Source organism: Streptomyces sp. NPDC001985 (genome assembly GCF_040296845.1).
GTDB lineage: Bacteria > Actinomycetota > Actinomycetes > Streptomycetales > Streptomycetaceae > Streptomyces.
On the sequence record NZ_JBEOYB010000064.1, the window covers coordinates 1 to 49,804 of the forward strand.

At 75.2% G+C, this 49,804-nt stretch carries 22 protein-coding genes and 2 riboswitches; of the genes, 16 read left to right on the forward strand and 6 right to left on the reverse strand.

Translation table 11 applies throughout. The features are described 5' to 3' along the window. Window positions 1–323 precede the first annotated feature (323 nt). Window positions 324–959 carry a GNAT family N-acetyltransferase gene (locus tag ABT122_RS25450; RefSeq protein ID WP_351556661.1) on the reverse strand — a complete coding sequence of 212 codons (636 nt, stop codon included), beginning with the start codon at window positions 957–959 and terminating at the stop codon, window positions 324–326. A gap of 644 nt (window positions 960–1,603) precedes the next feature. Here ABT122_RS25450 and ABT122_RS25455 point away from each other — a divergent pair. The 15 genes from ABT122_RS25455 (at window position 1,604) to metE (ending at window position 40,233) form a co-directional block, all read left to right on the forward strand. Continuing rightward, a complete protein-coding gene (locus ABT122_RS25455; protein WP_351556664.1) occupies window positions 1,604–2,476 on the forward strand; it encodes an aspartyl/asparaginyl beta-hydroxylase domain-containing protein in 873 nt (290 codons plus the stop codon). Window positions 2,477–2,729: 253 nt separating this feature from the next. Next, window positions 2,730–9,425: a non-ribosomal peptide synthetase gene (locus ABT122_RS25460; protein ID WP_351556667.1), complete on the forward strand. Its 6,696-nt coding sequence runs from the start codon at window positions 2,730–2,732 to the stop codon at window positions 9,423–9,425. A 112-nt stretch (window positions 9,426–9,537) separates the two neighbouring features. After that, window positions 9,538–10,920 carry a SidA/IucD/PvdA family monooxygenase gene (locus ABT122_RS25465; protein ID WP_351556670.1) on the forward strand — a complete coding sequence of 461 codons (1,383 nt, stop codon included), beginning with the start codon at window positions 9,538–9,540 and terminating at the stop codon, window positions 10,918–10,920. Beyond that, window positions 10,917–17,279 (forward strand): type I polyketide synthase, encoded by a 6,363-nt coding sequence (locus ABT122_RS25470; RefSeq protein ID WP_351556673.1) that lies wholly within the window; start codon window positions 10,917–10,919, stop codon window positions 17,277–17,279. The genes ABT122_RS25465 and ABT122_RS25470 overlap by 4 nt, the downstream gene beginning before the upstream one ends. Further along, on the forward strand, window positions 17,272–18,444 hold the full coding sequence (locus ABT122_RS25475) for an acyl-CoA dehydrogenase family protein (RefSeq protein ID WP_351556676.1): 1,173 nt from the start codon (window positions 17,272–17,274) through the stop codon (window positions 18,442–18,444). The genes ABT122_RS25470 and ABT122_RS25475 overlap by 8 nt, the downstream gene beginning before the upstream one ends. Window positions 18,445–18,487: 43 nt before the next feature. Next, a complete protein-coding gene (locus tag ABT122_RS25480) occupies window positions 18,488–24,535 on the forward strand; it encodes a non-ribosomal peptide synthetase (protein WP_351556679.1) in 6,048 nt (2,015 codons plus the stop codon). Then, window positions 24,522–25,358, forward strand: coding sequence for an SDR family NAD(P)-dependent oxidoreductase (locus ABT122_RS25485; RefSeq protein WP_351556682.1), 837 nt, complete (start codon window positions 24,522–24,524; stop codon window positions 25,356–25,358). The genes ABT122_RS25480 and ABT122_RS25485 overlap by 14 nt, the downstream gene beginning before the upstream one ends. A gap of 34 nt (window positions 25,359–25,392) precedes the next feature. Further along, complete coding sequence (locus ABT122_RS25490; RefSeq protein WP_351556685.1) at window positions 25,393–26,412, forward strand: ABC transporter substrate-binding protein; 1,020 nt, start codon at window positions 25,393–25,395, stop codon at window positions 26,410–26,412. Window positions 26,413–26,513: 101 nt separating this feature from the next. Beyond that, window positions 26,514–27,713 (forward strand): MFS transporter, encoded by a 1,200-nt coding sequence (locus ABT122_RS25495; protein ID WP_351556688.1) that lies wholly within the window; start codon window positions 26,514–26,516, stop codon window positions 27,711–27,713. Further along, window positions 27,710–29,710 (forward strand): ABC transporter ATP-binding protein, encoded by a 2,001-nt coding sequence (locus tag ABT122_RS25500; protein WP_351556691.1) that lies wholly within the window; start codon window positions 27,710–27,712, stop codon window positions 29,708–29,710. Before ABT122_RS25495 ends, ABT122_RS25500 begins: the two co-directional genes overlap by 4 nt. After that, complete coding sequence (locus tag ABT122_RS25505; RefSeq protein ID WP_351556694.1) at window positions 29,707–31,443, forward strand: ABC transporter ATP-binding protein; 1,737 nt, start codon at window positions 29,707–29,709, stop codon at window positions 31,441–31,443. Before ABT122_RS25500 ends, ABT122_RS25505 begins: the two co-directional genes overlap by 4 nt. 103 nt (window positions 31,444–31,546) lie before the next feature. Next, the gene (locus ABT122_RS25510) at window positions 31,547–31,774 is read left to right on the forward strand and encodes an MbtH family protein (protein WP_351556697.1); all 228 of its coding nucleotides are present in this window, start codon (window positions 31,547–31,549) and stop codon (window positions 31,772–31,774) included. A 97-nt stretch (window positions 31,775–31,871) separates the two neighbouring features. Next, window positions 31,872–36,533 carry a non-ribosomal peptide synthetase gene (locus ABT122_RS25515; RefSeq protein ID WP_351556700.1) on the forward strand — a complete coding sequence of 1,554 codons (4,662 nt, stop codon included), beginning with the start codon at window positions 31,872–31,874 and terminating at the stop codon, window positions 36,531–36,533. Further along, window positions 36,530–37,345 carry an alpha/beta fold hydrolase gene (locus tag ABT122_RS25520; RefSeq protein WP_351556703.1) on the forward strand — a complete coding sequence of 272 codons (816 nt, stop codon included), beginning with the start codon at window positions 36,530–36,532 and terminating at the stop codon, window positions 37,343–37,345. The genes ABT122_RS25515 and ABT122_RS25520 overlap by 4 nt, the downstream gene beginning before the upstream one ends. A gap of 175 nt (window positions 37,346–37,520) precedes the next feature. Then, window positions 37,521–37,745, forward strand: a riboswitch (cobalamin riboswitch). Window positions 37,746–37,908: 163 nt separating this feature from the next. Then, complete coding sequence (gene metE, locus ABT122_RS25525; protein ID WP_351556706.1) at window positions 37,909–40,233, forward strand: 5-methyltetrahydropteroyltriglutamate--homocysteine S-methyltransferase; 2,325 nt, start codon at window positions 37,909–37,911, stop codon at window positions 40,231–40,233. On the opposite strand, the gene ABT122_RS25530 is transcribed toward metE, so the two are convergent. From ABT122_RS25530 to ABT122_RS25550, 5 genes are read right to left on the reverse strand one after another with little or no spacing between them, the layout of a single operon-like run. After that, window positions 40,207–41,130 (reverse strand): ECF transporter S component, encoded by a 924-nt coding sequence (locus ABT122_RS25530; protein WP_351556709.1) that lies wholly within the window; start codon window positions 41,128–41,130, stop codon window positions 40,207–40,209. The genes metE and ABT122_RS25530 overlap by 27 nt on opposite strands. Then, entirely contained in the window at window positions 41,127–42,785 is a 1,659-nt protein-coding gene (locus tag ABT122_RS25535; RefSeq protein ID WP_351556712.1) for an ABC transporter ATP-binding protein, read from the reverse strand. The genes ABT122_RS25530 and ABT122_RS25535 overlap by 4 nt, the downstream gene beginning before the upstream one ends. Beyond that, window positions 42,782–43,969: an energy-coupling factor transporter transmembrane component T gene (locus tag ABT122_RS25540; protein ID WP_351556715.1), complete on the reverse strand. Its 1,188-nt coding sequence runs from the start codon at window positions 43,967–43,969 to the stop codon at window positions 42,782–42,784. Before ABT122_RS25540 ends, ABT122_RS25535 begins: the two co-directional genes overlap by 4 nt. Window positions 43,970–43,974: 5 nt before the next feature. Continuing rightward, on the reverse strand, window positions 43,975–44,937 hold the full coding sequence (locus ABT122_RS25545; protein WP_351556718.1) for a hypothetical protein: 963 nt from the start codon (window positions 44,935–44,937) through the stop codon (window positions 43,975–43,977). Next, entirely contained in the window at window positions 44,934–47,708 is a 2,775-nt protein-coding gene (locus tag ABT122_RS25550; protein WP_502976204.1) for a prenyltransferase/squalene oxidase repeat-containing protein, read from the reverse strand. Before ABT122_RS25550 ends, ABT122_RS25545 begins: the two co-directional genes overlap by 4 nt. Window positions 47,709–48,024: 316 nt before the next feature. Continuing rightward, a riboswitch (cobalamin riboswitch) is annotated at window positions 48,025–48,164 on the forward strand. A gap of 103 nt (window positions 48,165–48,267) precedes the next feature. Here ABT122_RS25550 and ABT122_RS25555 point away from each other — a divergent pair. Then, the gene (locus ABT122_RS25555) at window positions 48,268–49,680 is read left to right on the forward strand and encodes a prenyltransferase/squalene oxidase repeat-containing protein (RefSeq protein WP_351556720.1); all 1,413 of its coding nucleotides are present in this window, start codon (window positions 48,268–48,270) and stop codon (window positions 49,678–49,680) included. The last annotated feature ends 124 nt before the right edge of the window (window positions 49,681–49,804 follow it).

Below are 49,804 nucleotides of genomic sequence, written 5' to 3' on the forward strand. Positions count from 1 at the left end.
CGCCTGGCGCCCGCATGCGGCGGGCCGCGGTCGGGGGCCGGCCCCCGAGCCCCCGCTCCTCAATCGCCGGAGGGGCTGGGTGGTGCTGCTCGATCGCGGGAGGGGCTTGGGTGGTGCTCCTCGATCGCGGGAGGGGCTGGGGTCGTGCTGCTCGATCGCGGGAGGGGCTGGGGCGGTGCGGCCCAATCGCCGACGAGGCTGGGTGTTGTGCCTCGGCATAACGCAGGGGTGGACCACCCAGCCTGTCCGGGAGCATCTCCCGCGCCCCCGTGCCCCGGGCAACCCCAGCCCGCCCGGGCGCGGCCGGGCCGCGTGCCCTGTGGTCACCGTTCGAAGCGCGGCAGCGCACACCCCTCTCGCGCCTTCGCGTACAGCGCGATCCTGCGGTGCCGCACCTGCACCTCCCCGAGGCAGGTCGCGTCATTGTTCTCGATCATCCTGCGGGACGCCCCGTTCGCCGCGTCGGGTTCGTACACCACGGCATTGCACCGCGGGTCGCGCAGGAAGAACTCATCGGTGACCTCCCCGATGATCCGGCTGCCGAGCCCCCGCCCGGTGTCGGCGAGGTCGGCGATGGCCAGATGCATGCTCAGGTCGTGCGCCGAGGACCGGTAGTGGTGCCCGACGATGTCCTGCGCCATCCGGTAGAACTCCATGTAGGCGATGGGCCGGCCGGCGCTCTCCACGATGATCGGCCGTGAGTAGCCGGTGGCGAGCTGGGCGTCGATGTGCGACTGCCAGCGCTCCAGCGGCCAGTCGTACTCCCACCCCTTCGCCGTGTGGGGGCGGTTCATCCACTCCCGGATCATCGGCACATCGGGGCCGTCCGCCCGCACCTCCCGGTACCGCAGCTCTCCCCGGGTGAAGCCGGTCGGCGGGGCGGGCACGTCCAGCCAGGAGGCGGGCAGCCCGTCCGTGACGTAGCGGGGCAGGACCGGATAGGTCTCGGTCGGATTCAACGTGACACTCCACAGGTGGTAGGGCTGTGCCGGGTGGGGCCGGCGGCGGTGCCGGCTCAGGAGGAGGCGCTCGGGCATGCCCGCGTGGGCCGCCGTCCGGGTGTCCGTGTGGGCTGGGGACACGGCGGCGGGCCCGCCGAGCGGGCGGTACGGCACCGAGCAGGGGGCGAGCCCCGGCGAAGGGGACTCGCGGCCTCGGGGATTGTTCCAGCCGAGGGACCGTGACGACAAGGAGATCACCGTCACCCACCCTGCCGCGAGCGACCCTACGCCAAGTGGTGCGCCCGGCGCGCGAGTTCCCGGTGACACGCGTCACATCAGGGGTTCCAGGGGGTCGGACCGGTGTGTAATATTGGAGATCAACTTAGGTAAGCCTTGCCAAACTTTCGAGCCGCGCATAACGTTCAGGCCACGTCGGCCCGACAGAGTGGAGCCGATGCCGGACGGACGCCCCACGCGTCGCATCCCCAACCCACAACACCCAGCGGGTCCCCTGCTGTCCAAGGGACCGGACCATGGCACCCGCCCGCAACGAACCTGGGGAACGCCGCGGAGAGAGGCACGTCCGTGCCACTTGACCAGCGCGGGAACGAAGGTGGCCACCCACCGCCCCCGCATCACGAGTCGGAAAGGTGATGTCAGTCTTGAGATCACACATCCTGGGACGCATCGACCTGGACACCACACTCCTGTCCAGGGATCTCGAATACCTCGCCTCCCTGCCCCGCGGGGAGGAGGGCTACGACGAGTTCAGCAACGGGTACTGGAAAAACCTGCCCCTGTGGAACAGCACCGGCGACTCCGGCGACGACCTCTACCGCGACACCGACACCGCCGCCCAGCTCACCGAGCACGGCAAGAACTGCTCGTATCTGCGCGAACTGGTGGAGACCACCTTCAACACCGACCACATCACGATGGTGCGCACCCGCAACCTCGTGGACGCGGTCGTCATCCCCCACCGGGACTTCGTGGAGCTGGACCGCGAGGCCGACCAGTACTTCCGGGTGCTGATGTTCCTGGAGGAGAACCCGGCGGCCCTGCACTCCAACGACGACACGGTCATCAACATGCGCCCGGGCGAGATCTGGTTCCTCGACGCGGGCTCGGTCCACGCGGCGGCCAACTTCTCCCCGGACAGCCGGCAGATGCTCTGTGTGGACTTCGCCTTCGACGGCGCCTACGAGGAGAAGGACGTCTTCCGCGACCTCTCCCGCTACCGGCCCTCGACCGACGCGCGGATCATCGAGCGCCCTGCCCTGCCCGCGGCCCGGCTGGACGCCATCAAGGGCCTCGGACAGGTCGTCGACCGCTCGAACTTCAAGGAGTTCCTCTTCCTCCTCTCTAAGGTCCACTTCCGCTACGACGTGCCCGCGGAGGCCACCTACGAGTGGCTGGCCGACATCGCGGCGACCTCGGGCGACGAGCTTCTCGTCGGCAAGGCGAAGGAGCTGCGCGACTACGCCATCGGCGCCCGCGCGCTGAGCGAGCGCTTCACCGTGAACTCCTGGGGGTGAGCCCCGGCCACGGGCACCGGCCGTCCCGGCACCGGCGGACCGCGCGACCGCGCGCCGCCGGCGCCGGACGGCGGCCCCGTGGCCCGGACGGAGTGTGAGAGCGGGACAGGACGGCCCCGGGCGGGGCCGGAGGAACGGGCGGCGCACGGACCGCACCGGTGCGGTGGGCGCACCGGACGAGACGGCGCCGACCACGAGAAAAGCGACCGAGAACAGCCGCCGGCCAGGCCGGCCGGCGACAGGGGGAGGGCACATGGGCACGGGCAACCCGGCCAGAGGCAGAGACGACCACCAGCGGCGGCTCGCGGCACTGCGCAAGCGCATCGCCGCCGGCGGACTGGCGGGCCCGGCGGGCGGGGACGGCGACAGCGCGCCCGCTCCCGGCCGGGCGGCGGCCCCCGGCGCGCCGGCCCCGGCCGGCACCGCCCAGCAGCGGCTCTGGCTCCAGCACGCCAGCGACCCCACCGGCGCCGCGCTGAACGTCGGCTCCGCGCTCCGCCTCGAAGGACCGCTCGACCTCCCCGCCCTCGCCGCCGCCCTCCGCACGGTCCTCGCCCACCACGAGATCCTGCGCACCCGGTACTCGCTCACCGAGGCGGGCGAACTGCTCGCCGTCCCCGACCTGCCCGACACCCTCGCGCTCACCGAGGTGGACGCCCGCGGCGCGGACATCGACGCCCTGGTGCGGGAGGGTCTGCGCACCCCCTTCGACCTGGAGACCGGCCATCCGCTGCGGGTCACCGTGTACGCCGAGGGCCCCGGCCGGCACACCCTGCTGCTGGTGGTGCACCACATCGCCTGGGACGACGCCTGCTGGCAGATCTTCTTCGAGGACCTCGCCGCGGCCTACCGGGGAGCGGCGCCCGCGCCCACCACCCCGTACCCGCGCGCCGTCCGCGCCGTGGAGCGGGAGTCCCGGGCCGCGCTGCCCGCCCTGCGCCGGCACTGGGCGAAGACCCTGGCGGACGCCTCGGGCGGCGCGGGGCTCGACCGCCGCACCACCGCCGACCAGCAGACCGCCGAGGCCGGGGCCGTGGAGGTCGCCCTCGGCGCCGAGCGGTCCGCCGCGCTGGACGCGCTCGCCCGCGCCGAGGGCACCACCCCCTTCACGGTCCTCCTCACCTCCTTCGCCGCCGCCCTGCGCCGGCACACCGGCAGCGAACACGCCCTGATCAGCACCCCCGTGCTCCGCCGGGACAGCGGACACACCACCCGTACGCTCGGCTACTTCGGCAATGTGCTCCTCCTCGCCGTCGGCACCGACCCGCGCCGCACCTTCCGGGACGCGCTCGGCTCCGTGGGCCGGGTCGTCGCGGCGGCACTGGACCACCAGGACCTGGAGTACGACGAGGCCATCAGACTGCTCGGCGCGTCCGGCCGGGTCCAGCCGGTGGAGGTCAGCTTCGGCATCGAGGGGGCCGCGGTTCCCCTGCGGCTCCCCGGGATCGAGGTGCGGCCCCTGACCGCCCGTACCGGCATCGCCCAGTCCCCGCTGTCGGTGATGGCCCGTCAGGAGCCGGACGGCGGCTGGGTGATCCGCTTCGAGCACATACCCGAGGCGATCGGCGAGCCGACCGCGCGGTCCCTGGTCGAGTCGGTCCGCCGCACCCTGCTCGCCGGGCTGAGCACCCCGGACGCCCCCCTCGGCGACCAGGCCCTGGTCACCGACGAGGAGTACGCCACCATCCTCGCCCACGGCACGGCCCGGGCCCTCGACGCACCGGCCCCCGGTGTGGTGGAGCGGTTCGAGCGGCAGGCCGCGTCGCGGCCGGACGCGGTGGCGCTGCGCGGCGCCGAGGGCCGTATGACCTACGGCGAGCTGAACCACCGCGCCAACGCGGTGGCCCGCTGGATCGCCGCGCAGGGCATCGGCCCCGAGGACGTCGTCGCCTGCGCGCTGGAGCGCTCCTTCACGGCGGTGACCACCGCCCTCGGCGTGCTGAAGTCCGGCGCGGTCCTCTTCCCGCTCGACACCGCCCACCCCGAGGAGCGGCTGACCGCGCTGCTCGCCGACGCCGGCCCGCGCCATCTGTTCACCTCGGCGGCGACCGACACGGCGATCCCGCCGACCACGGTGCCCCGCACGGTGGTGACCGGACCCGGCTTCGTCGCCCAGGTGTCCGCGCTGGCCGGCGCGGGCGACCTCACCGACCGGGACCGGGTGCGCCCGCTGCGCCGGGACAACCTCGCGTACATCATCTACACCTCGGGCTCCACCGGCCGTCCCAAGGGCGTCGGCACCAGCCACGGCGCGCTCGGCGACCATCTCGCCTGGCTGCTCTCCCACTTCGCCGCCACCCATGACGACCTCCGCGACGTCCGCTGGCTGCAACTCGCCTCGCCCGCCTTCGACGTCTCCATCGGCGAGCTCTTCGGCCCGCTGGCCGCCGGCGGCCAGGTCCTGGTGGCCCGCCCCGACGCCGAGCGCGACCTCGACGCCCTCTTCGCGGAGCTGACGGAGCTGGACGCCACCATCGTCCACGCCGTGCCGAGCTTCCTGCACTATCTGGCCGCCGCCGCGCCGGGCGTCCGGCTGCCCGCGCTCCGCTGGCTGCCCGTCGGCGGCGAGGCGCTCCCCGGAGACCTCGCGGACCGGGTGCGCAGCCGCTTCGGGAGCACCGGCCGGGTGACCCTGGCCAACTTCTACGGCCCCACCGAGACCACCCAGTCCGTGACCGGCCACCCCGTCACCGCCCCGCAGGGGCACCGGATCGTCCCCATCGGCACCCCGAAGTGGGGCAACACCGCCCTGATCCTCGACGCCGATCTGCGGGTCGCGCCCCTCGGCGAGGTGGGGGAGCTGTACATCGAGGGCACCTCGCTGGCGCGCGGCTACCTCGGCCGCGCCGCCCTGACCGCCGAGCGGTTCGTGCCGAGCCCGCTGACCCCCGGGGCCCGGCTCTACCGCACGGGCGATCTGGCCCGCTTCACCGACGGCGGCGAACTGGAGTTCGCCGGCCGCGCCGACGACCAGGTGAAGATCCGGGGCTTCCGGGTGGAGCCCGGGGAGATCGAGGCCGTGCTCCGCGCCGACCGGCAGGTCGGACAGGCCGTGGTCGTGCCCCGCGAGGACGACGGCACGGGCAGCAGGCTGGTCGCCTATCTGACCCCCGCCGACGGCGGGGAACTCGACGCCGAAGCGGTCCGGGAGCGCCTCGCGGCGACCCTGCCCGCGCACATGGTGCCCAGCGCCCTGGTCGTCCTCGACGCCCTGCCGCTGACCCCGGCGGGCAAGACCGACCGCCGGGCACTGCCCGACGCGCCCGCCGCCGAGGGAGCGGCCTTCCGGCCGGTCCGCGAGGGCGCCGAGCGGCGGATCGCGGACCTCTTCGCCGAACTGCTGACGCGCGGCCCGGACACCGCGTCCGGGAGCGCCGCGTCCGGGAGCGCCACCGCCGGCGGCGCCACTGCCGACAGCGTCCCGGCGGTCGGCGGCCGGCGCATCGGCGCGGACACCTCGTTCTTCGAACTGGGCGGCCACTCCCTGCTGCTGACCCGGCTCCTCTCCCGCATCCGCCGCGACCTGGGCGTGCGCGTCGGCGTCCGGGACGCCTTCACCCAGGCCACCCCCGCGGCCCTCGCCCGGCTGGTGACGGCCGGCTCCGCCGCCCCCGCGCCCCGCGCCACCGCCTTCGGCCCCCGGCCCGCCGAGCCGCCGCTGGCCCCCGCCCAGCAGCGCATCTGGTTCGTCGACCGGATCGAGGAGGCCGGCACCACCTACAACGTCCCCCTCGCGCTGGAGATCGAAGGACCGCTCGACGAACGGCTGCTCCAGCGGGCGCTGGAGGAGGTCCTGCGGCGCCACGAGGCCCTGCGGACCGTCTTCCCCGACCGGGAGGGCGTCAGCCACCAGCGCGTCCTCGACGACCACCGCGTCGAGCTGCCGCTGACCACCCTCACCCCCGACGAGATCCCCGGCGCCCTCGCCGCTGCCGCCGAGCACCCCTTCGACCTCGCCCGCGAACGGCCCTTCCGCGCCGCCCTGCTGCGCACCGGCCCCGAGCGGCACGTCCTCGCGCTCCTCGTCCACCACATCATCTGTGACGAGGTCTCCGCCGGTGTGCTCGTGGCGGACGTGACCCGGGCGTACGAGGCGCTGCGCGGCGGCGCCGGCGCGGACGGGAGCCCCGTGCTCCCGCCGCTGCCCGTCGGATACGCGGACTACGCGGTGTGGCAGAACGCCTGGCTCACCGGCGCCGGCCGCACCGCGCCCGAGGGCCACAAGGACCCGGAGACCCTGCGCGCCCACTGGCGCACCGCGCTCGCGGACCTGCCCCAGGACACCTCCGTCCTGCTCGGCCGGACCCGCCCGGCACAGCCCGACAGCGCGGGCGGCGTCGTCCCCCTCGCCGTCGACGGGCGGACCCGCGCCGCCGTGGAGAAGCTGGCGGAGCGCACCGGGGCCACCCCCTTCATCGTGCTCCAGAGCGCCGTCGCCGTGCTGCTGGGCCTGCGGGGCGCGGGGGAGGACATCCCCCTCGGCACCCCGGTGGCCAACCGGCCCGACGAGGAGCTGGACGAGGTCGTCGGGCTCTTCGTCAACCTCCTCGTGGTCCGCAACGACCTCTCCGGCAACCCCACCCTGGAAGAGGTCGTCACCCGCGCCAAGGCGCGCGCGGTCGACGCCTACGACCATGCCGAGCTGCCCTTCGAGCAGGTCGTGGACGCCGTCGGCGTGGAGCGCTCGCTCAGCGTCAGCCCCCTCTTCCAGGTCCTGGTCCAGCTGCGCGACGAGGAGGCCCTGCACCGGCGCACGGAGGGCCTGGACTGGCGGCTGATCCCGCAGTACACCGCCACCGCCAAGTACGACCTGTCGGTGAACTTCGAGCCCGACTCGGCCACCGGCGGCTGGGGCGGCGAGCTGATCTACCGCCGTGACCTGTACGACGCCGAGACGGTGGCCCGGCTCGCCGAGGGCCTCGGGCTGGTGCTCGGTGCCCTCGCGGACCGCCCCGGCCGGCGGCTGCACGAGCTGGACCTGGTCCCCGCGCGGGAGCGGGAGCTGGTGCTCGACCGGTGGAGCCGCGGCCCGCGCGCCGTCCCCGGCCGGGCCGAGACCCTGCCGGAGCTGATCGAGCGCGGCCGGAGCCGGCTCCGGGAGCCCGGGTTCGCCGCGCGGACCGCCGTGGACTGCGCGGGCGAGACCATCGGCTACGGAGCGCTGCACGAGCGGAGCGACCGGCTGGCCCGGCTCCTCATCGAACGCGGCGCGGGACCCGAGCGGTTCGTGGCCATCGCCGTACCCCGCTCGGTGGACATGGTCGTGGCGCTGCTCGCCGTGGTGAAGACGGGCGCCGCCTACCTCCCCCTCGACATGCGGCTGCCCGCCGACCGGCTCGCCTTCATGATCGAGGACGCGGCGCCGGTGGCCGTGGTGACCCGCTCGGACGCCCCGGTCGAGCTGCCCGGCTCGGCGGCCTCGCCCCGGCTGGCGCTGGACGCGCCCGAAGTCGTCGCGGCGCTCGCCGCGCAGCCCGCCGAGCGGCTGCCGGAGGAGACCGCCCGCCGGGCGCGCGGCGAGAACATCGCGTACTTCCTCTACACCTCGGGCTCCACCGGCGTGCCCAAGGGCGTCATCGGCACCCACCGCGCCTTCGCGGCCCGGCTGACCTGGCAGCCGCTGCGCTACCCGATCGCCTCGCCCGATGTCCGGCTCTGCCAGGGCTGGCTGAGCTTCCACGACGGCGGCTGCGAGATCCTCGCCGGTGTCGTCGCGGGCGCCGAACTCCTCCTCGCGGACGAGAACGAGGCCCGGGACGTGGGCAGTCTGGTCCGGCTGATCGAGGAGAACCCGGTCGGCCAGGTCACCGCCGTGCCCACGGCGATCAACGCCCTGCTCGGCGCGTCGCCCGACGCGGTGCGCTCGGTGCCGCGCTGGGTGACCAGCGGTGAACCGATGACCGGGCCGCTGCTGGAGCGGCTGCGCGCCGCCGCGCCCGACAGCGAGATCATCAACAACTACGGCGCCACCGAACTCAGCGGCGGCGTGGTGCGCGGCCGGCTCCACGAGGAGGGGCTGCACCTGGGCACGCCCGTCGACGGCTCCCGGGTGCTGGTGCTCGACGCCCGGCTCAACCTCTGCCCGGTGGGCGTGCCCGGCGAGGTGTACGCGGCCGGCCACCAGGTGGCCCGCGGCTACTGGCGCCGCCCCGGGCTGACCGCCGAGCGCTTTCTGCCCAACCCGTACGCCACCCGCCCCGGCGAACTGCTCTACCGCACCGGCGACCGGGCGATGTGGAGCGCCGACGGCCGGCTGGTCTTCGGCGGGCGCACCGACCACCAGGTGAAGCTGCGCGGCATCCGCGTCGAACTCGGCGAGATCGAGACGGCGCTGCGGTCGGTGCCCGGGGTCGCGCTGGCCGCCGCCCGCACCCACGAGGTGCACGGCTCCACCACCCTCGCCGGATATCTCACCCTCGCCGACCCGTCGGCCGACCCCGACGCCGTGGTCGCCTCGGTGCGGGAGAGGCTGGCGCGGGAACTGCCCTCGTACCTCCACCCCTCGGTAATCACCGTGCTGGACGCGATGCCGCTCACCGGGTCGGGGAAGCTGAACCGGCCCGCGCTGCCGGAGCCCCGGGTGCGCGCCGACAGCGCGCACGAACCCCCGGTGGGCGAGACCGAGCGGACGGTCGCCGCCCTCTTCGAGGACGTGCTCGACGCCCGGGACGTGGGCCGCACCGACGGCTTCTTCGCGCTGGGCGGCGACAGCATCATCTCGGTGCAGCTCGCCAGCCGGGCCAGGTCCCGGGGGCTGCCGCTGACCGCGCAGATGGTGTTCGAGCACCCCACCGTCGGCGAGATGGCCGCGGCCTGCGACCGGGCGGCGGCCGACGCCGCCCGCGCCGGGGAGCGGCCCGCGGCCGGGGCGCCCGTGTCGGCGACCGAGGCGTCCGGGCTCGACAAGGACACCCTTCAGGCCCTGCTGGGCAGTTGGGGGCGCGGCTGACATGCCGTTCCCCCGAGGGCCGGTGATCCCGCCGGCCCCCCGGCGCGCGACCGCGCGCCCGCACCCCTCCCCATTCGAAGAACATCCGACAGAAGCCTGGAGCACTGAATCGATGGAGCCGCTCTCCCTGGAGGAAGCCCGACGTCGCTTCGGCACCGGCCACCGCGACCCGCACGGGATGCTCGGTGTCGTCGGGGCCGGACCGAAGGCGCTGGCCACGGCCGCGAAGAGCCAGGTCCTGCGTGAACTGGGTCTGCCCGCGCCGCGCGTGGTGGTCGTGGAGCCCCACGGTGTGGGCGCCAACTGGACCCCGGTCGGCGGGCGCACCAACGGCCGCCCCCGGCTCTCCACCAGCCCCGAGAAGGACCTCGGATTCCCCTACGCCTCGGAGGTGTACGGGCCGCTGGCGGCCGAGGTCAACGCCCGGATGCAGCAGTTCAGCTGGGCCGGTTACCTGGTCTCCCGGGGGGAGTACGCCACCTGGGTGGACAGCGGCAGGCCCGGCCCCCGCCACGCCACCTGGGCCGCCTATCTGCGCTGGGCCGCCGATCTGATGGACTTCGCCCTGGTGCGCGGCCGGGTCTGCGGTCTGGAGATCGCCGGCGACCGCTGGGAGGTCGCCGTCGAGGGCGACGGCGGCGGTGAGGCCGTGCTCCTCCTGGACCAGATGATGATCAGCGGCCCGGGCCCTCACGACGGGCTGCTCCCGGGTGACGCCACCCGCAGCGTCGAGGAGTTCTGGCGCCTGGGCCTCGGCACCGAGGCGGCCGAGCCGGACGTGGCCGTGGTCGGCGGCGGCGAGACCGCCGCGACCATCGTCGAGTACCTGATGCGGCAGCACGGCGGCGCCACGACGGTGATCAGCCCGCAGCCGGTGGTCTACAGCCGGGGCGAGGGCTACTTCGAGAACGCGCTCTACTCCAGCCCCGAGCGGTGGCGCGAACTCTCCGAGAAGGACCGCAGGGACGTCATCGCGCGGACCGACCGGGGGGTCTTCTCGCCCCGCGCCATCGAGGCGATCACCACCGACGCCCGGGTGGAGCACCAGCAGGGCACCGTGGTCTCCGTCGACCGCGTCGGCGGCTCGACCGAACTGGTGCTCAGCAACCCCGGCCGCGCGGACCGCGCGCTCCGCTTCGACGTCGTCATCGACGCCACCGGGGCCCGCCCCGACTGGTTCCTCGACCTGCTCGGACCCGTGGCCCGCAAGGCCCTGTTCCGGGCCGTCGGCGACACCACCGACGGCGTGCGGGCCATCGAGCGCCGGATCGGCCCGGACCTCGCCCTGGACGGTGTCACCCCCCGGCTGCTGCTGCCGACCCTCGCGGGGTACGAGCAGGGGCCCGGCTTCGCCAACCTCAGCTCGCTGGGGCTGCTCTCCGACCGGGTGCTCGGCATCACGCTCGGCGCCACCCCCGGATCGGTCGCCGCCGTCCTCGGGGACCGGGACCGCGCGGTCGTCTCCGGAGCCGCGCTCGGCGGCGGTGAGGCATGAGCGACCGCGGTACGCAGGGCGACATCGCCGTCGTCGGGCTGGCCTGCCGGGTCCCGGGCGCCGAGTCGCCCGAGGAGCTGTGGCGGCTGCTGCTCGACGGCCGGCGGGCCGACGGGCGGGCACCCGACGGCCGGTTCGACCCGGACGCGATCCCGGCCGGGCTGCTGTCGCGGTCGGTGCGCGGCTCCTACCTGGAGGACGCGGCGCGCTTCGACGCCGAGGTGTTCGGGGTGTCGCGGCGCGAGGCGACGACGATGGACCCGCACCAGCGGTGGGCGCTCGAACTGGGCTGGGCCGCCCTGGAGGACGCCGGGCGGGTGCCCGGCGCCGCGCGTGACGCGGAGGTCGGCGTCTTCGCCGGCTCGATGGGCGCGGACTGGGCGATGGAGCACGCGGCCGGCCGGCTGGGGCCGATCGGCCCCTCGTCCCTCGCGGGCTGGGCGCCCTCGGCCATGGCGAACCGGATCAGCCATCTGCTGGGGCTGCGCGGTCCGAGTCTGGTCGTCGACACCGGCCAGTCCTCCTCGCTGGTCGCCGTGCACCAGGCGGTGCTGGCCCTGCGCGCGGGCGACTGCTCGGCCGCGCTGGTCGTCGGCGTCAATCTGAACCTCTCCACCGAGGCGGCCACGGCGACCGCGTCCTTCGGCGGACAGTCCCCCTCCGGTTCCGCCACCCTCTTCGAGGACGGCGCGGACGGCTATGTCCGGGGCGAGGGCGGCGCCGCCGTCGTGCTGCGTCCACTGGCCGATGCCGTACGGGCCGGGGACCGCGTCCACGCGGTCCTGCGCGGCACCGCCGTCACCCACGGCGGCGCGGGGGAGGCCCTGGTCGTCCCCTCCGCCGAGGGACAGGCGCGGGCGCTGCTGCGGGCCTGCGCGAGCGCGGGCGCCGACCCGGCCGAGCTGGGGTTCGTGGAACTGCACGGCACCGGGACCCCGGTCGGGGACCGGGTGGAGGCCGATGCCTTGTTGCGGGTGTTCGGCGAGGGTTCTCCCGAGCGCTCCGGAGACAGCCGTGACGAAGGCGGCCCGGCGCGGCTCCTGGTGGGCTCGGTCAAGACGACCACGGGCCATCTGGAGGGCGCGGCCGGTCTGCTCGGCCTGGTGAAGGCCGTGCTGGTCGCACGGCACGGAACCGTCCCCGGCACGGCCGGGCACCGGGGCGGCGCGCAGGCACGCCGGCTCGCCGCCGCCGGCATCGGGGTGCCCGCGCGGGCGGTCCCGCTGCGCGACGGCGCCCTGGTGGGCGTCGGCTCGGTGGGCATGGGCGGCACCAACTGCCATGTGGTGCTCGCCGCACCTCCGGTGGCCCCCCGGGCGGGCGGGCACGGCGCGCCCACCGCCGTTCCGGTGGACGCGCCGGGGTCCGGGAGTGTGTCCCGGGCGGCCGTCGGCGTGGTCGGTGGGCTCGCGGCGGGGGCCGGTCCGGATGGCTCCGCGCTGTCGGCTGTCGCGGCTGCGGCCGTCTCCTCGGGCGCGCCCGCCGTGCCGGTGCCCGTCGTCCTGTCCGCCGGCAGCGCGGAATCCCTGCGGCTGGGCGCCGAGGCGCTCGCGGAGTGGGCGTCGGCACCGGACGCCTGCGCGGACGCCGGCGAACTGGCCGCGTTCGCCCGGACGCTCGCCACCCGGCGGGCCCGGCTGCCGCGACGCGCGGGCTTCACCGCCGCGAGCGCGGACGAGCTGCGGGAGCGGCTGCGCACCGTCGCCGAGGGCGGCCGGGACCGGGCGATCCGGCACGGCGCGGGCTCCCGCGCCCACACCGCCTTCCTCTTCCCGGGCCAGGGCAGCCAGCGCCCCGGAATGACCGCGGCCCTCCACGACGGCCTGGTCACCTTCGGATGCCACTTCCGGGCGATCGCGTCCGACGTCGACGCCCACGCGGAGCTGCCGCTCCACCGGGTGCTGGCCGCCCCGGCTCCGGGGAGCGACACCGCCGACGCGCCGGTGCACGCCACCCAGCACGCCCAGATCGCCCTGTTCACGACGGGCGTCGCCCTGTACCGCACCGTGACGGACCTGGGGATCGTCCCGGATGTGGTCCTCGGCCACTCGGTGGGCGAGCTGGCGGCCGCCCACGTGGCGGGCGTACTGACGCTCTCCGACGCGATCCGGCTCGTGCTCGCCCGGGGCGCCGCGATGGCCCAGGCCGACCCCGGCGGGGTGATGGTGGCGGTGGAGGCGGGCGAGCACGAGGTCCGCGCGGTCGCCGCCGGGCACCCGGGATCGGATGTCGCCGCCGTGAACGGACCCGCGGGCACCGTGCTCTCCGGCGACCGCGCGGCGACGCTCGCCTGCGCCGGGGAACTGCGCGGGCGCGGCCGCCGCACCAAGGTGCTGAAGGTCTCCCACGCCTTCCACTCCCACCACATGGACCCGGTGCTGGAGGAGTTCCGCGCGGTCGCCGAGACCGTCGACTACGGCCGCCCCTCCCTCCCCGTGCTCTCCAATGTGAGCGGCGCTCTCGCCACCGGCGGCGATCTGCGCACCGCCGACTACTGGGTGGACCACATCCGGCGCACCGTCCGCTTCGGCGACTGCCTGGACCGCCTGGCGGAATCCGGCACCTCGCTCCTCCTGGAACTCGGCCCCGGCGGCGCCCTGGGCGCGATGGGCCGCGGCGCCCTCCGCACCCCCGACGGCGCGGCCCCGGAGGCCGCCTCCCTCCTCGGGGACGGCCCGGACGAGTACCGGGCGTTCCTCGACGCGGTGGTGCTCGCCCACGCCCAGGGCCATGACATCGACTGGCGGTCGCTGCCCGGGTTCGCACAGGGCCCGTGGACGCCGCTGCCGACCCACAGGTTCACGGGCCGGCGGTACTGGCCCGGCACGGACACCACCGCCGGACCCCCTGCCGCCGGCCCCGCCGCCGCCGGACCGGTCCGCACCCCCGCCGCCCCCGGCCCGTCCACCGCGGCTCCGTCCGCCCCGGCCCGCCCCGCCCCGGCACCCTCCGGCGGCGACACCCTCGGGCTCGTCCTCGCGACCGTCGCCGAGGTGCTGGGCATCCGCCCCGCGCACGCCGTCAACGCCACCGACACCCTCGCCGACCTCGGCATGACCTCCCTCCTCGGACTGGAGCTGCGGGCCGAACTCACCGCGCGCACCGGCCGCGAGCTGCCCGCCTCGCTCGTCTACGACCACCCGACCCCCGCCGCCCTCGCCGCCCGGCTGGCCGGCCCGGACCGGCCCTTCACCGCGCCGGACCCCATCGAGCCCGGGCCCGAGCCCCGGCCCGGGCCCGGCGAGCCGAGGCCGGGGCGGACCGCCGCCGGCGAGGACCCCGTGGTGATCGCGGCCATGGCCTGCCGCTACCCGGGCGGGGTCTCCTCCCCCGAGCAGCTGTGGGAGCTGGCGCTCTCCGGCCGGGAGGCCCTGGGCGGCTTCCCCGACGACCGAGGTCCCGCCTGGGCCGTACCGGGACCCCACCCCCGCCACGGCGGATTCCTCGCGGACGCCGCCGGATTCGACGCGGCCCACTTCGGGATCTCCCCCCGGGAGGCCCGCGCCATGGACCCGCAGCAGCGCATCGCCCTGGAGCTGTGCTGGGAGGCCCTCGAACGGGCCGGCTGCGACCCCCGGTCCCTGCACGGGCAGGAGGTCGGCGTCTTCCTCGGCGCCATGGCCGGCGACTACGCCACCGCCGCCCGCGAGGCCGGCGACGATCTCGGCGGCCATGAGCTGACCGGCGCGTCCAACGCCGTCCTCTCCGGCCGGGTCGCCTATCAGCTCGGCCTCACCGGACCGGCGCTCACCGTCGACACCGCCTGCTCCTCCTCGCTGGTCGCCATCCATCTCGCCGCCGCCTCGCTGCTGCGCGGCGAGTGCGGACTGGCGCTCGCCGGAGGTGTCACCGTGATGTCGACACCCAAGATGTTCCAGGAGTTCCAGCGCCTGGGCGGCCTCGCCGCCGACGGCCGCTGCCGCCCGTTCTCCGCGGCGGCCGACGGAACGGTGTGGAGCGAGGGCGCCGGTGTCGTCGTCGTGGCCCGCCGCTCCGAGGCACACCGCCGGGGCCTGCGGATTCTCGCCACCGTGCGCGGCAGCGCGGTCAACCAGGACGGCGCGAGCAACGGACTGACCGCGCCCAGCGGCGGCGCCCAGCGCCGGGTCATCGCCCGGGCGCTCGCCGACGCCGGGCTGCGCCCCGGCGACGTGGACGTCGTGGAGGCGCACGGCACCGGCACCGTCCTGGGCGACTCGGTGGAGGCCCAGGCCGTCATCGACACCTACGGCGCGCGCGACCCCTCGGCCGCGCCCGTCCTCCTCGGCTCCCTCAAGTCGGTCATCGGGCACACCCAGGCCGCGGCCGGCGTCGGCGGTCTGATCGCCATGGTGGCCTCCCTGCACGGGGAGCGGCTGCCGGCGACCCGGTACACGGACACCCCGACGCCGAAGGTCGACTGGCCCGACAGCGTACGGCTGCTGGAGCGGCCGGCGGCCTGGCCGCGCGGGGCACGGGCGCGCCGGGCCGCGATCTCCTCGTTCGGCATGAGCGGCACCAACGCGCATCTGCTGATCGAGGAGGCCGAGCCCGTGAGCCCGCCCCCGCCCGCCCGGGAGCCGGTGCCCGCGCTGCCGTTCGTCGTCTCGGCGGGGGACCGCGCCGCGCTGCGCGACCAGTTGGGGCGCGTCGGCGCCGCGCTGGCCCGGGACCCGGGCACGGCGCCCGCGCTCCCGGCCGCCGCGCTGACGCTGGCGACGGGCCGGGCCGCCCTCCCGTACCGCGCGTCCGTCGTCGCGGAGGACCGGGCCGGGCTGCTCGCCGGGCTCGCCGCCGCGCGGCGCGGAGAGGCCGGCGACCGGGTGGCGTTCGGGGAGGCGCGCGGCGACTGCGCCGTGGCCTTCGTCTTCCCCGGCCAGGGCTCGCAGTGGTCCGGCATGGGCCGGCGGCTGCTCGCCGAGTCACGGGTGTTCGCCCGGAGCGTCGCCGCCTCGGCGGAGGCCTTCGCGCCGTATGTCGACTTCTCCGTTCCCGGTCTGCTGCGCGGCGACGACCCCGAGGGACACGGCAGGACCCTGGAGGGCATCCAGGTCTCGCTGTTCGCGACGATGGCGGGACTGGCGGATCTGTGGCGCTCCACGGGAGTCGTCCCCGACCTGGTCATCGGACACTCGCAGGGCGAGGTGGCCGCCGCGTACGCGGCGGGGGCGCTCGATCTCGCGGACGCGGCCCGGGTGGTCGCCGTCAGGGCCCGGCTCCTCTCCCGGCTCTCGGGCAGCGGCGCGATGGCCGTGGTCGGACTCGACGAGGCCGCGGCCCGCGACGAGCTGGCGCGGGACCCGTCGCCCGCCGGCCGGGTCGAGGTCGCGGCCGTCAACGGGCCCGGCAGCACGGTGGTGTCGGGCCCGGCCGGGGCCGTCCGCGCGCTGGTCGACCGCCTGGCGGCGGCGGGGGTGCGGACCGCGACCGTCGCCGTGGACTACGCCTCCCACTCCGCCATGGTCCAGCCCGTCGAGACCGAGCTGACGGCCGCGCTCGCGGACCTCTCGCCCCGGACGGCGCACACCCCGTTCTTCTCCACCGCGCGGGCCGGCCGGCTCACCGGCCCGGAGCTGGACGGCGCCTACTGGTACGAGAACCTCCGCGGCGAGGTGCGGTTCGCCCGCTCGGTGGCGGCGGTGGCGGGCTCGCGGCGGACGGCGTTCGTCGAGATCAGCCCGCACGAGGTGCTGACCTCGCCGATCACGGCCACCCTGGACGGGCTCGCGGACGGCGCGGACACGATCGTGCTGGGCAGTCTGCGGCGCGACCACGGCTCGTACGGCGACTTCCTCTCCTCGGTCGCCCTGGCCTGGACCCGGGGGGTGCCGGTCCGCTGGACGCCGGAGACCTTCGGCGGGCCCGCCGGGGAACCGGCCGATCTCCCGACCACCCCGTTCGCGCACCGCCGGTTCTGGATTCACCCCGCCGCGCCCGCGCCCGCACCGGCTCCTGCCCCCGTTCCCGTACCCGCTCCGCGAGCGGCGGACCCGGCACCGGCGGCAGGCGAAACACCGGAACCGGCACCGGCGCCGAGTCCCGACACGGCGGTCCTGGCGGCGGTGGCCCGGGTGCTGCACCTGGCGCCCGCCGACGCCGACGAGCGCGGCCACCACACCTTCACCGAGCTGGGACTCGACTCGCTCACCACGGTCGACCTGCGGCGCAGGCTCCGGGACTCGCTCGGGGTGACCGTCCCGGTCAAGGTCTTCGCCACCCACAACACCCCGCTGTCACTGACGCGCTGGGTCCGACAGGCGCTCGGCGCCACCCCCGAGGCACCGGGCGGCGCGTCAGCCGCCCCGCCCGCACCGCGCATTCCCCACCACCGCACCGCGACAACGGTCACCGCAAGCAGCGAGGAGCACGGCCATGAGTGAACAGGGACGGCGCTGGAGCGCCCTCACCGAGGCCGACGCGGCCTTCACCGACGCCCTGCTGCCCGGTCTGATCACCGGCCTCGGCGCACACGGGCTGATGGAACTGGAGGGCGGGAACAGTCCGGTGCTCGGCCTGTTCCGCGAGGCGAAGGGGCCGGGGCTGCTGATCCCCGAGCGGCACGGCGGCCACGGCCTCGACTGCCGGTCCGCGCTGCGGGTCCAGTCGGCGCTGGCGACCCTCTCCCCCTCCCTCGGCGTGGGCACGATGATGCACCACCTCGCGGTGGTCTCCTTCGTGGAGTACCTCCGCGTCCATGTCGGCGACGACGCCCCCCAGTGGGCCCTGCTCGCCTCCGTCGCGGCCCACGACCACCTCCTCGCCTCGGCCTCGTCCGAGGCCCGCCGGGGCTCGGACGCGCTGGTCCCGCGCACCACCGCCACCCTCCAGGAGGACGGCGGCTATGTGCTCGAAGGGTCGAAGAAGCCGTGCAGCCTGGCCCGCTCCATGTCGATCCTGACCAGCAGCGTGCTGGTGCGGTCCGGTGACGAGCGGGACGGCACGGTCGCCCTCGCCGTCATCCCGGCGGCCATCGAGGGCGTCTCGGTACGCCCCTTCTGGCGCAGCCCGGTGCTCGCGGCGGCGGAGAGCGACGAGGTCGTGCTCGACCGGGTGCGCGTCCCCGCCGAGATGGTGGTTCCCGGCGGCCGGCCCGAGCGGGGCATGGACGAGTTGCAGGTGCGCGCCTGGACCTGGTTCGAGGTGCTGGCCTGCGGCACCTACCTCGGCACCGCCCAGTCGCTCTTCGACCGGGCGGCCCACGCGCCCCGGGTGGAGCGGCGCGCGCTGGGCGAACTCGCCGCCGAACTGTTCGTCTGCCGCAGCGCCTGTGAGCGCGCCGCGGCCACCTTCGACGCGGGCGGCGCGGCCGACGAGGCCATGACCGAGGCGCTGATGGCCCGGCTGTACGTGGAGGCGCGGCTGCCGGACCTCTGCGCCCGGCTGGCCGGGCTCCTCGGCGGCCTCGCCTTCGTCACCGGGCCGGAACCGGCGTATCTGCTGTCCGCCTCCCGGGCGCTGGCGTTCCATCCACCGCGGGGGGTGTCCAGCGCCGAGTCGCTGGGCGCGCGGTTCACCGGTGCCCCGCTCGATCTCTCGATCTTCTGAGGAGCAGGTTCGTGTCACGGAATCGTACGGAGGCGGTCTGAGCATGGGGACTCCAGTGGCCCATATCGTGCTGCGGGTGCGGGGTGCCGTACCCGCACACCGATGGGTGGAGGCGGCAGGGCTCGTCCGTCATGAACCCCCCGGCCGGGACGGCGCGCCCGGCACCGCCGACGCGGTGGATCTCACCGGCCTCGGCGAGGCGGCGGCGCTCGCCGCGTTCCGCGAGGTCCAGGCAGCGCAGTGGCACGGCGTCCTCGCCGGCGACGGCGGCTGGACCCTGCGGGTGGCGCGGCTGCCCGAACCCGCCGACGGCCGGGGCGAGCTGCACCTCGTCTCGGTGGCGGCCCCGCGCGGCCCGGGCCGGGCGGCCCTCCCCCACGGGATCGCTCGGGAGCTGTGCGCCCGGGTGGCGTCCGCCGACGGGCCGTCCCGCTCCGCCGGCGGGCCGTCCCGCTCCTCCGGCGCGCCGGACACCTCCACGGCCGGGGCCCTCCGCTACCCCCTCCGCCGCAGCGTCGAGGTGACGCTGTCGGCGGCGGTGCCGGAGCCGGAGGTGGCGCACTGGCTGCGGTCGCTGATGCCGTCGGTGACCCCGGGAGAGGTCCGCGTCCTCCTGGGCGGCGACCCGGAGCCCCCGGTCCCGGACCCGTCGGGCGGCTCCCTGCTCCTCGACCGGGCCTGGGTGCGGGACCTCCCGGCCGGTGCCGCGGGACCCGGCACCGAGGTCCGGATCACCGAGCACAGCGAGGACCCGAGACACGCCTACCCGCTGGCGGTCGAGCGGCGCGCCGACGGGGTCGCCGTGGTCGACCACGATGTGCGGTCCATCGACCCGGCGGACCTGGAGCGGTTCACGGACCGGCTGACCCGGGGCGAGCGCGCCCCCGCACCCGCGTCCATCCCGCTGCCCGAGCGCGTCGCCCACCGGTTCGCCCACGCCCCGGCCGCGCCCGCGGTGCTCGCCGGGGAGACCTCTGTCGACTACCGGACCCTGGACGAGCGCTCCGCCGCCGTCGCCGAACTGCTGCGCAAGCACGGGTGCGGCCGGGGCAGCACGGTCGGCATCGCCCTGCCCCGCTCCGTCGACGCCATCGCCGCGATGGTCGCGGTGCTGCGCGTGGGCGGCGCCTATCTGCCGCTGGACATCGCCTACCCGCGCGCCCGGCTGGCCTTCATGGCCGCCGACTCCGGTGTGGACACGGTCATCGGCGACGCCGGCACCCTCGCGCCCTACGCGGACGCGGAGACCATCCGGGCCATCGACATCGCCGACGCGGACGGACTGCCGGGCGACCCGGAGTGGGCCCCCGCCGGCCCCGACGACGCGCTGTACGTCCTCTACACCTCCGGCTCCACCGGCACCCCCAAGGCCGTCGTGCACACGGTCGGCGCCATCGGCAACCTGGTGGACTGGCACACCCGTACCGCCACCGCCGAGAGCGACCCGCGCGTCCTCCAGTTCGCGAGCCTGAACTTCGACGTCGCCAGCCAGGAGATCCTCACCGCGCTGGCCGCCGGCAAGTGCCTGGTCCTCCCGCGCGACGAGGAGCGCACCGACCCCGAGGCGCTGGTCGCGCTGATGGCCCGGCAGCGGGTCACCGAGTTCTTCTGCCCGCAGGTGATGCTCCAGGAGATGTGCCGGGCGTCGGCCGAGACCGGCACCGTCCTGCCGGAGCTGCGCCATGTCTACCAGTCCGGCGAACCGCTGGTGATGAACGACTGGATCGGCCGCTTCCTCGACCGGCACCCGCGCACCACCCTGCACAACCACTACGGGCCCACCGAGACCCATGTCATCACGGCCCTCCCGCTGCCCCGGCGCGGCCGGGGCCACGCCAAGGGCCCGGTCGCCCTCGGACCGCTCCTGGACACCTGCCGGGCGTACGTTCTCGACGAGCGGCTGCGCCCGGTGGAGCCCGGCGGGGTCGGCGAGCTGTACGCGGCGGCCACCCAGCTCTCCCGGGGCTATCTGCGGCGCCCCGGGCTGACGTCCGAGCGCTATGTCGCCGACCCCTTCGGCGCGCCGGGCGCCCGGATGTACCGGACGGGCGACCGGGTGCGGCTGCTCCCGGACGGCGGGCTCGCCTATGTGACGCGCGGCGACGCGCAGACGAAGATCCGGGGCCACCGGGTCGAGCCGGACGAGATCACCGCCCGGCTGCTGGACGAGCGGGAGGTCGCCAACGCGACGACGGTCACCCGGCGCGACTCCTCCGGCGCCAATGTCCTCGTCGCCTATGTGGTGCCGCGCACCGCCGACGGCTCGCTCCCCGCCCGGCTGCGCGAGCGCCTCGGCGAGACGCTCCCCGACTACATGGTGCCGGCCTCGGTGGTCCTGCTGGACGCCCTGCCGCTGACCCCCAGCGGCAAGGTGGACAAGGCCGCCCTCCCCGAGCACACCACCGCCGCCACCCGGGCGCCCGGCGTGCGGAGGACCGGCCCGCGGGCCGAGCTGGCCGCCATCTGGACGGAGGTCCTCGGGGTCGCCGAGGTCGCCGACGAGGACGACTTCTTCCAGGTCGGGGGGAGTTCCCTCACCGCGATCCAGGTGGTGTCGGCGGTGCGGCGCCGGCTCGGCATCCGGCTGAACGTGCCCGATGTCGCCGAGCACCCCCGCTTCGACGCGCTCGCGGCCCGGGTCGCCGCCCGGGTCGCGGTCCCCGCCGCCCCGGACACCGAGCCGGCCCTGCGGCCCCGGCCGGACCAGCGGTACGAGCCCTTCGACCTCCTCGACCAGCAGCAGGCGTATCTCGTCGGGCGCGGCGGCGACATCGAGGGCGGCGGGGTGGCCTGCCACCTCTATCTGGAGTACGAGGGCGCGGAGGCGGCCCCGGGCTCCGGCCGCGCGGACTCCGGCATCCGGATCGAGGAGGTCCAGGACGCGCTGCGGCAGTTGATCGACCGGCACGACACGCTCCGGACGGTCTTCGACGAACAGACCATGACCCAGCGCGTGCTGCCCGCCGCTGACGTACCGCCGTACGTCTGCGAGGTCGTCGACGCGGTGGCCGATCCCGGCGCCGCGCCGGCCGTCCGCGACCGGCTCTCCCACGAGAGCCGGCCCCCGGGTGTCTTCCCGCTGTTCAACGTGGTGTTCGTGCGGCTGCCCGAGGGCGTGCTGCGGATGTGCGTCAGCATCGACGCGCTGCTCGCGGACGCCCGGGGCATCCAGGTGATCTTCGACGACTGGTCCGCCGCGCTCCGCGGCGAACTGGTCCCCGCCCCCGGCGCCCCCACCTTCCGCGACTATGTGGCGGCGGTGGGCCGGCTGCGCGAGCAGCCCGAGTTCCGGCGGGCGGCCGACTACTGGCGGGGCAGGATCGACACCCTGCCCGCCGGGCCCCGGCTGCCGCTGGTCCGGGACCCCGCGACGGTGGCCGCGCCGGTCTTCGTCAACCGGCGCCACACCCTCGCGCCCGAGCGCTGGGCCCGGATCTGCGCGGACGCCGCGCAGCGGGGACTCACCCCCACGGCCGTCGTGCTCGGCGCCTACGCCTGGGCCCTCGCCCAGTGGTCGGACGCGCCCCGGTTCCTGCTCAATGTGCCGAGCATGAGCCGCCACCCGGTCCACCCCGGGGTCGACTCCATCGTCGGCGAGTGCGCCTCCTTCACCCTGCTGGAGGTGGACACCGGCGGCACCGGCTCCTTCGAGGGGCTGGCCGCGCGCGTTCAGCGGCGGCTGCTCAGCGATCTGGACCACCGCCACTTCAGCGGGATGGACGTCACCCGGGAGCTGATCCGCCGCAACGGCGGTGTCACCGAGGCGCTCGCGCCCGTGGTGATGACCAGCGAACTCGGTGTCGGCGACGGCGTGGACGAGATCTTCGACGGGCGGCTGCGCGAGACCTACGCGCTCAGCCAGACCCCCCAGGTGTGGATGGACCTGCTGCTGCGGGAGCGCGCCGGGGCCCTGGTGCTCAACTGGGACGTGGTGGAGGAGCTGTTCCCGAGGACCCTGGTGGACGGGGTGTTCCGGCTGCTCGTGAGCCAGTTGGAGGCCCTCGGCGACTCCGGGTCCCGCTGGTCCGAGCCCCCGGTGGCCGCGGTCTCCCCGGCCGTGGCCCGGGAGCGCGGCACCGGCCCCGGGCGCACCGCGCCGGGCGCCCCGCCGCACACGGTGATCCGGGAGCACGCCCTCCGCGACCCCGGCGCCCCCGCCCTGGTGGACGGCGGACGGACCGTGACCCGGGGCGAGCTGGCGGCGGCCGCCCGCGCGGTCGCGCTGGCCGTGACGGACGCGCTCGCCGGCCCCACCGGCCCCACCGGCGAGACCCGCGAGACCCGCGAGACCGACGAGATCCCCCCGACGGGCGAGACCGACCGGCCCGTCGCGGTCCTGACGGCGCGCGGCCCGCGGCAGTACGCGGCCTGTCTCGGCGTGCTGGAGGCCGGCCGGCCGTATCTGCCGCTCGACCCCGAGGCCCCGCCGGAGCGCATCGCCACCGTGCTGCGCCACGCGGGCGTACGCGTGGTGGTCACCGACGGGACCAGCCGGGCGCTCGTCCCGGACGAGGACCTGCCCGGAGTGGCCGTCGTCACCCCGGCACAACCGGCGGCGGCCGACGACTCCTGGCGCGCCGCCTGGCCCGGCGGCCCGTCCGGCCGGCCCGGCTCCGCGTGGGCCTACGTGCTCTTCACCTCCGGCTCCACCGGCGAGCCCAAGGGGGTGCCGATCACCCTGGACGGTCTCGCCAACTGTGTGGACCACACCATCGAGCGCTTCGGTCTCACCGAGGCGGACACCTCGCTGGCCGTGGCCTCGCTCCACCACGATCTGTCGCTGTTCGACCTGTTCGTGATGCTCGGCGCGGGCGGCACGGTCGTCGTCGCCGGGCGCGGAGCGGCGGCCGACGCCCAGGAGTGGGCGGACGCGGTCGTCCGGCACTCCGTCACCGCCGTGTGCGCCGCGCCGGCCGTGGTGGAGATGCTGCTCGACGGCGCCCCGGGACCGTCCGCGCTGCCGTCGCTGCGCCGGGTGCTCACCGGCGGCGACTGGGTCCCGCTGCCGCTGCTCGACCGGCTGCGGTCGGCCGCCCCCGGGGTCGAGCCCGTGAGCATCGGCGGCCCCACCGAGACCACCGGCTGGAACATCGTCCACGAGACCGACGGCCCGGACGCCGTCGGCGCCGACTGGGCGACCGTCCCGTACGGCCGGCCCATCCCCGCCACCCGCTACCGGGTGGTGGACGGCGACTTCCGGGACCGGCCCGCGTGGGCCACCGGGGAACTGGTCGTCTCCGGGGTCGGGGTGACACCCGGCTATCTCACCGCCGGCCGCATCTCCCGGGACCGCCACCACACGGACCCGGACACCGGTGAGGTGTTCTTCCGCACCGGCGACCTCGGGCGGTACCGCGACGGGCTCATCGAGTTCATCGGCCGCGCCGACGACCAGGTGCAGATCCGCGGCCACCGGGTGGAGCCCGGCGAGGTGACCGCCTTCCTCAACGGCCTCCCCGGAGTGCGCCGATCGGCGGTCCTCCCGGTGCCCGGACCCGGCCACGGCACGGTGCGCGCACTCGTGGCCTTCGTGGTCCTCGACCACGGCACCGACCCCCGGGCGGTGCGGGAACGGGCCATGACCGGGCTCGCCCCCGCGCTGCGCCCCCACCGCCTGATCGCCGTCGACACCCTGCCCACCAGCCGCAACGGCAAGGTGGACCGGGCCGCGCTGCTGCGCGCGTACGAGAGCGAGCACGCCGGCGGCCCCGGCGACGACGGCGACGGCGGGGAGCGCGCGGACCGGACCGTACCCGCGAACGCGCTGGAGTGGCTGGTCTGCGAGGTGTGGGCACGCGCTCTGGAGGTGGAGCGGGTGCTGCCCGATGACAACTTCTTCCTGCTGGGCGGCGATTCCCTGTTCGTCTCCCGGGTGGTGCTGGACCTGCGGGAGATCCTCCCGGGGGCCCGGATCAGACCCGGGGGTGTCTTCTCCACCCGCAGCGCCGCCGAGTTCGCGGCCCTGCTCCGCGGCACCGGCGCGGACGGCGCCCGGCTGGAGGAGATCGCCGCGATGTACCGCGAGGTCACCGAGTTGAGCGAGGACGATCTCGACGCCTATCTGGAGGGTGAGGGCGATGACCGGGAGTGAACGCGCCGCCGGGCGGCCGGAGCCGTGTGTCCGGGGCACCGGCCCGGGCACCGGCCGCACCGCCCTGATCACCGGCGCCAGCTCGGGCCTGGGCGCCGCCTTCGCGGACCGGCTCGCCCGGCGCGGGTACTCCCTCGTCCTGGTCGCCCGCGACCAGGACCGGCTCACAGCCGTGGCGGACCGGGTGACCGGGCGGTACGGGGTCCGCTGCGAGGTGCTCCCCGCCGATCTGGCGTCCGCCGCCGGCCGGGGGACCGTCACGGCCCGGATCGAGGAGGGCGTGCACTTCCTGGTGAACGCCGCCGGGTTCGGGGTCTCCGGCGCCTTCTGGTCCGTGGACCGCGCCGAGCTGGACGACCAGCTCGCCGTGAATGTCGCCGGCACCCAGGAGTTCACCCACGCCGCCGTCGCCACGATGCTCGCGGGCGACGGGGGAACGGTGGTCAACCTCTCCTCCATCACCGGACTCGTGCCGGGGCGCGGATCGACCTATGCCGCCTCCAAGGCATGGATTCTCTACTTCTCGCAGGGGCTCAGCCATGCCCTGCGCGGCACCAATACCCGGGTCGTGGTCCTGGCCCCGGGATTCGTCCGCACCGAATTCCACGCACGGGCCGGTATCGACGTGCGCACGGTCGGCGACGGCTGGTGGCTGGAGCCCCACGACGTGGTCGACCGGTGCCTCGCGGACATCCGCAGAGGAAAGACGTTCTCGCTCCCCGGGATGCGCAACAAGGTGTTCATCGCCACGGTCTCCCGGTTGCCGAGGGCGCTCGCCCAGCAGGTGAACCGAATGCTCGGTAACGCCGGCGCGCGAGCGTAGGACAAGAAGAAGAAACAGCGAAAGAAGAAGAACCATGAGAAAGCGTCGTGTCCTTGTCGCAGCGGCCCTGGTGGCGCCGCTGCTCCTCGGCGGCTGCGGAACATCGTCGGAGAAGGACGGGTCGGACGGCGGTTCCGGCGGGGAGAAGGCCCCCGCCGGGAAGACGACCCGCTCCGTCACCCACGCGCTCGGCACCCTGAACGTGCCGACCGCGCCCAAGTCCGTGGTCGCGCTCGACGAGGTCGCCGGGCTCACCCTCGTCTCGCTCGGCATCAAGCCCAAGGTCGTCTACAAGGCGAGCGCCCAGCCGCGCGCCCAGGAGATCCTTGAGGCCGAGGGCGTCGAACTGCGCGACATCACCGTCGGAACCGTCCCCTCCATGGAGAAGCTCACCGCCGACGGACCCGATCTGCTGGTCGGCACCGGGGCGGCCGGGCCCGCCGGAGTCGGCTACAAGAAGCTCGTCAAGCTGGCGCCGACGGTCGTGCTGCCCATCGAGGGCACCTGGCGCGACATCGTCACCGAGACGGCGGGCTACTTCGGCCAGGAGGAGACCGGCAAGCGGCAGATCGCGGCGACCGAGGCGCTGCTGAAGAAGCCGGCGGAGACCAACAAGGCCGCGAAGGGCGACCAGACGCTCTCCCTGCTCGGCAACTCCTTCGGGCAGAACGACTTCACCATGCCGCCGCACGTGCCCATCTCCACCCTCATCGAGGAGGCCGGGTTCACCCGGCCCGAGTTCCAGCGGCGCGAGGTGAAGGGGTACTCGGTGCCGCTCTCCTCGGAGTTCCTGCCCGAGCAGGACGCCGAGCTGATCGTCATCCCCAAGGGCGCCTACTACGACCCGGCCGCCCTCCAGAAGAAGGCACCCTTCAAGAAGCTCACGGGCAAGGTCGTCATCCCGGACGCCGACGTCTGGTACGGCATGTCCGGCTTCGCCTTCTACGCGTCCGCCAACGACCTGAACACCCTCGCCTCCGGCCAGGGCGAACTGGCGTCGCGGAAGACCGTCCAGAAGGTCTGGCAGACGTATCTGTCCGAGACCAGGAAGTAGTTCCCGCCACGGTGCCCCGGCACGTGCCGGGGCACCGCGGCCCGTCGAGACCAACCCATGACCGGTCAGGAGAAGTGGTGGCAGAGGGGAAAGGAACCGCGATGCCGATGTGGCTCATCGCGCTGTTCCTGTCGATATTCACGTTCTACACGGACGATCATGTGATCGCGGGGATACTCCCCGAGCTGGCCGAAGGGCTCTCGGTCTCCGAGGCCGTCGCCGGTCAGCTCGTCACGGTGTTCTCGCTGACCATCGCGATCGTCACCCCCCTGGCAGGACTCCTGCTGTCCCATGTCGCCCGGCGCGCGGTGGTGCTGAGCGCCCTGGCCGTCTTCACCGCGGCCAATCTCTGCGCCACCGCCGTCGACTCGTACGCCGTGATGGTGGGGCTGCGGATCGTCGCCGCCCTGGCCGCCGCGGCGGCGACCCCGCTGATCTTCGCGAGCACCGCCGAACTGGCTCCCCCGGAGCGCCGGGGCCGGTATCTCTCGGTCCTGGCCATCGGGGTCACCGGCTCCATCGCCTTCGGGGTGCCGCTGGGCAGCTGGATCGGCACCAGCCTCAACTGGCAGTCCACCTTCGGCGCGATGGCGGTCCTGGGCGTGGTGAGCCTGGTGCTCGTCGCGCTCTTCCTGCCCGCGACCGAGCCGTCGGTCCCGCTGCCGCTGCGGCAGCAGATCCGCTCGCTCTCCGCCCGGCCCATCTCCCTCGCCCTCACCGGCGGCGCGCTCGCCATCATGGGCTCGATCATGCTGCTGACGTATCTCGTGCCCTATCTGGAGGGTGTGCTGACCGCGGGCGACGGCGTGCGGAGCCTGGTCTTCTCGGTCCTCGGCATCGCCGGCACCGCCGGAGTCCTCGCCGGCGGATACGCCACCGACCGGCTCGGCGCCGACCGCACCATCCGGCTGGGGCTCGGCTCCTTCATCGCCGTGGTGCTCGCGCTGGCGGCCCTGTGGTGGCTGCGTCCCGTGTCCCTCTGGGTCTTCCTGCCGCTGGTGGCCCTGTGGGGTGCCCTGGCCCATCTCAGCTCGCCCGCCGTCCAGACCCGGCTGCACCAGGTCGCCGGCGATCTCACCGCCCAGGCCCTGGCCCTCAACACCAGCTTCGGCTACCTCGGCATCGCGCTCGGCGGGGCGCTGGGCGGGGTCATCGTCGCCGAGGCCGGCGCCGGCTGGCTCCCGGTCGCCACCGCCGTCACCTCCGTCCTCGCGCTGGGTCTCATCACCCTCGCGTTCCGCCCGCCGAACCCCACCGCCGCGTCGCGCGGCGCCGAACAGGAACAAGGAGCGCCCCAGTGACCCCGGCCACCACCGAACCCGACACCCGCGCCACCGGGGACGGCCCCGGCACGCCCGCCGCCCGCCCGGGGGACGACCTTCCCGCGCCACCCCGGCCGCCCGCCGACGCGCCCGCCACCCTGGGCGCGCTGCTGCGCCCGGTGCGCGCCGCGCTCGCCGGCAGTGCCGCGCTCGCGGCCGTCGCCGCGTTCGCCGGGGTCGTGCCGCTGATCGCCCTGGTGGAGCTGGCCGGTGTGCTGCTGCCCGGAGTGAGCGGCGGCGCCGTGGACGAGGGCGCGGCCTGGGGCTGGGCCGGGATCGCGGCCGGCGCGCTGGCGCTCCGGCTGGTCCTGATGCTCGCCGCGTCGACCCTCTCCCACCTCGCGGACGTGGCCCTCGGCGCCTCGGTCCGCCGCTCGGTGGTGCGCCGGCTCGGCCGGGTGCCGCTGGGCTGGTTCACCGAGCGCAACTCGGGCCTGGTGAAGAAGGCCGTCCAGGACGACGTCGGCGCTCTGCACCACCTGGTGGCGCACTCGGTCACCGAACTGACCACGGCCGTCGTGGTCCCCCTCACCATCGTCGGCTATCTGCTGCTGACCGACCCGCTGATGACCCTCGTCACCCTGCTGCCGGTCGCGGCGGGCATGCTCGGGCTGAGGATCGCCACCCGTGGCACCACCGAGAAGATGGTGGAGTACGCCGGGTCCCTCGGCCGTCTCGGCTCGGTGACCGTGGGCTTCGTCGACGGCATCACCGAGGTCAAGTCGTTCGGCACCATCGGGCGCGCCCACCGGGCCTACCGGGAGGCCGCGGAGGACTTCGACGGCAAGCACTACGCGTGGATGCGGTCGAGTTCGGCGGGCGCCACCTTCATGGAGCTGGCCCTGTCCCCGATGACCCTGCTGCTGACCACGGTCGTGGCGGGCGCGGGGCTGCTGAGGGCCGGCCTGCTCGACGGGCCGCTGGAGCTGCTGCCGTTCATCGTCCTCGGGCTCGCCATCCCCGCGCCCGTGCTGGCGGTGGGCTTCAACTACCACGCGCTGCTGGCCGCCCGGGGCGCGGCCGACCGGGTCCGGCAGATCCTCGCCGAGCCCGAGCTGCCCTCGGTGGCGCACGGGCCGGGGCTCTCCGCCTCCGGCTCCACGATCCGGTTCGAGTCGGTCGACTTCTCCTACGGCGAGACCGCCGCGCTGCGCGGCATCGATCTCACCCTCGCGCCGGGCACCATGACCGCCCTGGTCGGCCCGTCCGGCTCCGGCAAGTCGACCCTCGCCAAGCTGCTGGCGCGCTTCCACGACCCGGTGTCCGGCCGGGTCACCGTCGACGGCACCGATCTGCGCCGGCTGCCCTTCGCCGAGCTGTACCGGCACGTCGGCTTCGTGTTCCAGGACACCACCCCGCTGCGGGTGTCCCTGCGCGACAACATCCGCCTCGCCCGGCCCGACGCCACCGACGAGGAGGTCATGCGCGCCGCCCGCGCCGCGCACATCGCGGATGTGATCGAACGGCTGCCCGAGGGGCTCGACTCGGTCATCGGCACGGACGCCACCCTCTCGGGCGGCGAGTGCCAGCGCGTCGCCATCGCCCGGGCGATCCTGGCCGACCGGCCCGTCCTCATCCTCGACGAGGCGACCTCGGCCGTCGACCCCGACAGCGAGGCCGTCATCCAGCGGGCGCTGAACGCCCTGGCCGCCGACCGGACGGTGCTGGTGGTGGCGCACCGGCTGCACACCGTCCGCCACGCCGACACGATCGTCGTCCTCGACGGCGGCCGGATCGCGGCGCGGGGCACCCATGACGAACTGCTGAGCGGCGGCGGCCTCTACCCGGCGCTCTGGGCGGCCCACAACGGCGGGGAGGCGAGCGCGTCCGGCACCGGGCCCGCCGCCCCCGGCGCCGCTCCCCGCCCGCCGGCGGGCCCCGCGCGCGAGCCCGCGCCGGAGTCCGGTGCCGGCCCCGTGCCGGAACCCGGCCACGACGACCGCAGCGACCGCCGGGAAGGACCCGCACCACGATGATCCGCGATCTGCACACCCTGCTCGACGACACCGGACGCCGCCGGCTCCGCGCGCTGCTGGCGCGGATCACCGCCGCCGCCGTCCTCCAGGCCCTCGCCGGCTGCACCCTGATCCCGCTGCTCAGCGCCGTGTTCGAGGAGGACTGGGAGCGCACCTGGACCTGGGCGGGAGTCCTCGCGGGACTCGTCCTCGTCCACCATCTGCTGATCCTCCACAACCACTCCCGCTCCGGCGAGCTGTCCAGCCGGCTGCTGCGGCTGCTCCACACCCGGCTCGGCGAGACCCTGACCGCCATCCCGCTCGGCTGGTTCGGCGCGGGCCGTTCCGCGAGCGTCAACCGGCTGGCGACCAAGACGGCCCTCGATGTGGCCACCGCGCCCGCGCATCTGATCGCCCCGGTCGTCACCGCGTTCGTGACACCCGCCACGATCATCGCCGTCACCCTCGCCGTGCGCTGGGAGATCGGCCTCGCGCTGCTGGCCGGCGCGCCCCTGCCGCTCCTCGCCTACCGGCTCTACCTGCGGGTGATCGAGCGCGTCGAGGGCGACTGGGAGGCCGGGACCAACCGGGCCTCCGCGCACGTCCTGGAGTACGCCACCCAGCAGCCGGTGCTGCGTGCCTGCGGCCGCACCCTGGAGGACGGCAGCCCGCTGGCCGACGCCTTCGCCGAACAGGACGCCCAGGCACGCCGGATGGTGCTCGGCAACTCCGCCGCCAGCGCGCCGCTCTTCCTCGCCCTCCAGGCGGTGCTCACCGCCGTCCTCGCCCTGGTGGTGCACCTCGCCCTCGGGGGCGGCGCGGACCTCGCGGTGCTGCTGGCCGTGATGGTGCTCGCGGTGCGGTTCGTGGAGCCGCTCACCGCCGTCGCGGAGATCGCCGGCGGACTGCGGATCGCGGCGGTCGGGATGCGCCGGTTCCGGGACCTGCTGGCCGTGGAGCCGCTGCCGGAGCCCGCCGAGGCCGCCGAGGCGGGCGCGCCGACGGTCGAGTTCCGCGAGGTGACCTTCGGATACGAGCCCGGCCGCCCGGTCCTCGGCCCGCTCTCCTTCAGCGCCGCCCCCGGCACACTGACCGCGCTGGTCGGACCCTCCGGGGCGGGCAAGTCCACGGTCCTCTCCCTGATCGCCCGGTTCCACGACCTCGCGCCCGGCGACGGCGCGGTGCTGGTCGGCGGCCGGGACATCCGCGAACTGGGCACCGAGGCGCTGATGCGCCAGATCTCCCTGGTCTCGCAGGACCCGTACCTCTTCGAGGACACCATCGAGAACAACATCCTGCTGGCCCGGCCCGGCGCGAGCCGGGAGGAGCTGGAGCGGGTCGCCCGGCTGGCCCGGGTCGACGAGATCGTCGGCCGGCTGCCCGACGGCTGGGGGACCCGGGTCGGCGAGGGCGGCTCCACCCTCTCTGGCGGCGAGAAGCAGCGCGTGTCGATCGCCCGCGCCCTGCTGAAGGACGCCCCGATCGTGCTGCTCGACGAGGTGACCTCCTCGCTCGACGCGGAGAACGAGCGGCTGGTTCAGCAGGCCATCGCGCGACTGGCCGAGGACCGCACGGTCCTCGTCGTCGCGCACCGCCTCCAGACCGTGCGCGGCGCCGACCGCGTCATCGTCCTGGACGGCGGACGGGTGACCGAGTCGGGCACCCACACCGAACTGCTGGAACTCGACGGCACCTACCGCCGCTTCGTCCGGCTCCGCGAACAGGCGGACTCCTGGAGGCTCACCCCCCGCTGACCCCGTTGACCCCACCGACCCCACTGCCCCCACCAGCCCCACCGACCGGCCGGCCCCCGGCCCCGCACACCCCCGCACCCACCTCACCCAGGGAGAACACACCATGTCCACCAACCCCTTCGACGACGAGAACGGCCGGTTCCACGCGGTGGTCAACGCCGAGGAGCAGTACGCCCTGTGGCCCGCCTTCCGCGAGATCCCGCCCGGCTGGCGCTCCGTGTTCGGCGAGGCCTCGCGCGCCGAGGTCGTCCAGTACATCGAGGAGAACTGGACCGACATGCGCCCGCTGAGCCTGCGCGAGGCCATGGCCGCGGACGCCTCGGCCCACTGACCGCCCGGGCCGGCCGCCCCACCGCGGCCGGCCCGCACCGAGAGACGCGTACCCGCACATGAACGACCGATCGTCAGCGAGAGGTGAGGAACACCCGGTGGCCCCCAGAGGCAAGCAGGACATCGCCCACGTCCTGGCACTGGGCCCCCTCCAACGGGGGCTGTATTCGCTCAACAGGATGCTCCACAGCACACCGCAGAGCCCACCGGGAACCCCCGGGGAGCCCCGGCGGGCACCGGAGCCGGAGCCGGGGGCGGAACCGGACGGCGCGGCGGACATCTACGCCATCGCCGTCCTGACCGACTTCCACGGACCGCTCGACCCCGGGCGGCTGCGGCGCGCCCTCACCGCGGTGCTGGCCCGCCACCCCCACCTCCTCGCCCGGTTCTGGGACGAGGGGCTGCCGCACCCCGTGCAACTGGTCCCGGCCACCGCGGACTTCCCCTGGCGGGAGATGGAGTCGACCCCCGAGGACTTCCAGGCGTATGTGCGCACCGCGCAGTACGAGCCCTTCGACCTGGCCGAGGGGCCCCCGCTGCGCGCCACCCTGGCCGCGCTGGGACCCGGTCACCACCGGCTGCTGGTCGTCTTCCACCACATCGTCGTCGACGGCTGGTCGGTGCCCCTGTTCTGGCGGGAGCTGGCCGACCGGTACGAGGAGGACGGCCCCGGGCCGGTCGAGCCCTCGCCCGCCTACCCCGAGTACATCGGCTGGCTCCAGCGGCAGGACCGGCAGGGGTCGCTGCGCCGCTGGCGGGAGATGCTCGCCGGGGTGGACGAACCCACCGTGGTCGCGAGCACGGCGCCCCCGGGCGCCGCCCCGCTGCCCCGGCTGACCATGCGCTCCCTGGAGGGGCCGGCGCTCGACGCGCTGCTCGCCCGGGTCCGCTCGCTCAACCTCACGCTGAACACCGTCGCCCAGGTCGCCTGGGCGGTGCTGCTGCACCGGCTGACGGGCCGGGAGGACACCACCTTCGGGGTGACGGTCTCCGGGCGCCCGGAGGAGGTCCCGGGCATCGAGTCGTCCATCGGCCTGTTCATCAACACCGTCCCCGCACGGATCGAACTGCGTGCGGACGAGCCGCTCGACGCGCTCTGCCGGCGTGTGCAGCGGGACGCCGCCGAGCAGCGCGCCCACGGGTATGTGGGGCTCGGCGAGATCCAGCGGGAGGCCGGCGCGGGCGACCTCTTCGACACCATGATGATCTTCCACAACACGCCGAAGGGAACGGCCCGGGAGACCCTGGACCTCGGCGACGGCGTGACGATGTCGCCCGTCCTCATGGACAGCTACACCCACTACCCGCTGACGGTGGTCCCGTTCCTGCTCGACGGACGGCTGTACGTCAATGTGGACCATGTCGACGCCCTGCTCGGCGGCCTGGACGCGGGGCGGCTCGCCGAGCGGTTCCTGCGCCTGGTCCAGGAGATCGCCCGCGACCCCGGGCGCACCCACCTCGGCCTGGACGCCCTGCTGCCCCACGAGGCGGCGGAGCTGAGGGCCCTGTCCGGCGGGGACACCGCGCCGGCGGACGGCACCGGCCGGCCGGCCGGACCGGCCGACCACGGGGTGCACCGGCTCTTCGAGCGGGCCGCCGACCGGCACCCCCGGCGCACCGCCGTCGTCGACGCCGCCGGGGAACTCGACTACGGGACCCTGGACCGCTGGGCGAACACCGTCGCCCACCGGCTCCGCGCCCTCGGCGTCGGACCGGAGACCCGGGTCGCGGTCGCGCTGCCCCGGACGCGCGCGTTCTTCGCGGCCCTGCTCGCCGTGCTGAAGGCCGGCGGCACCCTCGTACCGCTCGATCTCTCCGCGCCGAGGGAGCGCAACACCACCATCGCCGAACTGGCCGGCGCCCGGGTACTCATCGCCGAGCCCGGGGACCAGGACTGGTGGCGGGGCGAGCGCTGCGCGACCGGTGAGGCCCCCGCCGCCGGCGACGACGGGGCCGGGACCCGCCGGCCGGCCGGCACCACCGCGGCCGACCAGGCGGTGCACACCGTCTTCACCTCCGGCTCCACCGGGGAGCCGAAGGGCGTCATCGCCACCCACCGGGGCCTGCTGGCCCTTCTGGAGGCGCACCGGCGGGAGATCTGGGCCCCCGTCACCGGCGACGGCGAGCGGGTGCTGCGGGTCGGCCACGGCTGGTCGTTCGCGTTCGACGCCAGCTGGCAGCCGCAGCTCGCCCTGCTCGGCGGCCACACCGTCGTCCTGCTCGACGAGGAGGACCAGCGCGACCCGTACCGGCTGGTGCGCAGGGTCCGGGACGACCGGGTGGACATGCTGGACACCTCGCCGTCCATGCTGGGCCGGCTCGCCGAGGCGGGACTGATCGAGGGCGACCGCTGCCCGCTGACCATCCTGGCCCTCGGTGGCGAGGACATACCCCGCAGCGCCTGGGATGTCCTGGCCGGGCTCAAGGGCACCCGGGTGCACAACTTCTACGGCCCGACCGAGATCACCGTGGAGGCCGTCAACGCGCTCGTGGTCGCCGGCGAGGAGCCGCAGATCGGCAGCGCGGCGCCCGGGTCGACGGCCCAGGTGCTCGGCCCGGACCTGCGGCCCGTGCCGGTCGGGGTCCGCGGGGAGCTGTACCTCGGCGGGCTCCAGGTGGCGCGCGGCTACCAGGCACGGCCCGCCCTCACCGCCGAACGGTTCGTCCCCGACCCGGTCACCGGGGAGCGGCTCTACCGCACCGGCGACGTGGTCCGGCGCAACGCGGCGGGCCGGCTGGTCTTCCTCGGCCGGGCCGACGACCAGGTGAAGATCCGCGGCTACCGGATCGAACTCGCCGAGATCGTGGCCGCGCTGGAGACCCGCTCCGATGTGGCCCGCGCGGTCGTGGTGGCCCAGCCGGGAGCGGGGGGACGCGTCCTGGTCGCCTATGTGGTCGCCACCGAGCAGGTGCGCTCCGCCGGCCGCCGGCTCGACCCGGTGGAACTGAGGGAGGACCTGGCCGGGCGCATTCCGCACTACATGGTGCCGGCCCGCTGGGTGGAGCTGGACGCCATCCCGCTGACCGTCAACGGCAAGGCGGATCTGCGCGCCCTGCCGCGCCCCACGGGGAGCGGGGAGTCCTCCGGCGCGTCCCGCCCGCCGGCGACCGCCGCGGAGGAGACGGTGCTCCGGGCGGCCCGCGCCCTGCTGGACGAGCCGCACCTCGGCGTCGACGACGACATGTTCCACCGGGGGATGGACAGCATCGCCACCATCACGCTCGTGGGCGAGCTGCGCCGCGCCGGGATGCACTGCACCCCCCGGACGATCGCCGTCCACCGCACCCCCGCCGAGGTCGCCCGCGCGATCGCCGGCGCGCCCGGTCCGTCCGGGGGCACGGCGGCCGGCGAGGAGGCCGGGGAGACCCGGGTGCGGACCCCCGCGCTGGAGTGGATGCGGCGCCTGGGCACCTACCGGCGCTTCGCCCAGTCACAGCTGATCTCGCTGCCCCGGGGCATCACCGATGCCGAGGCCCACCGGGTGGTGGAACGGGTGCGCGCCGCCCATCCGCAGCTCACCGCCCGCACCGTGCGCGAACCGGACGGCCGGCTCGCCCTGGTCCCGGCCGGGCCGGACGCGGTGCCCGCCGTGCTGGTCGTGGAGGAGTGTCCGCGGCTGACCTCCCGGGCGGTCCTGGAGAGCGCCCACCGCGTCTGGGAGCGGCTCGACCCGGACAACGGCGCGATGATGGTGGGCGCCCTCCTGCGGGAGACGCGGACCGGGACGGCCCGGCTCTTCCTCGCCGTGCACCACGCGGTGGTCGACATCGTCTCCTGGCACGTCCTGCTGGAGGACCTCGCCGCCGCCCACGCGTCCCCCGGCACCCCTCCGCTCGCCGAGGGCACCACCATGGCCCAGTGGTCCCGGGCGCTGGCCGCCCGGGCCGAAGGGCCCGAGCCGCGCGCCCAGCTGGACCACTGGCGCGCCGTGGCACGGGAGAGCGAGCGGGCGCCGAGGATCGCCCGCCGGACCGCCGACCCCGCGGTGCACACCCGGGGACGGCTGGTGTCGCACCGGGTGACGGCCGACGCCGCCACCACCGGCGCGCTGATCCGCTCCGCGCGCACCACACCCGAGAACGCGCTGCTCACGGCCGTGGCCCTGGCGGAGGCCGGCTGGCGGGCGCGTCACGGGCACCCGCCGGACAGCGGGGTCACCGTGGTCCGGGAGGGACACGGCAGACGGGACGACCTGGTCGGCCCCTTCCTCGAAGCCGCCGGCGGACCCGTGGACACCTCGCGGACCGTGGGCTGGTTCAACGTCTTCCACCCCGTCGCCCTCGACACGGGCACGGCCGGTCCCCGGCTCACCCCCCAGGGGGCGCTGGACGACCGGGGGGCGGCGCTCGCCCTGCTGGAGAAGGTGGGCGGGGAGCTGGCGGCGGTGCCGCACGGCGGGTTCGACCACGGTCTGCTCGGCGAGCCGGCCGCGGCGCGTGCCGAGGTGTTCTTCAGCTATCTGGGCCGGCTCGACCAGGTCGTCGGCGACGACCCGGGCCGCCCGTGGACGCTGGTCGTCGACGACGCGGTGCGGGAGGTCTTCCCGCAGGACAGCGAACCGGACGCGGCCCAGCCGTATCCGCTGGAGCTGATCTGCGCCGTCCACCCCGGTCCCGGGGGCCCGGTGGTGGAGGCGCTCTGGCGGTACGACCCCGGTGTCTGCGACCCGGGGGACATCCAGGAACTGGCCGCCCTGTGGCTCACGGCGCTCACGGCGCTCGCCGCGGCGGTCGAGGGCAACGAGAGGACAGGCGCGTGACCCGGACCATCGAGATCGGTGGCATCACCCTCGCGTACGAGGAGTTCGGCGGCGGGGACCCGGTCGTCCTCGTCATGGGCGCCGGCTCGCCGGGCCGGGTGTGGCGCCCCCACCAGGTGCCCGCGCTGGTCGCGGCCGGGCTGCGCGTGATCGTCTTCGACCCCCGGGGCGTGGGCGGCAGCTCCCCCTGCCCCGAGGGCTTCACCCTGGACGACCTCACCGACGACCTGGCCGGCCTGGTCGAGAAGGTGGCCGGGGGACCCGCCCATGTGGTGGGCACCTCGCTCGGCGCCCGGACCGCCCAGCAACTGGCGCTGACCCGGCCCGACCTGGTCGACCGGCTGGCCCTGCTGGCGACCCGGGGCCGCACGGACGCGGCGCTCTCGGTCTTCTCGCAGGCCCAGATCGCCCTGCACGACCACCGCGTGGCCCTCCCCGAGGAGGTGCGGGCCGCGCTGGGCGCGCTGGCCAATCTCTCGCCCGCCAGCCTGCGGGACGAGATCGAGGCCGAGGACTGGCTCGCCATCCTCGCCATGGCACCGGCCACCCCGTCGGCCGGAGTCCGGGAGCAGTTCGTCGCCGCGCTCACCGGATTCCCGCCGAGCGTCTCCGCGTTCGCCGCCATCACCGCGCCGACCCTGGTGGTCTCCTTCGCCGACGACCGGCTCTCCCCGCCGCATCTGGGCCAGGAGATGGCCGACGCCATTCCGGGCGCCCGCTCGGAGACCGTGGCCGGCGCCGGGCACTTCGGCTATCTGGAGCGGCCCGCCGAGGTGAACCGGCTCCTGGTGGAGTTCCTCACCGGAGCCTGAGCCGGCCGGGAGGCGCCGGGGTCCCCGGACCGCCGCATCTCCGCCCCGCCGGACCGGGCCCTGTCCTCGCACACCGCGCCGGACAGGGCCCGGCCCATGAGCCGGGGGAGCCGCCCGTGTCCCATGTCACGGTCCGGGATGTGAGCGGTACTGTCCGAACCCGGACGATCCCTCTAGGCTGACGGACGCAGCTGGTTCGCCCTGCCCGCCAGGCAGGCGCGTCGCAAGAGGGAACCCGGTGGGAATCCGGGACTGCCCCGCAGCGGTGAGCGGGAACGACCGCCGTCATGAGCACTGGAGCCGGGAAACGGTTCTGGGAAGCGACGGCCAGTAGGTGTCCACCGGGAGACCGGCGGACGCGCCCGCGAGTCCGAAGACCTGCCCGCTGTCCGCGCACGGCCCCCGCCGGCGCGGCCATCCCGGTGACCTCGTGGGCGGGTCGGCGACCAGAGCAGGCGGACCGGCGCGCCCCGTGCGCGCCGTGGACCCGTCCGTTGTGGCACCCCCTTCGCGCTCTCGTCCCGTCCCGGGATTCAACGAGACATCTCGCGAAGGAGAGTTCCGTGACAGCGCAGTCCGCAGCCGCGGCAGCACGGGCCACCGTGTACGGCTACCCCCGCCAGGGACAGAACCGGGAACTGAAGAAGGCCATCGAGGGGTACTGGAAGGGCCGCGTCACCGCCGACGCCCTCCGGGAGACCGCGGCGGGCCTCCGCCGGACCAACTGGCGGCAGCTCGCCGACGCCGGTGTCCACGAGGTGCCGACCGGTGACTTCTCCTACTACGACCACATGCTGGACACCAGTGTCATGGTCGGCGCTGTCCCCGAGCGGCACCGCGACGCCGTCGCGGCGCACCCCCTCGACGGCTACTTCGCCATGGCGCGCGGCACCCAGGACGTCGCGCCCCTGGAGATGACCAAGTGGTTCGACACCAACTACCACTACCTGGTCCCCGAACTCGGCCCCGGCACCGTCTTCACCGCCGACTCCGCCAAGCAGGTGGCCGAGGTGAAGGAGGCCCTCGCCCTCGGCCACCGCCCCCGCCCGGTCCTCGTCGGACCGGTCACCTATCTCCTGCTGGCCAAGCCCGCCCCCGGGGTGGCGGCGGACTTCGACCCGCTGACCCTCCTCGACCGGCTGCTGCCGGTGTACGCCGAGGTCCTCGCCGACCTGCGCGCCGCCGGCGCCGAGTGGGCACAGCTCGACGAGCCCGCGCTGGTCCAGGACCGCACCCCGGCCGAGCTGAACGCCGCCGCCCGCGCCTACCGCGACCTCGGCGCGCTCGCCGACCGCCCCAGGCTGCTGGTCGCGTCCTACTTCGACCGCCTCGGCGAGGCGCTGCCCGTTCTCGCCAAGGCCCCCGTCGACGGCCTCGCCCTCGACTTCACCGAGCGCGCCGCCGGCAATCTCGCCGACCTCGCCGCCATCGGCGGACTGCGCGACAAGCGGCTGGTCGCCGGTGTCGTCAACGGCCGCAACATCTGGATCAACGACTACGAGAAGTCCCTGGCCACCCTCGGCACGCTCCTCGGCCTCGCCGACCGGGTCGACGTGGCCACCTCCTGCTCACTCCTCCACGTCCCGCTGGACGCCGCCGCCGAACGCGACATCGACCCGCAGATCGCCCGCTGGCTCGCCTTCGCGAAGCAGAAGACGGCCGAGATCGTCACCCTCGCGCGCGGCCTCTCCCAGGGCACCGGCGCCATCGCCGGCGAACTCAGCGCCAACCGGGCCGACCTGGCCTCCCGCGCCGGTTCCGCCCTCACCCACGACCCGGCGGTACGGGCCCGTACCGCCGCCGTCACCGACGCGGACGGCCGCCGCTCCCAGCCGTACCCCGAACGGACCGCCGCCCAGCGCGCCCGCCTCGGCCTGCCGCTGCTGCCCACCACCACCATCGGCTCGTTCCCGCAGACCGCCGAATTGCGCACCGCCCGCGCCGATCTGCGCGCCGGGCGCATCGACACCGCCGGCTACGAGGAGCGCATCAGGGACGAGATCCGCGATGTCCTCGCCTTCCAGGAGAAGGCCGGGATCGACGTGCTGGTGCACGGCGAGCCCGAGCGCAACGACATGGTGCAGTACTTCGCCGAGCAGCTCACCGGCTATCTGGCCACCCAGCACGGCTGGGTCCAGTCCTACGGCACCCGCTATGTCCGCCCGCCGGTCCTCGCCGGGGACATCTCCCGCCCCGACCCGATGACCGTCCGCTGGACCTCCTGGGCCCAGTCGCTCACCGAACGGCCCGTCAAGGGCATGCTCACCGGGCCGGTGACCATGCTCGCCTGGTCCTTCGTCCGCGACGACCAGCCGCTCGGCGACACCGCCCGGCAGGTCGCGCTCGCCCTGCGCGACGAGGTCGGCGACCTGGAGGCCGCGGGCACCTCCGTCATCCAGGTCGACGAGCCCGCCCTGCGCGAGACCCTCCCGCTGCGCGCCGCCGACCACGCCGGCTACCTCGCCTGGGCCACCGAGTCCTTCCGCCTCACGACCAGCGGCGTACGGCCGGGCACCCAGATCCACACCCATATGTGCTACGCCGAGTTCGGCGACATCGTCCAGGCCATCGACGACCTCGACGCCGATGTCATCAGCCTGGAGGCCGCCCGCTCCCATATGCAGGTCGCCCGGGAACTCGCCGAGCACGGCTATCCGCGCGAGGCCGGGCCCGGGGTCTACGACATCCACTCCCCGCGCGTCCCCAGCGCCGAGGAGGCCGCCGCTCTGCTGCGCGAGGGCCTTGAGGCCATCCCCGCCGAGCGGCTCTGGGTCAACCCCGACTGCGGCCTCAAGACCCGCGGCTGGCCCGAGACCCGCGCCTCCCTGGAGAATCTGGTCGCCGCCGCCCGCGAAGTCCGCTCAGGGCTGACCACCGGGGGCGCCTGACCGCGCCGGGCCGGGACGGGCCCCCGGGTCCGTCCCGGCCCGGGGCCCGTCCCGCTCCGCGGGCTCCTGGGACTCCCCGGCCCCCTGGGGCGCGGCGAAGCGGACCGGGGCCTGGAAGCGCGCCTTCCGGGCGGCTCTGCGCAGAACCGTCAGCACCGCGGGGCCCGCCAGGATGACGCAGAGGAAGGTGGTGACGGCGCGCCCCGTGTCCCAGCCCAGGGAGGTGGCGATGTCGAAGGCGATGTAGCGCTGCCACTGCTCGGTGAAGGGCAGCCCGGGGAGATACGCGATGGAGCTGTCCGGGTCCAGCGAGAACGGCCAGAAGGAGAGGTTGAGCAGAAAGCCGAAGAGATAGCCGGAGAACGAGCCGTAGACGGCGAGCAGCACGATCTCACGGCGGCCGGTGGCCCGGGGAAGGAGCCCGGCGAGCATGCCGACGAAGGCGCAGCCGAACATCTGGTACGGCATCCACGGCCCCACCCCGCCGGTGATCAGGGCGGACGCGAACAGCGAGGTGCAGCCGAGGGTGAAGCCGAACCCGGGGCCGTAGACCCGTCCCGCCAGGACCAGGAGGAAGAACACCGTCTCGATGCCCGCGGTCCCCGCGCCCAGCGGCCTCAGCGCCGCGTTGACGGCGGAGAGGACCCCCAGCATGGCCAGGGCCTTCGAGCTGATCCCGCCCTCCGCGATCTCCGAGACCACCACGCACAGGACCAGCACGAGCAGCACTCCGAAGATCAGCGGCGGCGCGTAGTGCGAGGCGAACGTTCCGGGGGCGACGAGGAACGGCCAGAAGAAGGCGACGACTCCGAGGAGGGCCGCCATGGCGATCACGACCGCGGCGCGCGGGCCGACGCGGATCGCCGTCGCGGCGCGGGGGAGCGCGGGGAGCGTCATGAGCCCGCCCCGCCGCCCGGGAGCACCGAGGCGGCCTGGGCCACCGTGAGATACGGCAGCGGCGCCAGGATCTTCGCGACCTGCGGGGCGAAGACGGGCGAGGCGACGATGACCTCGGTGGTCGGACCGTCCGCCACGACATCGCCCTCGGCCAGCACCACGACCCGGTCGGCGGCCCGGGCGACGAACTCGACATCGTGGGTGGAGATCACCACCGCCCGCCCCTCGGCCGCGAGGCCGTCGACGATCCGGATCAGCTCCGCCTTGGCCCGGTAGTCGAGCCCGCGCGTCGGCTCGTCCAGCAGCACGACCCGGGGGGCGGCGGCGAGCTGGATCGCCAGCACCAGGGCCAGCTTCTGCCCCTCGGAGAGATCCCGGGGATGGGTGGTGCCGTCGATCCCGGGCGCGAGCCGGTCCAGGACGGCCCGGGCGCCGGGGCCCGGCCGGCCGGTCAGGGACTCCCGGTCGGCCTGGTCGAGTTCCTGCCCGACGCTCTCCAGATACAGCAGATCGGTGGGTGTCTGCGGTACGAGGCCGACGAGCCGGCGCGCGTCGGCCGGGGGGAGTCCGCGCGGATCGGCCCGCTTCCCGGTCACCGCCGACACGACCTCGACGGTCCCCGCCGCCCGGGGGCCCGAGCCCTGGAGCGCCCACAGCAGGGAGGACTTCCCGGAGCCGTTGCGGCCCATCAGCGCGGTGACGCGGCCGCCGTGCAGGTCGAGATCCACCTCGCGGACCGCCGGAACGCGCCGGTGGCTCACGGTGATCCCGCGCGCCGTCAGCAGCGGCGGCCCCCCGGCCGCGGCGGGCGCCACCGGCGGCCGGGCCGGGGGCGGGGGCACGGGGGCGAGCCGGGTGCGCAGCGGGGCCGCCGCCCGGCGGGCGTCCCGGATGGAGAGCGGCAGCGGGGACCAGCCCGCCGCCCGGCCCAGCTCCACGATCGGCGGCGCGATGGAGGACGTGCGGAAGACCTCGGCGGGCGTCCCGGACACCACCCGGCCGGCGCCCGGAAGATGGATGACCCGGTCGGCGTACTGCACGACCCGTTCGAGGCGGTGCTCCGCGACGAGGACGGTCACGCCGAGGTCGTGGACGAGCCGGGTCACGGCGGAGAGCACCTCCTCCGCCGCCGACGGGTCGAGGGCCGAGGTGGGCTCGTCGAGGACCAGGACACGGGGATGGGCGGTGAGCACCGAGCCGATGGCCACGCGCTGCTGCTGGCCGCCGGAGAGTTCGTACAGGGCGCGGTGGCGCAGATCGGCGAGGCCCAGCAGGTCGAGCGTCTCCTCGACGCGCTTGCGCATGGTGGCCGGCGGGACCGCCAACTGCTCCATGGCGTAGGCGAGTTCCTCCTCCACGGTGTCGGTGACGAAGCCGTCCAGGGGGTCCTGGCCCACCACCCCGACCACATCGGCGAGTTCACGCGGCGGATGGCCGGCCGTGTCGCGGCCGTCGACGGTGACCCGCCCGTACAGGGTGCCGCCGGTGAAGTGCGGCACCAGACCGTTGACGGCGCCCAGGAGGGTCGACTTGCCCACACCGGTGTGCCCGACGACCAGGCAGAGTTCCCCCTCGTCCACCGTCAGGTCGACATCGCGCAGAACGGGTTCCGCCCGGTCCTCGTACTGGACGCTGACCCGGTCGAAGGTGATCATGTGGCGGCCGCGGTGCGCTGGGGCGGTACGGGCGGGGGGACGGGCGCCGGGGCGGGTGCCGTCGGCGGGGGCGCGAGGAATCCGGCGGCCCCGGCGAGCAGGATCGCGGCGGTCGGCACCAGCGGGAGCGTGGGCCAGCTCAGCGGATGGATGGACGGGTTGAGTTCGGCGGCGTCGAAACCCGTGTTGCCGAAGAGGACGACCGCCGAGAGCACCCCGCAGCCGGCGACCGCCCACTCGGCGAGGCGCCAGGGGTCCGGGCGGTAGGTGGTGCGGGTGACCCGCCGGCCGCCGAGGCGCAGCCCGGCGACACAGAGCAGCGCCCCGGCCGCCATCGCGGGCAGCCCGAGGAGCCGGGGCGCGGTGGCGTCCAGCAGGCCGTACGCCCCGGCGCACAGCCCGCACATCCCGGACAGCATCAGCGCCCCGGTGAGCCGCCGCGAGGCCCGGGTGGCCGTGCCCGCCCGGCCGTAGCCGCGCGAGTCCATGGCGGCGGCCAGCCGCAGGGAGCGTTCGAGCGCGTCCTCCAGCACCGGCACGACGATCCCGCGCAGGGCGCGGAGCCCCCTGGTCCGCCCGGCGCGCAGCCGCCGCGCCCGGTGCACGCGCTGGACGCTCTGCACGAGCTGCGGGGCGACGCTGAGCGAGACGGTGACGGCGGCCCCCAGCTCGTACAGCGCCCCGGGCAGCACCCGCAGGGCGCGCTTGGGGTTGGCGAGCGTGTTGGCCGCGCCGACGCAGCACAGCATGCAGGCGATCCGCAGCCCGTCGGTGGCGGCGGAGAGCAGCGCCTCCAGCGAGACGGGGCCGCCGATCTCGATGCCGGCGTACCAGTCGGGCGTCGGGACGCGCGGGAGGGAGAAGAGGAAGTGGTCGCGCGGGGTGATGCCGGTGGCGAACACGGCGCGGAACACCACCCGGATCGCCACCACGATCAGCGCGAGCCAGAGGTAGTACGTGAACCCCCGGGCCCAGGGGGCCTCGGTGCGGCGCGCGGTGATCACATAGCCGAGGACGGCGAGGACGAGGAACAGCAGCAGCGGATTGTTGGTGCGGCTGACGGCGGTGGCGAGGGCGAGGGCCCAGATCCACCAGGCCACGGGGTGGAGGGTGCGGGGCAGCCGCCGTCCGCCCGCGTCCGGCTGCGGGGCGGTGGCGGGCGGGCGGGTGACGGGGGCGGCCATCGGCGCTAGCCGGCGCGGCGGCGGCGTCTGGCCGCGACCACGGCGGCGCCGGCGACGGCGAGGATCAGTCCGCCGGCGGCGAGCACGGGGAGGAACGACCCCGAGTCGTGCCCGGCGTCCCCCGCCGGGGCGGCGTCGACGATCTCGGCGGCCTCCGTCACGGTGCCGCTCCCGGGCGCGGTGGCGGGGGGCCGCGAGGAGGACGGCGGTGCGCTCGGGGGGACCGGCGCGGACGTCCGGGAGGAGGGCTTCCTCTTCGGCGGGGCGGAGGCCGTCACCGGCGGGGTGGCGGTGGGCCGCGTCCGGGTGGGAGCGGGGGCGGGGACGGCCGTCCGGGTCGGGGCGGGACCGGTGCCGGTCCCGGGCGGCGGGTCCGTCCTCTCCGTGGGCCGGGAGCCGGCGGGCGCCCCGCCCCCGGTGGGCCGGGTGTTGCGGGCGCGCAGCTGGTCGGGGGTGACGCTCGGACGGCCCGTGGTGCCTTCGAGGTCGGTGCCGCCGAAGATCCAGAGATCGACGCTGCCGGGCTTCGGCCTGTAGAGCATCGCGCCCAACTGGCTGTACTCCCAGGTGTTCTCCCCGGCGTCGGCGTGCCAGTACGACCAGTAGGCGGACGCGGGCGGGGTCAGTACGCAGTCGTCCTGCTCGGGCGGCGGGAACTGCTTGCCGCCGCGGTGGCCGCTGTACCCGATCCGGCAGATGAACGCCGGACCGTCGTGGCCCGTGCCGGTGGTCCGCCAGCCGCCCTGGTTGAGGAGTTCGTGGCCGGTCGTCGGCGTGGTGCCGCACGAGCGGTGGATCGGACCGCCCCAGGTGCTGAAGTCGACGGCCAGGACGGCGCCGGAAGTGGTGGTGCACCGGCCCATGGGCTGCGGGGCGGCGGAGGCGGGGCCGGTGGTCGCGCCCAGGGCCGCGCCCACCAGGCCCAGGGCGACGGCCGGCCGGGCCGTGCGGGCGGCGAACCCTCTCATGACGGGCTCCCTTCCCGGGTGCGGCGGCGGTCGCGGAACACCGCGGTCAGGGCGAGGCCCGTCAGGACCAGCGCGGCGGAGCCGGCCGCGAGCGAGGCCGCCGGGACGCCGGTGGAGGCCAGTTCACCGCCGGAGCCGTGGGCCCGGTCGCCGCCGGTGTCCGTGCCGGCGGTGCCGTCCGCTCCGTCCGTACCGTCCGTGACGATGTCGGGGGTGGACGACGAGGACGACGAGGGGCTCGGCGAGGGGGTGGGCGCGGGCGCGGGCTGCGGGCTCGTACCGCTCAGATCGCGGGTCAGCGTCCCGAAGGAGACACCGGTGCTGCCCCCCACGGCCTGGGTCGAGGCGCGCAGATCGGAGCCGCGCTGGCCCTCCTTCGCGACATTGAAGCCGCCGTCGCCGTTCTGCCGCGCGGCCAGGAACTTCCGCGCCTTGGCGATCTGCTTGCCGTACCGGGGGGCGTCCAGCGACAGGCCCTGCACCGCGAGGGCGGCGGAGTTCACGGAGTTCCCGGCGGCACCGGGGAAGCCGCCATCGGCGAACTGCCGGGTCGCGATCCACGCGAGGGCCCGGTCGACGGCCCTGTCGGTCCCCGGCTCCCCGACGAGGTCCAGGGCCATGGCGGCGATGGCCGTGGAGTCCACGTCGGAGTCGCCGGTGGAGGGGACGAGGCTGGGCCAGGCGCCGGAGGAGTGCTGAAGGCTCACCAGGTAGGCGACGGGGGCCGCCGCCGCGCTCTTCTCACCGGCCCTGAGCTGCGCGATGACCGCGAGCGACTGGGCGAAGACGGAGGGCGCCCAGGTGTAGGCGCCCCGCGCGGGACAGCTGCGGTCCGGGGCGGCGCTGGGCCGGGCGCAGACGGCCTTCGCGAGCCCCGCGATCAGATCCTCGCCGGCGAAGTCGCGCGGGTCGCGGCCGACGGCCTGGGCGAGCACGGCGGTCTTGCCGATGTAGCCGCCGCCGGCGTACGCGGTGCCCAGCTTGGTCCAGTCGTGGACGGTGCGGCCCTCGCCGTCCTCGCCGCCGCCGTCCAGGAAGTCGACGACGCCCCGCAGCTTGCCGTTGTCGAGACCGGTCGCGGCGAGCGCGTAGGCGCCGTCGATGGTGAGGCCGAAGTCCGCCCGCGCGGGGGCGCCGCCGGTGCCGTAGAACCGCCCCTGCCGGAGGTTGGCCGCGCCGGTCAGATAGGCGACCCCCTTCTTCAGGTCGGGTCCCTCGCCGTCGCCGGCCGGCGGCTCGGTCGGGGGCCCGGTCGGGGGCTTGGCCGGGCGGGGCTCCGTGGTCAGCCGGGCGAGACTGGTGTCCTTCCCGGCGAGGACGGCGACCGAGGTCGCGTAGACGGACGCGTCCGTCGCGTCCTCATCGAACCCGAAGCCCCCATCGGGGAGTTGCTGCCGGGAGAGCCAGGAGACGGCGGCGTCGGCACGGACGGTGTCGCCGAGGGCCCGCAGCGCCTGGGCGGCGTACGCGGTGGAGATCACATGGCCCGTGGTGCTCCCGGTCCAGCCGGGGAAGGCGCCGCTGGGGAACTGGCTCTTCCGCAGATAGGTGCGCGCCTTGCCCAGCTGCCCCGGGTGACCGCCGGCCTTGCGCAGCGCCAGGACGGCCGCACCCGTGCTGAGGAGATCGCCGTCGCAGACGGTGTGGCCGAGGCTCGCGGCGAAACCGCCGCTCCGGCACTGGGCCCGGGTCAGCCGGGTCACCGCGTGGGCCGGGGGCCGTTCACCGCCCCGCAGCAGCGCCAGCAGCGCCAGCGCCTGCGCCTCGGTGTACGTCGCGTTGCGGAAGTCGCCCCGGGCGGTGCACCCGGGAACGTGGACACCGGAGTCCGAACCGGTCGGACAGACATGGTCGGCGAGACCGGTGAGCAGATCGTGCCCGCCGACATCGCGCGGGTCCTTCTCGGTGCTGGTGGCGACCAGCGCGAGACGGGCCGCCGCCGCCGCGTCCGGGGCCGCGTCCGTCCCCTCCGGGTAGGCGTAGGCCGTCGCCCGGGAGCCGAGGAAGGCGGCGATCCGGTCCACGGTGCGGCTCCGGCCGTCCGCCGCGGCGAGCGCGTACGCGGCCTCGGTGGTCAGCAGATGGTTGGGGGTTTCGCCGCCGTCGTCCACCACCCGGTCGCCGCGGGTCAGCTTGCCCCGCACCCAGGAGGCGGCCTTGGCGATGTTCACCTCACCCGGCGGAACGGCGGGGGCCTCGGGGTCGGGAGCCGGTGGCAGGCCCTCCGCGCGGACCTCGTCGGGGCTGAAGTCCGGCTTGCCGGTGCTGCCGCCGACGTCGGTGCCGCCGTAGACCCACGCGTCCACGTCGCCCGGCTTCGGCCGGCGGTCCATCGCCCCGTGATGGCTGTAGCTCCACTCCGATGCGTCCCGCGAGGCGACCCAGTACGACCAGTACGCGGTGGCCTGCGGGGTGAGCACGCAGTCCTCGGTCGCCGGAGTCGGGTACTGCCTGCCGGAGTCGAACGAGCCGTGACCGATCCGGCAGATGAACGCGGGGCCGTCGTGACCGGTCCCGGCGGTGGTGAAACCGGCCTCGCGCAGCAGCTCGTAGCCGGTGGTGGGGGTGGTGTCGCAGCCGCGCGCGACACCGCCGCCGAAGGGGCCGAAGTCCACCGCGACGATGGCGCCCCGGGTGGCCGTGCACCGGTTGACCGGATCGGCCGCGGCCGGGGGAGCGGCGGCCAGGGACACACCCGTGCCCGCGAGCAGGACCACCGCCGTCACCAGCGCGGCCGGGCCCGCCCACCGTCTCCGTACGCCTGTCCCCACCACGGCCCCTCGTGTCCTCCGGGCGGCAGGGCGTGGCGGAGGGGCTCCGTCCGCTTCGAGTTCGAGCGGGGCACGGGGAGAGCCGGTCGACCACGCCGTAGTCCGCGACGGCGCTTCTCGCTGGAATCAGTCCTTCAGGCAATCCGGCTCGCCCGGCTGCTGCCGGGCCCACGGTTGCGGGTCAGCGCCGGAATTCGACCGGCTTTCCCTGAAGTTGAGTCTGTATCAGCGGGATTGGAACACGCGGACGAAGACAGCGTCAAGGTGACCTGAATCCCACCCGCGCGGTCCGGGGCCGCTGTGCTTCCCGCTCTGGTGGCCGGGTGGTCTCTCCGGTAGCGTCCAGGGCTGCCACATGGGGGAATCCGGTGCGAATCCGGGGCTGACGCGCAGCGGTGTGGGACGGCACGAGGGCCGTACCGAGCCCGAATGCCCATGCGGTGAAGCAGCATTCGACGCCGTACCACGCGCTTGGACGACGGCCCCGCACCCCCCGGCCGGGAGGGCTCCCTTCGGCATGGGTGCCGCCGGAGTCCCTGTCATCACAGGAGTGGCCCCCATGTCCCGTCCTCCGACCTCCCGACGCCTCGCCCTGGCGATCCCCGCCGCGCTCGGGGCCTTCGCCCTGACCGTGCTCCCCGCGTCCGCGACCTCGTCCCCCGCGCAGATCGCCACCTCGAAGACGAACGGTGTCGCCTACCTCAAGTCCCTCCAGGCCGCAGACGGTTCCTACGCCGGGTCCGGCCTCTCCAGCGAGTGGGCCTTCGGCGCCCTCGCCGCGGCCGGCACCGCCGTCGCCGATGTCGCCCCCGGCGGCGACACCACCAAGAACGCCCGCACCGTCTACCGGAACCTGCTCTCCACCGCGGCCTGGCCCTCCGCCACCCCGGTCGTCACGGACTACGAGCGCGCCACGCTGAACGCCTACGCCGCGGGCATCGACCCGGCCCGGGTCTCCCCGTCCCGCAATCTCATCGCGGACATCTACGGCTACTGGCAGACCGCCGAGGCCGGCTACTTCGGCCCCTCGGGCAACTTCAACGGCACGGTCTTCGCCGCGCTCGCCCTCAACGGGGCCAGGACGCAGAGCGGCGCCCAGCGCGTCCCCCAGGCCCTCGCCGACCGGATAACCACCCGGGTCCGGGCCAACCAGCACAACGACGGCGGCTGGGACTACCAGAAGGCCGAGGGCAACCCGACCCGTCTCAACGCACCCAGCGACGTGGACATGACCGGCGCCGCCATGGCGGCCCTGTGCACCGCCGGAGTCCCGAACACGGACGCCGACATCGTGCAGGCCAAGGCGTTCCTCAAGACCAGACTGCTCCCCGCGAACGGGGCCTTCGACTCCCTGTACGGCGCCAACACCAACTCCAACGGCTGGGCCGTCGCCGGGCTCAACGCCTGTGGCATCAACCCGCAGACCGGCGACTTCCTCACCTCGATGGGCAGGACCCCGGTCGACTTCCTCATCGCCAACCAGTACAACCCCGGCGGCGGCTTCAAGTACAAGCCGACCGACACCACGCCCTCCGCCTACTCCTCCGTCGACGCCCTGCGCGCCGTCGCGGGCGGCGGCTTCACCGCCGCCCCGCCCACACCGGTCACGGCGGGCGCGCCGCGATGGGTGGCGGCGAGCGCCTTCACCCCGGGGACGGCCACCGAACTCGCCCTCACCGTCGACGACGGCGCGGGGGCGCTCAAGGTCTGCTCCGTGGCCCTCACGCCCACCGGCGCCACGACCACCCTCGGAAACGTGCTGGACGCCGCCGCTTCGGCGGCGACACCGGCCGGCTGTGTGACCGCCGTGACGCCCTCGTCGGGCACCGGCGCGATCACCGCGCTCAACGGCAAGGCCAACAGCGGCTCCGGCACCTGGAAGGTGAGCACGGACGGCTCGGCCCTCGCCGCCGCCTCCCGCGCCCGGGTGATCAACGTCGGGGACACGATCGCCCTGCGCTGGGGAGCCTGACCGCCGGCCCGGCGGGGGCCCGTGAACCGAACGCCGGGAAAGGGCCCCCCCCCCGGGGGCGGGCCCCGCGCCCGCAAAAGAGAACGGGGGGGGGGAAAAGCCACCAGGACCCGGCGCGCGGGAA

What these genes read in the sequence shown, in the direction of transcription:
- ABT122_RS25460 (WP_351556667.1), top strand. Translation starts at nt 2,730, where the DNA reads ATGGGCACGGGCAACCCGGCCAGAGGCAGAGACGACCACCAGCGGCGG.
- ABT122_RS25465 (WP_351556670.1), top strand. Translation starts at nt 9,538, where the DNA reads ATGGAGCCGCTCTCCCTGGAGGAAGCCCGACGTCGCTTCGGCACCGGC.
- ABT122_RS25470 (WP_351556673.1), top strand. Translation starts at nt 10,917, where the DNA reads ATGAGCGACCGCGGTACGCAGGGCGACATCGCCGTCGTCGGGCTGGCC.
- ABT122_RS25475 (WP_351556676.1), top strand. Translation starts at nt 17,272, where the DNA reads ATGAGTGAACAGGGACGGCGCTGGAGCGCCCTCACCGAGGCCGACGCG.
- ABT122_RS25480 (WP_351556679.1), top strand. Translation starts at nt 18,488, where the DNA reads ATGGGGACTCCAGTGGCCCATATCGTGCTGCGGGTGCGGGGTGCCGTA.
- ABT122_RS25485 (WP_351556682.1), top strand. Translation starts at nt 24,522, where the DNA reads ATGACCGGGAGTGAACGCGCCGCCGGGCGGCCGGAGCCGTGTGTCCGG.
- ABT122_RS25490 (WP_351556685.1), top strand. Translation starts at nt 25,393, where the DNA reads ATGAGAAAGCGTCGTGTCCTTGTCGCAGCGGCCCTGGTGGCGCCGCTG.
- ABT122_RS25495 (WP_351556688.1), top strand. Translation starts at nt 26,514, where the DNA reads ATGCCGATGTGGCTCATCGCGCTGTTCCTGTCGATATTCACGTTCTAC.
- ABT122_RS25505 (WP_351556694.1), top strand. Translation starts at nt 29,707, where the DNA reads ATGATCCGCGATCTGCACACCCTGCTCGACGACACCGGACGCCGCCGG.
- ABT122_RS25510 (WP_351556697.1), top strand. Translation starts at nt 31,547, where the DNA reads ATGTCCACCAACCCCTTCGACGACGAGAACGGCCGGTTCCACGCGGTG.
- ABT122_RS25530 (WP_351556709.1), bottom strand. Translation starts at nt 41,130, where the DNA reads ATGACGCTCCCCGCGCTCCCCCGCGCCGCGACGGCGATCCGCGTCGGC.
- ABT122_RS25535 (WP_351556712.1), bottom strand. Translation starts at nt 42,785, where the DNA reads ATGATCACCTTCGACCGGGTCAGCGTCCAGTACGAGGACCGGGCGGAA.
- ABT122_RS25540 (WP_351556715.1), bottom strand. Translation starts at nt 43,969, where the DNA reads ATGGCCGCCCCCGTCACCCGCCCGCCCGCCACCGCCCCGCAGCCGGAC.
- ABT122_RS25545 (WP_351556718.1), bottom strand. Translation starts at nt 44,937, where the DNA reads ATGAGAGGGTTCGCCGCCCGCACGGCCCGGCCGGCCGTCGCCCTGGGC.
- ABT122_RS25555 (WP_351556720.1), top strand. Translation starts at nt 48,268, where the DNA reads ATGTCCCGTCCTCCGACCTCCCGACGCCTCGCCCTGGCGATCCCCGCC.